The organism is Paenibacillus sp. TSM33, from assembly GCF_056099025.1.
Genome location: NZ_JBLZXB010000023.1, coordinates 173,014 through 230,684, shown reverse-complemented (window position 1 = coordinate 230,684; position 57,671 = coordinate 173,014). Strand labels below are relative to the sequence as shown.

General features: G+C 46.1%; 49 protein-coding genes and 1 pseudogene (1 of these 50 running past the window's edge). 29 read left to right on the top strand and 21 right to left on the bottom strand.

Annotation, left to right across the window (positions count from 1 at the left end):
* Window positions 1-44 precede the first annotated feature (44 nt).
* From ACN6NF_RS24335 to ACN6NF_RS24310, 6 genes and pseudogenes are all read left to right on the top strand, one after another.
* Window positions 45-1,349, top strand: a complete 1,305-nt coding sequence (locus ACN6NF_RS24335) for an ABC transporter substrate-binding protein (protein ID WP_474320058.1) — start codon at window positions 45-47, stop codon at window positions 1,347-1,349.
* 326 nt (window positions 1,350-1,675) lie between these two features.
* Window positions 1,676-2,704, top strand: a complete 1,029-nt coding sequence (locus ACN6NF_RS24330) for an NADH:flavin oxidoreductase/NADH oxidase (protein WP_474320056.1) — start codon at window positions 1,676-1,678, stop codon at window positions 2,702-2,704.
* A 180-nt stretch (window positions 2,705-2,884) separates the two neighbouring features.
* Window positions 2,885-3,315 (top strand): annotated as a pseudogene (locus ACN6NF_RS24325) (ATP-binding cassette domain-containing protein); the annotation flags it as partial.
* Complete coding sequence (locus ACN6NF_RS24320) at window positions 3,301-3,552, top strand: AAA family ATPase (protein ID WP_474320300.1); 252 nt, start codon at window positions 3,301-3,303, stop codon at window positions 3,550-3,552. The pseudogene ACN6NF_RS24325 and the gene ACN6NF_RS24320, both read left to right, overlap by 15 nt.
* Window positions 3,553-3,810: 258 nt before the next feature.
* Window positions 3,811-4,521 carry an ABC transporter permease gene (locus ACN6NF_RS24315; RefSeq protein WP_330720711.1) on the top strand — a complete coding sequence of 237 codons (711 nt, stop codon included), beginning with the start codon at window positions 3,811-3,813 and terminating at the stop codon, window positions 4,519-4,521.
* A 30-nt stretch (window positions 4,522-4,551) separates the two neighbouring features.
* On the top strand, window positions 4,552-5,286 hold the full coding sequence (locus tag ACN6NF_RS24310; protein ID WP_330720712.1) for an ABC transporter permease: 735 nt from the start codon (window positions 4,552-4,554) through the stop codon (window positions 5,284-5,286).
* 204 nt (window positions 5,287-5,490) lie between these two features.
* Here ACN6NF_RS24310 and ACN6NF_RS24305 read toward each other — a convergent pair whose 3' ends face one another.
* The 3 genes from ACN6NF_RS24305 to ACN6NF_RS24295 all read right to left on the bottom strand — a co-directional run bounded on the left by ACN6NF_RS24305 (window position 5,491) and on the right by ACN6NF_RS24295 (window position 13,862).
* Window positions 5,491-9,081 (bottom strand): family 14 glycosylhydrolase, encoded by a 3,591-nt coding sequence (locus ACN6NF_RS24305; RefSeq protein WP_474320054.1) that lies wholly within the window; start codon window positions 9,079-9,081, stop codon window positions 5,491-5,493.
* Window positions 9,082-9,361: 280 nt separating this feature from the next.
* The gene (locus ACN6NF_RS24300) at window positions 9,362-11,620 is read right to left on the bottom strand and encodes an alpha-glucuronidase family glycosyl hydrolase (RefSeq protein ID WP_474320053.1); all 2,259 of its coding nucleotides are present in this window, start codon (window positions 11,618-11,620) and stop codon (window positions 9,362-9,364) included.
* Window positions 11,621-11,663: 43 nt separating this feature from the next.
* Window positions 11,664-13,862 carry a glycoside hydrolase family 52 protein gene (locus tag ACN6NF_RS24295; RefSeq protein ID WP_474320052.1) on the bottom strand — a complete coding sequence of 733 codons (2,199 nt, stop codon included), beginning with the start codon at window positions 13,860-13,862 and terminating at the stop codon, window positions 11,664-11,666.
* Window positions 13,863-14,028: 166 nt separating this feature from the next.
* On the opposite strand from ACN6NF_RS24295, the gene ACN6NF_RS24290 reads away from it, so the two are divergent.
* From ACN6NF_RS24290 to ACN6NF_RS24275, 4 genes are all read left to right on the top strand, one after another.
* A complete protein-coding gene (locus ACN6NF_RS24290) occupies window positions 14,029-14,973 on the top strand; it encodes a helix-turn-helix domain-containing protein (RefSeq protein WP_474320051.1) in 945 nt (314 codons plus the stop codon).
* Between the two features lie 59 nt (window positions 14,974-15,032).
* Complete coding sequence (locus tag ACN6NF_RS24285; RefSeq protein ID WP_474320049.1) at window positions 15,033-15,740, top strand: SDR family oxidoreductase; 708 nt, start codon at window positions 15,033-15,035, stop codon at window positions 15,738-15,740.
* A gap of 921 nt (window positions 15,741-16,661) precedes the next feature.
* On the top strand, window positions 16,662-17,525 hold the full coding sequence (locus ACN6NF_RS24280) for a hypothetical protein (RefSeq protein WP_474320048.1): 864 nt from the start codon (window positions 16,662-16,664) through the stop codon (window positions 17,523-17,525).
* Window positions 17,526-17,633: 108 nt separating this feature from the next.
* A complete protein-coding gene (locus tag ACN6NF_RS24275) occupies window positions 17,634-18,137 on the top strand; it encodes a hypothetical protein (RefSeq protein ID WP_474320047.1) in 504 nt (167 codons plus the stop codon).
* A gap of 315 nt (window positions 18,138-18,452) precedes the next feature.
* Here the strand turns inward: ACN6NF_RS24275 and ACN6NF_RS24270 are convergent, their stop codons facing one another.
* The 4 genes from ACN6NF_RS24270 to ACN6NF_RS24255 form a co-directional block, all read right to left on the bottom strand.
* Window positions 18,453-19,355, bottom strand: coding sequence for a helix-turn-helix domain-containing protein (locus ACN6NF_RS24270; protein ID WP_474320046.1), 903 nt, complete (start codon window positions 19,353-19,355; stop codon window positions 18,453-18,455).
* 359 nt (window positions 19,356-19,714) lie between these two features.
* Window positions 19,715-20,062 carry a KGG domain-containing protein gene (locus tag ACN6NF_RS24265; RefSeq protein WP_474320045.1) on the bottom strand — a complete coding sequence of 116 codons (348 nt, stop codon included), beginning with the start codon at window positions 20,060-20,062 and terminating at the stop codon, window positions 19,715-19,717.
* A gap of 135 nt (window positions 20,063-20,197) precedes the next feature.
* Entirely contained in the window at window positions 20,198-20,959 is a 762-nt protein-coding gene (locus tag ACN6NF_RS24260; protein WP_474320044.1) for an ABC transporter permease, read from the bottom strand.
* Window positions 20,956-21,696, bottom strand: a complete 741-nt coding sequence (locus ACN6NF_RS24255) for an ATP-binding cassette domain-containing protein (RefSeq protein ID WP_474320042.1) — start codon at window positions 21,694-21,696, stop codon at window positions 20,956-20,958. Before ACN6NF_RS24255 ends, ACN6NF_RS24260 begins: the two co-directional genes overlap by 4 nt.
* Before the next feature lie 252 nt (window positions 21,697-21,948).
* Here ACN6NF_RS24255 and ACN6NF_RS24250 point away from each other — a divergent pair, with 252 nt between their 5' ends.
* From ACN6NF_RS24250 to ACN6NF_RS24235, 4 genes are all read left to right on the top strand, one after another.
* On the top strand, window positions 21,949-22,551 hold the full coding sequence (locus ACN6NF_RS24250) for a TetR/AcrR family transcriptional regulator (RefSeq protein WP_474320040.1): 603 nt from the start codon (window positions 21,949-21,951) through the stop codon (window positions 22,549-22,551).
* Window positions 22,552-22,651: 100 nt separating this feature from the next.
* Window positions 22,652-23,290, top strand: coding sequence for an SDR family oxidoreductase (locus tag ACN6NF_RS24245; protein WP_474320038.1), 639 nt, complete (start codon window positions 22,652-22,654; stop codon window positions 23,288-23,290).
* Window positions 23,291-23,515: 225 nt separating this feature from the next.
* On the top strand, window positions 23,516-24,226 hold the full coding sequence (locus ACN6NF_RS24240; protein ID WP_474320037.1) for an MBL fold metallo-hydrolase: 711 nt from the start codon (window positions 23,516-23,518) through the stop codon (window positions 24,224-24,226).
* A gap of 271 nt (window positions 24,227-24,497) precedes the next feature.
* Window positions 24,498-26,171, top strand: a complete 1,674-nt coding sequence (locus ACN6NF_RS24235; RefSeq protein WP_474320298.1) for a glycosyltransferase 87 family protein — start codon at window positions 24,498-24,500, stop codon at window positions 26,169-26,171.
* A gap of 85 nt (window positions 26,172-26,256) precedes the next feature.
* On the opposite strand, the gene ACN6NF_RS24230 is transcribed toward ACN6NF_RS24235, so the two are convergent.
* The 5 genes from ACN6NF_RS24230 to ACN6NF_RS24210 all read right to left on the bottom strand — a co-directional run bounded on the left by ACN6NF_RS24230 (window position 26,257) and on the right by ACN6NF_RS24210 (window position 30,277).
* Entirely contained in the window at window positions 26,257-26,484 is a 228-nt protein-coding gene (locus ACN6NF_RS24230; RefSeq protein WP_474320036.1) for a hypothetical protein, read from the bottom strand.
* A 391-nt stretch (window positions 26,485-26,875) separates the two neighbouring features.
* Window positions 26,876-27,580, bottom strand: coding sequence for a Crp/Fnr family transcriptional regulator (locus ACN6NF_RS24225; protein ID WP_474320296.1), 705 nt, complete (start codon window positions 27,578-27,580; stop codon window positions 26,876-26,878).
* A gap of 61 nt (window positions 27,581-27,641) precedes the next feature.
* On the bottom strand, window positions 27,642-27,812 hold the full coding sequence (gene rd / locus ACN6NF_RS24220) for a rubredoxin (protein WP_149034708.1): 171 nt from the start codon (window positions 27,810-27,812) through the stop codon (window positions 27,642-27,644).
* Between the two features lie 2 nt (window positions 27,813-27,814).
* Window positions 27,815-29,008, bottom strand: coding sequence for an NAD(P)/FAD-dependent oxidoreductase (locus ACN6NF_RS24215; RefSeq protein WP_474320035.1), 1,194 nt, complete (start codon window positions 29,006-29,008; stop codon window positions 27,815-27,817).
* Between the two features lie 33 nt (window positions 29,009-29,041).
* Entirely contained in the window at window positions 29,042-30,277 is a 1,236-nt protein-coding gene (locus tag ACN6NF_RS24210) for an FprA family A-type flavoprotein (RefSeq protein ID WP_474320034.1), read from the bottom strand.
* 215 nt (window positions 30,278-30,492) lie between these two features.
* Between ACN6NF_RS24210 and ACN6NF_RS24205 the strand changes: the two genes are divergently transcribed.
* The gene (locus ACN6NF_RS24205) at window positions 30,493-30,834 is read left to right on the top strand and encodes a cupin domain-containing protein (RefSeq protein ID WP_031462453.1); all 342 of its coding nucleotides are present in this window, start codon (window positions 30,493-30,495) and stop codon (window positions 30,832-30,834) included.
* Window positions 30,835-30,922: 88 nt separating this feature from the next.
* Here the strand turns inward: ACN6NF_RS24205 and ACN6NF_RS24200 are convergent, their stop codons facing one another.
* Window positions 30,923-31,132, bottom strand: a complete 210-nt coding sequence (locus ACN6NF_RS24200; RefSeq protein WP_474320032.1) for a hypothetical protein — start codon at window positions 31,130-31,132, stop codon at window positions 30,923-30,925.
* Window positions 31,133-31,224: 92 nt separating this feature from the next.
* Between ACN6NF_RS24200 and ACN6NF_RS24195 the strand changes: the two genes are divergently transcribed.
* The 6 genes from ACN6NF_RS24195 to ACN6NF_RS24170 all read left to right on the top strand — a co-directional run bounded on the left by ACN6NF_RS24195 (window position 31,225) and on the right by ACN6NF_RS24170 (window position 41,036).
* Entirely contained in the window at window positions 31,225-32,856 is a 1,632-nt protein-coding gene (locus ACN6NF_RS24195) for a response regulator transcription factor (protein WP_474320030.1), read from the top strand.
* Window positions 32,853-34,619, top strand: a complete 1,767-nt coding sequence (locus tag ACN6NF_RS24190; RefSeq protein WP_474320027.1) for a sensor histidine kinase — start codon at window positions 32,853-32,855, stop codon at window positions 34,617-34,619. The genes ACN6NF_RS24195 and ACN6NF_RS24190 overlap by 4 nt, the downstream gene beginning before the upstream one ends.
* A 124-nt stretch (window positions 34,620-34,743) precedes the next feature.
* Window positions 34,744-36,411, top strand: a complete 1,668-nt coding sequence (locus ACN6NF_RS24185; RefSeq protein WP_474320026.1) for an ABC transporter substrate-binding protein — start codon at window positions 34,744-34,746, stop codon at window positions 36,409-36,411.
* Window positions 36,412-36,425: 14 nt separating this feature from the next.
* Complete coding sequence (locus ACN6NF_RS24180; RefSeq protein ID WP_474320025.1) at window positions 36,426-37,406, top strand: ABC transporter permease; 981 nt, start codon at window positions 36,426-36,428, stop codon at window positions 37,404-37,406.
* A 479-nt stretch (window positions 37,407-37,885) separates the two neighbouring features.
* Window positions 37,886-38,809, top strand: coding sequence for a carbohydrate ABC transporter permease (locus ACN6NF_RS24175; protein ID WP_474320024.1), 924 nt, complete (start codon window positions 37,886-37,888; stop codon window positions 38,807-38,809).
* Window positions 38,810-38,912: 103 nt separating this feature from the next.
* Entirely contained in the window at window positions 38,913-41,036 is a 2,124-nt protein-coding gene (locus ACN6NF_RS24170; RefSeq protein ID WP_474320023.1) for an endo-1,4-beta-xylanase, read from the top strand.
* Between the two features lie 127 nt (window positions 41,037-41,163).
* On the opposite strand, the gene hxlB is transcribed toward ACN6NF_RS24170, so the two are convergent.
* On the bottom strand, window positions 41,164-41,721 hold the full coding sequence (gene hxlB, locus ACN6NF_RS24165; RefSeq protein ID WP_474320021.1) for a 6-phospho-3-hexuloisomerase: 558 nt from the start codon (window positions 41,719-41,721) through the stop codon (window positions 41,164-41,166).
* 4 nt (window positions 41,722-41,725) lie between these two features.
* The gene (hxlA, locus tag ACN6NF_RS24160) at window positions 41,726-42,361 is read right to left on the bottom strand and encodes a 3-hexulose-6-phosphate synthase (protein ID WP_013312540.1); all 636 of its coding nucleotides are present in this window, start codon (window positions 42,359-42,361) and stop codon (window positions 41,726-41,728) included.
* Window positions 42,362-42,803: 442 nt separating this feature from the next.
* Here hxlA and ACN6NF_RS24155 point away from each other — a divergent pair, with 442 nt between their 5' ends.
* Window positions 42,804-43,679 carry a DNA-binding protein gene (locus ACN6NF_RS24155; protein WP_474320019.1) on the top strand — a complete coding sequence of 292 codons (876 nt, stop codon included), beginning with the start codon at window positions 42,804-42,806 and terminating at the stop codon, window positions 43,677-43,679.
* Between the two features lie 124 nt (window positions 43,680-43,803).
* Here the strand turns inward: ACN6NF_RS24155 and ACN6NF_RS24150 are convergent, their stop codons facing one another.
* Both ACN6NF_RS24150 and pepT read right to left on the bottom strand, forming a co-directional pair.
* Window positions 43,804-44,640, bottom strand: a complete 837-nt coding sequence (locus ACN6NF_RS24150) for a methyl-accepting chemotaxis protein (RefSeq protein ID WP_474320018.1) — start codon at window positions 44,638-44,640, stop codon at window positions 43,804-43,806.
* 198 nt (window positions 44,641-44,838) lie between these two features.
* Window positions 44,839-46,074, bottom strand: coding sequence for a peptidase T (gene pepT / locus ACN6NF_RS24145; protein ID WP_474320016.1), 1,236 nt, complete (start codon window positions 46,072-46,074; stop codon window positions 44,839-44,841).
* A 265-nt stretch (window positions 46,075-46,339) separates the two neighbouring features.
* Here pepT and ACN6NF_RS24140 point away from each other — a divergent pair, with 265 nt between their 5' ends.
* The 3 genes from ACN6NF_RS24140 (at window position 46,340) to gpmA (ending at window position 48,428) form a co-directional block, all read left to right on the top strand.
* Window positions 46,340-46,627, top strand: a complete 288-nt coding sequence (locus tag ACN6NF_RS24140; protein WP_019688939.1) for a hypothetical protein — start codon at window positions 46,340-46,342, stop codon at window positions 46,625-46,627.
* Window positions 46,628-46,776: 149 nt separating this feature from the next.
* Window positions 46,777-47,517 (top strand): Bax inhibitor-1/YccA family protein, encoded by a 741-nt coding sequence (locus ACN6NF_RS24135; RefSeq protein WP_474320015.1) that lies wholly within the window; start codon window positions 46,777-46,779, stop codon window positions 47,515-47,517.
* A 161-nt stretch (window positions 47,518-47,678) separates the two neighbouring features.
* Window positions 47,679-48,428 (top strand): 2,3-diphosphoglycerate-dependent phosphoglycerate mutase, encoded by a 750-nt coding sequence (gpmA, locus tag ACN6NF_RS24130; protein WP_474320014.1) that lies wholly within the window; start codon window positions 47,679-47,681, stop codon window positions 48,426-48,428.
* Window positions 48,429-48,491: 63 nt separating this feature from the next.
* Here gpmA and ACN6NF_RS24125 read toward each other — a convergent pair whose 3' ends face one another.
* Window positions 48,492-49,985 (bottom strand): alpha-amylase, encoded by a 1,494-nt coding sequence (locus ACN6NF_RS24125; RefSeq protein ID WP_474320012.1) that lies wholly within the window; start codon window positions 49,983-49,985, stop codon window positions 48,492-48,494.
* Window positions 49,986-50,246: 261 nt separating this feature from the next.
* Here ACN6NF_RS24125 and ACN6NF_RS24120 point away from each other — a divergent pair, with 261 nt between their 5' ends.
* Entirely contained in the window at window positions 50,247-51,080 is an 834-nt protein-coding gene (locus ACN6NF_RS24120; protein WP_474320010.1) for an HNH endonuclease, read from the top strand.
* Window positions 51,081-51,110: 30 nt separating this feature from the next.
* Here ACN6NF_RS24120 and ACN6NF_RS24115 read toward each other — a convergent pair whose 3' ends face one another.
* Entirely contained in the window at window positions 51,111-51,506 is a 396-nt protein-coding gene (locus ACN6NF_RS24115) for a rhodanese-like domain-containing protein (RefSeq protein ID WP_017426145.1), read from the bottom strand.
* Window positions 51,507-52,006: 500 nt separating this feature from the next.
* Here ACN6NF_RS24115 and ACN6NF_RS24110 point away from each other — a divergent pair, with 500 nt between their 5' ends.
* The gene (locus tag ACN6NF_RS24110; protein WP_474320009.1) at window positions 52,007-52,438 is read left to right on the top strand and encodes a DUF1641 domain-containing protein; all 432 of its coding nucleotides are present in this window, start codon (window positions 52,007-52,009) and stop codon (window positions 52,436-52,438) included.
* Window positions 52,439-52,465: 27 nt separating this feature from the next.
* Window positions 52,466-53,647 carry an NAD(P)/FAD-dependent oxidoreductase gene (locus ACN6NF_RS24105; protein ID WP_474320007.1) on the top strand — a complete coding sequence of 394 codons (1,182 nt, stop codon included), beginning with the start codon at window positions 52,466-52,468 and terminating at the stop codon, window positions 53,645-53,647.
* A 96-nt stretch (window positions 53,648-53,743) separates the two neighbouring features.
* On the opposite strand, the gene ACN6NF_RS24100 is transcribed toward ACN6NF_RS24105, so the two are convergent.
* On the bottom strand, window positions 53,744-56,290 hold the full coding sequence (locus ACN6NF_RS24100; protein WP_474320006.1) for a LamG-like jellyroll fold domain-containing protein: 2,547 nt from the start codon (window positions 56,288-56,290) through the stop codon (window positions 53,744-53,746).
* Between the two features lie 243 nt (window positions 56,291-56,533).
* Between ACN6NF_RS24100 and ACN6NF_RS24095 the strand changes: the two genes are divergently transcribed.
* Complete coding sequence (locus ACN6NF_RS24095) at window positions 56,534-57,331, top strand: copper amine oxidase N-terminal domain-containing protein (protein ID WP_474320004.1); 798 nt, start codon at window positions 56,534-56,536, stop codon at window positions 57,329-57,331.
* A gap of 81 nt (window positions 57,332-57,412) precedes the next feature.
* Here the strand turns inward: ACN6NF_RS24095 and ACN6NF_RS24090 are convergent, their stop codons facing one another.
* Window positions 57,413-57,671, bottom strand: the 3' end of a protein-coding gene (locus tag ACN6NF_RS24090) for a stalk domain-containing protein (RefSeq protein ID WP_474320003.1). The gene runs 785 nt beyond the window's last position; the window shows 259 of its 1,044 coding nt (coding positions 786-1,044); its start codon lies off the right edge, out of view — the gene reads right to left on this strand; it ends in the stop codon at window positions 57,413-57,415.

Here is a 57,671-nt window from a genome sequence, read left to right as displayed (position 1 = left end):
AATGAGCGCATGAACGTTGATCACAAACAGATGGGGGAGTATCCATGTTAAAGAAGATGATGGCGTTATCCGGCAGTTTGCTTTTGACGGTCGGTTTGTTGAGCGGATGTGGAAGTAGTGGTGGCACAGATGCGGCTAAAGAAAGCACTGGCGGCAAAGATAATTTGAAAACGGTTACAATAAACATGTTTACAGCTTCACCGGAGTATACCGATGCTTTTAACGCGTACATCGAGGAGTATAAAAAGGTCAAGCCTAATGTAAAGATCAATCTGGAGATCATGCAGGCAGACTACAACACCATTCTCAAGTCAAAAATAGCTTCAGGCAGTACACCGGATGTGTTCCAGACCACGGCCGGGGGCGACATCGACACCTATGCTGATTATAGCGCTGATCTAACTAATGAACCGCTGGCAGCAGCCATGACGGATGCCGTCCGGGCCAATATGAGCTCCAGTGACGGCAAAGTGCTGGGATTACCGGTCAAGGGGAACCTGTTTGCTTTGATTTACAACAAAGATTTGCTTACCAAGGCTGGAATAACCTCTCCGCCGAAGACGATTGCCGAGATGCAGGATGCCGTTACCAAGCTAGAGGCGAAGGGCATTACTCCATTTGCTAATGCATATAAAGAGTGGTGGGTATGGAAGCATATCTTCCAACACTATGTAGATGCTGCTGCGCAGGATGCCGGGGTAGAGCCAAAGCAGCTTGTTGATGATTTTATTGCAGGTAAAGTAAAAATCAAGGACTATCCAGTGCTGTACAACAACTTCTTTAGCTTCATTGATCTGACGGTGAAACATGGCACAGATAAGCCGCTGGAACGGGACAGCAATGCGGGAGTAAGTGATTTTGCATCTGGAAAAGCTGCATTTATGACGGGTAAAGGTGCGTGGGACGAGGAAGCGATCAAGAAAATTAACCCTGATCTCAAGATTGGCATCATGGGCTATCCGGTGAGTGATAAGGCGGATCAATCCGTCATCATTACCGGTGCGGATCAGGCGCTGCGGATCAATAAGGATTCCGAAGTATCCAAGGAAACGATTGAATTCTTCAACTGGCTGTACACTTCGGAATACGGTAAGAACTGGTTCTCCCAGGTAGCGAAGGTGATTCCTCCAATTAAGGATGCACCGCTTCCTGATCTGGAAATGCCTAAGGAAATGGATAGCATTTTGAAAACATCCAAGTCTGGTGATCTGTCTGTCAACTACTCGCTGGATACATTCCACCAAAAATTTGGTGAGCTGATGCAGGCTTATATCAGTGGTAACATGAACAAGGATCAGGCGGTTGCAGAGATTGAGAAGGCATGGGTCCAATTAGGCTCAGCGCAATAAAGTTGGTTTCGCAGAGGCGCCCGTAAGGGCGCCTTTTTGTTTTGTGTTCTGGATAAGAGCTGGGAAAAATGCAGACAAAAAAATATTTAATAATATTTAAATATTTACTTGCAAAAAGTTATTAAGTTGTGGATAATAGATTGTGTGCAATATATCTACAACCTTACGATATACATAATGACTGCACGGTGCAAATACGAAGGGATATCCCGGTTGGGGGAATCTCTTTGTTTCGTTTGGACTGTGCCGATTATGCTTATAATAGACCGTGTAATTTGGAACGCATTTTTAATTATGTGGTATGGATGAAAAAGGAGATGAGCGTTTTGAAGACCTCGTTGTTTACACCGTATACAATCAAAGATTTGGAGTTAAAAAATCGTGTGGTCATGGCCCCAATGTGCCAATATTCGGTGACGGCCAAGGACGGAATCCCGAATGATTGGCATCATGTTCACTATCTGAGCAGAGCTATCGGAGGCACAGGTCTGATTATTATAGAAATGACGGACGTGGAACCGGATGGACGGATTACGGATTACGATCTGGGTCTTTGGTCAGATGAACATATTCCGGCGTATAAAAAGCTGGTCGACGGTATTCATGCGCACGGGGCCAAGGTTGGCATACAGATTGCTCATGCAGGCCGTAAAGCTGAGGATGCAGCTGAGCCAGTTGCTCCTTCGGCGATTGCATACCCGGAGGCGAACTATAAACAGCCGCGCGCACTGACCACAGAGGAAGTCCGTGGTATGGTACAAAAATTCGGAGACGCTGCCCGGCGGGCGGTTCAAGCGGGCGTGGATACAATCGAGCTTCACGGGGCACACGGTTACCTGATTCACCAATTCCATTCGCCAGTTACGAACAAGCGGGATGACGAGTATGGTAAGGATTTATCCCGTTTTGGCGTAGAGGTCATTCAGGCTGTGCGCAAGGAAATGCCTGCGGGTATGCCGTTAATCTTCCGCATTAGCGCGGTGGAATATGTAGATGGTGGATACGATGTGGATCATGCCATTGAGCTGAGCCGCGCATATCAGGCTGCGGGCGTGGACGTGATCCATGTCAGCTCGGGCGGAGAAGGCCCGGCTGGAGCCAGAAAGCCAGGCAACTATCCGGGCTATCAAGTGCCGTTTGCTCGCCAAATCCGCGAGGCGCTGAACATCCCGGTAATCGCCGTCGGCATACTGGATGACCCTGCCTTGGCGCAGTCTGTAATCGGCAATGAGGATGCCGATCTGGTCGCTGTAGGACGCGGATTGCTACGCGATCCTTATTGGGCGATTCATTCAGCGGTGGCGCTGCACGGCGAGAAGCCTTCCGTACCTGAACAATATCAACGTGGCTACTGAGGCCTAAGTAATCCCACGTTGTTTATATATAAACAGGCACCTGCAACGAAGTGTACGCTTCGTCGGGTGCCTGCTTTGTTTTTATAGGGATAATGATTGGCAAATGAATAATTGTGATGGTTTTTACATTTTGTGGATGATTCAATCTGTATAATAATTATATTTGGTGTCTATAGGAGGATGAAAGAAATGCAGTATGTTATTGAAACGAAAGACCTCCGCAAACAGTTCGGGATGTCGGTAGCTGTAGACGACATATCCTTACATGTAGAACACGGCAGTATCTACGGTTTTCTAGGTGAAAATGGGGCTGGCAAAACAACGACCATCCGCATGCTGATGAGGCTAATTGAGCCTACAAGTGGGGAGGCTTTTTTATTTGGCAAGCGGTTGGAGAAAAACTATCCGTCTATCTTTTCTAAGATTGGCACGATCATCGAAACTCCTGGTTTATATGAAAACTTGAGTGCACGCGATAATCTGAGAATCTGCTGTACGTACATGGGGGTGAAGGACGATGGAAGGATAGAACGAACCTTAACCACGGTGGGATTAGAGCATACGGGGAAAAAAAGTTTAAGGATTTTTCCCTAGGGATGAAGCAACGATTAGGAATTGCAAGAACGCTTGTTCACGATCCTGAGTTGCTCATATTGGATGAGCCGACGAACGGACTAGACCCATCTGGAATTAAGGAAATTCGTCAGCTATTGAAGCGATTGTGCGAGGAAGAAGGGAAAACCATTCTTATTTCCAGCCACATCTTGAGCGAAATTCAGCAGTTAGCTACACACATCGGGATTATACATAATGGAAAACTGTTAGCGGAAGATCATTTGAGTCGTTAGAAGAAAATTTTGAGCAATATACAGATGTAAAGGTAGACGATGCAGAAGCAGTACAAGCATTTCTGCAAGAGCACATGAAGCAGCTTCAATCTAATGTGATATCCCCACAACAACTAAGAATTCATAGTTCGATCGAAAATACAGCTGTGTTAAATAAACAGTTAATAGATCATCAGTTTTCAGTCTATGAAATACACACCACAAAGCAGACGCTAGAGGAGTACTTTTTGGCTCTCATTTCAGGAGAGGATGGGCGGCATGATTAGAGCAGAACTCATTAAGCTTAAAGGCTCTAAAGCCTTCTTGTTAAGTTTTATAATATTGTTGGCTGTTGTGCTGTTAGAATTCGCTTTAAGCGCTATTTTTTATAGATATTCAATTGATAGGCTGGGTTGGATATACTATTTTACAAATATTGTTTTCTTAGTCAATATTGCAGCCGGATTTATTAGCTACTACATATTAACCGGTCATATTTTTGCAAGAGAGTACCAGGAAAACACACATCTATTTATGTTTACTACGCCTGTTACTAGAGTTAAATTCTATTTCAGTAAATTGACCGTTGTTTATGCATTTATTATTATATCCTTGTTTTTCGTTCTGTTTTTATCTGCTTTATTAGGTATGCTCATTACAGATCGATCTTTAACGATGACTATCTGGGTATACCAGATCCAAGTATTTTCCAAAATGTGTGTGATGCATGCAATGTTAATCCCGATCGCTTCTTTTTTTGCTATACGTTGGAAGAGCATCATGGTAGTTGTGCTCTTAGTTTGTACTGCTATATTTTTGAGTTTTTTGTGCAAAAGTGAATGGTACCCATGGATTGGGCCCTATCTCTTATCTCCCAATGAAGGAAGTGCGATCAGACACGTCAATACTCTTGTAGCGTGGTTGAGTTTATCCATAACCTTTCTTCTTGGATTGTTTCTGTCTATATGGACATATCAAAGAAAAGACTAATGGAGAATTTAAATTGAAAGGAGGGATACTATGCTTGCCCTGTTCAAAGCAGAATGCTTGAAGCTAAAAGGAACCAAAATTCTTTTTCTAAGTGTGTTTATTTTAATTGTAACCGTATTTTTAACTTTTAGTACTTTCGCTGTAAGTCCCAAGTTTTCCTTGGAGCGTAATGGATGGAATGATTACTTTATGGATTTGGTGTTTTCCATAAATTTTATAACGGGGTATATGAGCTACTACATTTTGACCTGCTATATCTATGCGAGAGAATACCAAGAGAAGACCCATATTGCTCTGTTTTCAAATCCTGTTCGACGGAGTCGCCTCTACTTCAGCAAGCTGCTTGTTATTTATATGTACATCGCTGTTAGTCTGTTGTTGACATTTGCGCTATCTGCCATATTGGGTATGTTTATTACGACCAGGCCATTAACCTTTGAAATCGTTATGTGTCAGCTTGGGATCTTCATCAAAATGGTTCTTATGCACGCTATGCTCATCCCGATGATCACATTTTTCGCCGTTCACTGGAAAAAATTTGTGCCCGCTATTATGGGAATGTGTACGGTCATGTGTTTAAACTTTGTTTTGGTTAATGCACCGGGGAATACTTTTTACCCATGGGCAGTACCGTTTTTATTTTCTCCGCATGGCACATTTGGTAGAACATTTACATATGTTCCTGGAGGAATCATCAGTATTTGCTTCATTTTTGTGCTAGGGCTTTTCTTGGCGTTGCGAAGTTATGTTCGTATAGAAAAATAAGTAGGGTATAGCAAAAAGAAATAGACCGCCCTGCTCAAGGGGAAAACGGTCTATTTCTTTAGATCGCCTTTGAACAGCCGACCGCTCTTCAAAGCGGCTGTTGCCAAGAGTAGGGATGTTACCAGCATCCTTGCTCTTTTTTAGCATATCCTTCTATAACTTATTTTAGCACATCTGAATAATCAATGTAACTGAATGTGACTGTTACTTGGTGAAAACTTTAACTTCCTTTGGAGCGAGAGTTACGGTGATCGAGCCGTTGTTAATCTGAACAGAGTCGTTGCTCAGTTGGTTTGTCAGGCGGGTTCCGTTGGACAGATTATCGAAGTTGCCAATCGTGCGGGTTTGACTATTCCAGGAGTTGTTGATAAATACAATGGCCTCGTCGCCATTTTTAGAGCGCTGGAAACTGTAAAAGGAGTCGTCCACCCATTTTTCCCTTTGGCTACCGTTTTGCAGAGCAGGGTGGTTGTTGCGCACATTGTTTAGCTTAGCGATGTACTGATACAGGTCATGGTTGGCGTTGAAAACCATATTCTCCCGATTGGCGGGATCATCTCCGCCACTATAGCCTTGCTCAGTGCCTTGGTAGATAATTGGAATCCCGCGAGATGTCAGAGTAAAGCCCAAAGCGGCTTTGAGCTGTGGCCATTTGTCATAGTTAGCACCCGGCTTGCCGGAGGCGTCATTCAGGAAACGTTTTACATCATGATTATCGATAAATACACCGTTGGTTTGGGCATCGCGGTAGTAACGATCATCGGAGTAGCGATCCTTGATTTTTCTCATGGATTGATCGTGTCCGAACACGTCCTTGATTGTATAATACATCGGAAAATCTAGTGCAGCATCAAGATACCGGGTGTAATCGCCCACATAAGCAGGGTCGCCATGGAAAATTTCACCCATGGTGAAGGTATTAGCGGCTTGGTCAAAATCCTTTAGAAAACCCTTGGGTACATGCTTGGCGGTATCCAACCGCAGTCCGTCGATGCCTGTCTCATTAAGCAGCCATTTGATCCAGTTTTTAAGCTCGTTTGCGGTAGCAGGGTTTTCATGATTTAGGTCATCCAGTCCAGCTACATCACCATTTTCGATTTTCCATTGATTGTTGGAGTTGTAGTCTCCGCCTGTAATGTCACCATTGTGATGATACCAGTCTGCTTTGTCAAAAGGAGCCTTGGCGAACCCGTTCCCGGGTTGGAAATCACCTGTGTGATTCACAACTACGTCCAGCATCACAGCAATATTTTTGTCATGTGCCTTGCGAACCAGCTCTTGGAGCTTGTCCATTGTTCCGAGATGCCCATCTACCGCATAAAAATCATACGTATGATAGCCGTGGTAAGCGTATTCACTCTTTTGCATCGTTACTGGGGTAATCCAGATCGCGGTAAACCCCATATTTTTAATGTAGTCGAGTTTGTTAATAATACCTTGAAAATCGCCACCATGCCACTTGCGCTGATCACTGTTGTTGGAATTGAAGCCACCGTAGTTATCATTGGATGGATCACCGTTGCTGAAACGATCTGTCATGATAAAATAAATGCTCTGTTTGCTCCAGTCTGTGTTGAGAGAAGTAGGATTGGAAAGGGTGCCCAGATCCATAGGGGTGAAGACGCCCGAAGGCGCCTCCGTTTGAGCCGTTACTTCAACTCCGTTAGAGTTGGGTGCGTAGGTAGAAGTGCTTACGTTTAAGGATACACCTGAAATTTTTTCGGTTTGGATAGGTCCTGTAACTTCGTTGAGGTCGGTTGCGTAGGTGGAAGTCACTACGCTGAGGACACTCCCTGAGGGTGCCCCTGTTCGGATAGTTCCTGCGGCTCCGTTAGAGCCGGGTGTGTAGGTAGAAGTTCCAGTGCTGAAAAGGTAGTTTTTAGTGTTGTTGCTGTCCCAGTTGTTATTGCCGTCATTAAAAGCAGCTTCCAATTGGGAGGCAGAACCGATATCGACGGTAATTTTAGCATAGCCGCTAATCTCGGCGTCCTGCATTTTCACGCCAGGCACAGCAGTCCAATTACCGCCAGTCGGACGGTAGTGAATGTAAGGTGAGTTGAAGCCTTTTTTGTAGTATACCGTTACTTTGTTAGCTGTACCGCCGCCATCCCCGGGATTTGTACCCGCTGGAGCGCCTGATGTAATCGTTCCTGCATTGCCGCTATTACCGGGCGTGTACGTAGAAGTGCCTGTACTGAACAAGTAGTTTTTGGTGTTGTTGCTGTCCCAGTTGTTATTGCCGTCGTTAAAGGCGGCTTCCAATTGGGAGGCAGAACCGATATCGACGGTAATTTTAGCATAGCCGTTAATTTCGGCAGCCTGCATTTTCACACCAGGCGCAGCCGTCCAGCTTCCGCCAGCCGGGCGGTAGTGAATGTAAGGCGAGTTGAAGCCTTTTTTGTAGTATATCGTTACTTTGTTGCCTATACCGCCATTATTGTCAGGTTTGGCTTTGCTGATGATATATTGTTTGAATCCACTCAACTCACCGGTTGGTGAGCCGTCATTGTTGACGAGATTGTTGATGCGCAATAACGTAAACCCGTGATAACCGAACTTCGTGATTTTCTCCTCGATTTTTTGGAAGCCGCTGCCGCCTGTCGGGAGTGCATTTTCACCATTCAGGCGAACACCCTTGGCATTCGCGATGGAGGAGACGGTATCAACCAGGGTGGACGGCAACGAATAATTCGGTGCTGTGCCACTGTCACTCATCTCCAGACAAGTAAATGTCAAGTCTAGATCGGCATCCTTGAATTTCTGAATGAGACGGTTGTAATCATAATATCCACCCGCTTGTTCAGTGCTGTGCGGCATGGCAGGATTGTTCATCTGCCAGTGCAGACCGGAAACTTTGGCCCCGATCCGGACACCGAACACAGAATCGAAGTTCTTGTGGGCAGCTGCTCCGATGACACCTAGATGCTTCTCAAGCACACTTTGGTACCACGACAGAAAATCCTTTCCATACGCGGAATTATACCCGCCATTCGTGTAAAACCCGTCCCCATCGGTCGGTGGATTGATTTGGCTAAGGCTGGTAAGTTTGGTGCCCCAAGCAGCATTAATCTTGTCCAATGATCCGTACTTGTCATTCATAGCTGTGCGGAATGCATTTTTGGCTGTTTCAGTATAAGCTTGGAACTTGCCTCGTCCCGGGTAGCTCCACCCTGCTGCTGGATAGTAGGACGGATAGCGCAATTCCCCTGAAGGACCGCCGCTCAAATAAATTTTGGGAATGACACTTTTATACCCGGCAAAGTTTTGAGCGAATGAGGCATACAGCTCGTCATATTGTTTACCGGTTCCGCTCCACAATGGGGAGAGGGCTTCGTTATTGGTATAGCCGCTTTCGTCCTTGAACTGCATTTCATCCGCACTACCCTTGCTCGACAGCCAGCTTGGCAGTGGGATGTTGCAATCATCTCCCACATTTCCTCCACACTTATGCGTAGAGATAATAGGAACCCACTTCAGTCCCGCTTCTTTCACGGCATCTGCATAGGTTTTGTAATAACTCCAATCGAACTGGTTATCTCCTGCACTTTCTACATAGCCCCACCAGACGTCGGTAGTGATGGCATACACGCCATTGTTTTTCAACGTTTGCAGTTGCTTTTTGAAGGAACCCCAGTCGTTGATTTTCGCCAGTGGTCCCATAACGGAAGCCTGAAAATCATCTGCAACCGCGGCGCTCGCCGTATTAGAGGGTGAGCCAATGAAGGCGGTCAGAGACAGCACAAGGCTTAGTAGAAGCATACACCCTTTTTTCCATAGACTTCGATACAAGGTCAAACCGATCATCCTCCCCAAAGCTAGTCTAATTCGACAACATTTTGTAAACGTCTACAAAAATAGTATAGAGCAAGCGGTTGCATAAAAAGAAGAATTTATTGCACACTCAAGGTGGACAAATATGACATTTTACGTTAGCAACCGTGTGCTTAAATTAGACCAGGCAAAAAAGACACAGGTCTGAGTAAGACGTGTGTCTTATATAGATAGTAAATTCCCGTAATAAAATAAGGGGAAGAAAATCTCAGTGCGTATGCAACTATTGCATGAGACAACCTTCTTAATAGATAGGACGATTTTTTTCGTCGGGTATACCACTTTTGCGATAAAAATACGTATTGATTCGATCCCGCCATTCCTTGGCGTGCTCAGCCTGATGCTCTAGCCGCGCCAGCACCTGTTCATACACCCTTTCATTTAGTTGTTCATGTAGACTAACCCATGTGTCTCGGAGATGGGCCGCACGTTCTGCACCTTCAAAATGAGTATCATAAATATGCTGTATGACCGTTTGGCCAGAGTGGAGCATGTGCGTATAAGGGACGTGATGAAAGAATAAGAGCAGTTCATCCGGACAGGTGTCTGTAGATTCGTAGATCTCGGCAACAGGAGGAAAATATTGTCCTGCATAGCCCGTTCCGGTTGCAATGGTCCGATCTACCCCGATCCCCCAGCAATCGGCAAAATGGTAGGTGCCCCACATCGAATATTCATATCCATCTACATCCGGCCCATAGTGGTGATTGGGGCTGACCATCCAGCCGACCCCGAGAGGAGCAGTGTAGGACTCGTAGATATTCCATGAATCGAGCAGCATCTGCTTAATGGTAGGAATCAAATCTGTATCGTCGTCATCTTTACCTTGACCGCTAAATGTCAGCCGGACCCATTCATCTGCGATTTCATTTGCGGATAGATTCGGGTCCCATGCCAACCGGCCATAGCCGTAAAGATTGGACTGGGCGAGCAAATGACCGGTCCAATTGATGTCTGCACCAATATTAGAAACAGCGGCTATTCCAAAGTTGGTGTGCTTGGGAACATAATTCGTTGGCTGCTCCTGGAAACTGCCGCGGCTTGCATGGACCATAGTCTCCCTGCGAGGAGAATCTGAATCGCTGTTGCTATGCAAAACGCCACTCACGATACGCTTGATGGTGGAGCCTTTTCCCTGTGCGTAGGTATCAAAATCGAGCACTTCCTTCCATTGCGGAACCAGATAACATAGATGCTTTTGTTGTCCGGTATACTCCTGCGCAATTTGAAATTCCATCAGTACCTGAGTGGCTTCCAGCGCGCCGAACAGGGGGGATACAGGCTCCCGCACTTGGAAATCCATCGGGCCATTTTTGATCTGTAAAATGACATTTTCCCGAAACAACCCATCCAGCGGTTTAAAATGGTCAAAGGCCGCGCGAGCCCGATCCGTCTTGCGGTCACGCCAGTCCTGTTTGCAGTCGTAGACAAAGCAGCGCCAAATCACACGCCCGCCATAGGGCCGTAGCGCATCCGCCAGCATGTTGGCTCCATCGGCGTGATGGCGCCCATAGCTGAAGGGCCCGGGCCGATTTTCAGAATCGGCCTTGACCACAAAACCACCCAGATCGGGAACGGCTGCGTAAACCTCCTGTGCTTTGGTCTGCCACCATTCAGCTACGCCGGGGTCCAGAGGATCGGCTGTGGTTAATCGGCCGAGCTGAATAGGGCTGGCATAGTTAATGCTCAAGTAGATTTGGATACCATAGGCGCGAAAGATGGCAGCTACCTTGGCTACATCAGGTAAAAACCGATCTGTGATCAGCTCAGTTTCTACCTGATGTACATTCACATTGTTAATGGATAACGCCTGAATGCCTATAGAAGCGAGTAGACGGGCATAGTCCCGAAGGCGCTCCATATTTGTAGTAAAGGTATTATGGTTGTAGAAAATAGATGCCCCGGCATATCCACGTTCAATACTACCATCCATGTTATCCCAGTGGTTGATCATGCGTATGGGATTAGCTGGATTGGATAATAGGTCTAGAGTGGGAGTGTGCAATGATTCCCCGGCAGTGGGCTTCAGCTTGCCGTCTAGTCCTCCTTGCAGGTAGCGCAGCAAATGAAAGACTCCATACAATACCCCTTTGGAGGTCTGACCCGCGACTGTAAAGCAAGGTCCTTTGATATCATCGTGATCTTGCCCAGTTGAATCTGCCAGTTCTGGCACCTCTACTCCGCGAATTCGATAGCCTTCTGCGCTCACTTCTGCCTGTTCCTCTGCACTAAACCGTTGTGCGATATATGGATGGTCTTGGAACGTACCCAGCGCAACGAATGGTTCATGGACAGGAACGGTACTCATCTTCGGCTGCTGTCCGAACAGGGAAGCCAATCCTTGCTGAAGCTCACTCGCAGCCGTCTGAAGCACTTCATCATCTGTTTCATGAACCACGATGACTCTGCACCAAGCCGGCATCTGTTTTACATGACGATTTCGGCGGTAGTGCAGCCAAGCGTCATAGCCGCTCTCTTTTGGCATATCCATCCACTTGCTCATATTTGATTTGGACCTCCTTTGCACAAGTGAGGGTTCGTTCATTTCAGGCATGTTGTTTCTCATTTTGACTCATATGCTGAGGGAGAGTCAGCCGATTTCCTTTGCCTTCATACAGCCACAAAATAGCGGTAACTCCGCGTGGGTAATATTTGCTGCCGTGGGCAATACCGGAGAGCATTTGGTCGCTCCAGCACCAATAGGATTCTTCAGGATGGAGGAGCCATGAGAAATGGGCAGCGTCAGCCGCCTGCCCCGTTTCCTGCCAAGGCAGCTCCAGCAGCTCACGAGCAATAAACTGTGACAGATAGATTTTGCTCAACCAGGAGTTGTTACTTGTCGAGGATAGCTTCCAGCCTCCGTCTTCAAATAGACAAACTCCCGGTACGAGTACGGTTTGCAAATGGCGTCGAAGTGCCTGGATATATCCGCCGAACCGTCCATCCGGTTCAAGCGCATCCTCACATCCTGTAAAATAGGGGAAGATCAGCCCTTCAATGGCAGGAATAATTTGCGAGTCGTTGCCTTCCTTAATGACTGCAGGAATATAGCCCTTGTCTGTCATGTGAGCGGTGATCGACGCTGCGCATTTGTCTGCCTGTGAGCTGGCTTCCTGTGAAAGGGAGCTAAGCCCCTTTGAGGCAAATATCTTTTCCAGCGCAACATATACCGCCCAGCATTTGCTTCCTAAATAAATGTTATTGCGGGATTGACCCAAGGATACATCCAGACTATCGTAAGTCGTAATTTCTGCCCCTCCCCGGGTTCTTGAGCTGTCCAGGCCCATTAAGCCGTTTCGTTGTGCCGGATCTGGATGATCCCGCCGTAGCATGCTTTCAAAGCAGTCGCACAAGACAGGCAGCATACGTGTCGTAAATGACTGATCCTGTGTCTGCTCGATATATACCGTGGCGCAGCAAAGCCAGTTCACCAGTTCTTCGTGGCTCATGTAAGAGAAGCAGTCGTCAATCCCTGCCAGCTCATAACAGGAGTACCCCTGCCGGGAGAACACATTGGCCACGCCCATATCATGTGTAAACGTCATCCCCCCCGGATAGATCTGTTCCTCTCCCGGGAAGCGTACTTCATCCCGATAGCTGTACCTTTGGACAAACCACTCCAGCTCGTTGCGCACCGTCCATGGATTCAAAATCAATTCATAATAAAGCTGGTCTGCCGTCAGATCGAGTGTATTCATCATGCGGTACTCGCCTTCGTTCACAATCCAGATCGGTTCGCCATCCTCTTGCTGACTGAGCAATTGGGTGCTGCCGTAATAGCTGTGAATGGCCTGAGCGAGCATAAATTCCTGATCCAGACTCAAGCTCGCCGATTCGATCCAGTCGTTCGCCTGAACACAGGCTGCGGTTAGGTCTATAAAATGCTTCAACGCATAGCTTCCCACGTCCTCAATATCCTTGAACAGCCGGGTATAGTAATATGATGCTTCAATACCTGTTGTCACAATGCCGCCGCGATAAAAACATATAGCGAAGGCATACGTGCGCTTCTCTCCTGCGGGAACGTCCATCAAAAGCGCACCCGTTGTGCCCAGGCCAAAGGATAAGTTATCGGCCATGGTCTCCCCAAGCAGCTTCTCCATTGCAAATCCGCTGGCAGGTACCGCTTCGGTGCTGTTGGTCACAATAGCAGTGCTTCGTCCTTGGCCGATGCCTGTGAGTCTTTCCTTCAATCGGGTAGAATCCATAGCGTCCCTGCGCGGATCTTCTCCTATAATGCGTATGCCGCTATACGGATCACTGCCCTGGTAGCCGAAAAAGGCTCTCCGTGTAGCAGCACCCTGTGTATTATCGATCGTTAGCTCAGCAAATACTGCCGGAACCAACGCTGCCCGCAGCTCATCTATGCCCGCAATTCCCGGCTCGGGCACCGGGCGAACGGGAGAGTACAGCCGAAATGTCAAATCGCCTGCCTGCCATGTATCGGTTCCTGCTTTTAGCTCACGGGTGATGTCCTGATCGGCAAAGGCAACGAGCAGAGGCTCCGTTTTTTTATCCTTTTTCTCCACATCATAGCGGGTACTTTCATCCTGTATGGATGCGAAAAAAGGAAGCGCCTCATACGATCCGCCATCCCTGGATTGTAGTCCGATGTATACATTTTCATCAGCAGGCTTGCCCAGTTCCAGGCCGAGTCCGCCGCGACTACCCTTAAACCCAAGTGTAAAGCTGGAGAATGAACCGATAGGCGCATGCTGCGTGTTATAAAATATATTTTTTGACATATATTGAAACCCCTTTCATGATAAAATGTAACATTGACTAACTTCAATTAGAGCCTAGCATGACATGTGCCGAGGAACCATTGTCAAATCGCTCAACTATTTATCCAAATCGCGCTGGAAACGATATACTGGAGTATATCGATATATGTAAGCCAGGAGGGAGAACATGTCGTCACCACGTTTATCGAAGTGTCCCCATGATTCAGACCTTACGGTCGCCGGAGAGGAATTCTTTTTTCCTGATGTGCGGACTACGGTCAATCTGTTTGCCATTCATACGCGAAGTGTCGGCAGAGACTGGAGTTATCCGCCACATGAACATCCGCAATATGAAATTAACATCGTGCTTGCGGGAGAGCAGATTATGGTTGTGGATGGTCGCAGCTATATTCAGCGCCAGGGGGATTTGATGCTCTTGCGCCCGGGAGTTATCCACTCCAGCCGTAGCAACGGAGAGGGGTTTACGTATTTTTGCATGCATTTTGACATTGATGATAAATTGTTTCTTTCGCTACTGAGCCGTCTGGAGCAAGTGCTTTTTTCAGCGGATGGTGCGGTGGCAAAGCAGATGGGACCAGCGCTAGGCAAGCTGCTGGATCTTTCTGCGCTTGAGGACATGGGTATAAGTGGTGATTCAGTGGCAAAGCGTATGCGGATTCAATCTGCTGTGTTCGAACTGTTCGCAACGTTGTGGGAGGCTGTATCCAGTGAAGCCGCTCATTTGCCAGGGCGTGGATATGTGCAAGCAGAGCTTGCTCATCAGATTGCCAGTCGTCTTCAGGGCAGGGTCAATCAGCCTTATAGACAGGCAGACTCGGTGGAAAAACAGGATGGGATCGAGGGTATTTCATCCGAACTGGGCATTAGCGTATCTCATTGTAATCGTGTATTCCGTAGCGTTTTTGGCGTATCTCCGCGGGTGTATCTATCCGAGCTTGTCTTGCATGAGGCCAAGCTGCTGCTGGCTGATCCGCAATGGTCAGTGCAGCAAATTGCTGATCTGCTCGGCTATGGGGATATTGCGCATTTTAGCAGACAATTCAAACGCTGGTCTGGTCAGTCACCGACATCCTACCGCAAGAATATAGCCCTTGAAAGTTCACCCGAATAAAAATATATATGCTTATAAAATAGTTATGATAAAATCCTTATAAAGGAGATGATAATAGTATGAATTTACATAATCAACGTGTTGTCGTGATTGGCGGCAGTGCAGGGATAGGGCTGGCAACAGCCATAGAAGCAGCAAAGCAAGGAGCGAGTATCGTAATCGCTGGCCGTTCTGCAGAAAAGCTGGAGCAGGCGAAGAAGGTCATTCCTACAGAAGCGGTGGAGACCTTTCAATTGAACAATCAAAAGGAAGAGGAAGTACAGGCGTTTTTTGAAAAGGTCGGCGCATTCGATCATTTGTTTACTCCGGGTGCGAGCTATACACGTGGTCCGATCACCATAGATACGGAAAAGGCGAAGACTCCATTCGAGGGAAAATTCTGGCCGCAGTATTTTGCTGCCAAGCATGCGGTACCGCATATCTCCAAGGATGGCTCAATCGTTCTCATGTCTGGAGCCTTCAGTCAACGGCCGATGGGATTTGGTGCTACATATGGAGCGGCTAACGGCGCGATTGAAAGTTTGGGCAAGGCGTTGGCGGTGGAGTTGGCTCCAGTACGGGTCAATGTGGTGTCTCCCGGCACGATCTGGCGGGACGGCCCCGAGGGAGAGCAGCGGCCGCAGGCTTTTGAAGAATATAAGGAAGTAACCTTGCTACGGCGAGTGGGGTATAATGAGGAAGTCGCACATACGGTGTTGTACCTGATGACTAACAAGTTCACCACCGGAAGCGTGCTATTCCCGGATGGCGGTTATACGCTGATCTAATTTGTCTGGAAGCCAACGTGTACACGTCCACCAGTCCAATACACGCTTACAATGTGTTGGACTGGTTTTCTTTTTACAGGAGATGTAGCGGGATGGATCAGGTGGATTAAACTCTACAGATACTTCAAAAGCAGGCGCGCACGTCCTAGACTGGGCTTGGCAAGGAGGCTGGAATTTTCAGTCGGCTGTAATAGAACGAGCGTGGCGTATGGAGGATAAAGGCAAGATTACAGGATACCGGGCTATAGTTTTACCTGAGTAAGTGGGAAAGTCTATCATGGCTCATGTGTCATGCAGGAGAATCACAGCGGTCTTTTGTTCATTAAATATATTTCAAATTAATTGCTGAGATCATCTAAAGTAGATAATTTGCAAACTTCATATGCCATTCTCAATCTACCGTATACTTGAAAAAATATTTGCAGAGCATTTAATAGATTTGGGAGTCTCTATAGACTCTCCAAATTCTACTTTGTTTAAGATTATATACCGAATTTTATAAAAAATTTATATTTTTCCTTTAGGGTGCAAATTTAATGAATAATAGTTTAAAAAGGATAGGTGTGTTGGCAGTATACAATCAATCAATAAATGGAATTAAACTTACAAACTTTACTATAATATTGAAAAGTGATACATTTATTGTATCTTCTAGGATAATACATTATCAGTATTAGAATATATTATAGAGGAGTGATTAGGGAGGGAGAATGGAATCTGTTGTTCTTAATAAAGAAAGCATTTTATGAAAGGAGAAGTAGAGGAGCGAAAACAGTATAGAGTATCGCTACGTTATGTACTGAATTATTTTTTGAAAAAATTCAACCTATTTTATAAGGTGTATTTTTGTATTTTTAGGTGAACTAGAAATGTAACAGTTTTGATTATTTAGTAAATAATACTATTTTGGAGGAATTAATTATGAAGAAAAAAATTGCTATTGTAACTATGTCTTTAGCCTTTTGCTTTGGGAGCGCGGTTTCCGCTTCTCCAACGATAGAAAATAACATATCTGCTGATAATCATTTATCAGTTAGTGAAAGCAATAATGTACAGGCTGGTTCTAAAATCGAAGCGAAACAAGATAGCTTTGACAAGGATTCACTGAATCAAGAAGCATTAAAGGCTGTAAATGAATATTTTAACGATTTCAAAAAACCACAGGTTAACAGTATGGGTGTAAATGAGTCTCTTGTTGATTACAAAATTATATCCGCTGACAATGCCGACCCAGACAATATTAATGTTTCCATTAAGTTAACTTATGGAGATATAGGTGAATTACCAGCAGCTCCTTATAACATTGTAAAGGAGGCAGGTAATTATATCGTCAAGCAACCTAAAGGCTTGGTATATGACATTGCACCTACTAGTCCAACATATGGAAAAGTAGAAACGGGAGTATTTGTGGAGCCTTCGAAGGCTTCACAAGGTAATGTTCAACTAGCTGTGAGAAATTTAACTTATTATTCGGAAAACCATGGAATGAATTTAAGTCAAATTGGGAACTTTTTTGGAAACTACAAAAGTCAAGTTACGTTCAATGGGAGTCAGTCAATTGTAGACTCGGATGTACAAGCCATAAGAGTCATTTATGGCGTAGGAACATATAAAGATGGTGCACTTGTTAAATTGGGAGTCAGCTCATCTGTTAATGGTGAGGGGTCATACAATAAGTATGTTCAAGTACCGTCAGGCAGTGGTAGATTAGCATTTGCTGACACTCGTGAGAGTAGTGGAAATGGTCTTATTCATTTGGAAGGAAATGTGTTGGAAAACGAATAAGACCATTCTGGAATAATGAATAAGGTAGAGTTCAAGAAATTTGAACTCTACCTTATTCATTTATTGGATAATATATGGTAAAATTTACAGCAAAGGAGGTTTTATTAATTGAAGATTGCACTACGTAAGAAGTTGGCTTGTTTGATTGTTCTTGGAGGGGTTTTGACTGTAATTGCTACTGGTTTTGGAGGGGGTAAGGAACCTTTTAAACTTCCCGATAAGCCCAAAGAGGCTGCTGTCTCTACCTTTTCAGAATATATGGACGCTTCTATGAATCGCGACTACGATAAGATGCTTTCACTGTCTGATGATTACCGCTTTAAAACAGAGCGGGCACGGCTTAATTTTTTAAAAGCCCAAGGGGCACCGATTGATTATCGTATCATGTCCGTGGATGATTCTGATCCTTCTAGAATTGTTGTTTCTTCGATCACGAAGTATGAAGATATGGAGTTACCTCCTATCAAGTATATTCTTGCTTTTGAAGAAGGAGATTACAAGCTACAAATGAGGAATGTTGTGGTCAATATGATCCCTTCTTCACCTGACTATAAAACAGTCGAGTACGAGCCTGAGAAGGTAGATGATGATTTAGAAAATAATTTCAATTGATTTCAATTTTCTAATCAAACGATCGATAACATATCCTATGAGATACCAGAAACCTATTGTAGTGAAGTAAACAACGGCTATGGGGATATGCGCTTTTCGCACAAATCGAAAAGATTCATACACCCAAACCAACGGGCTAATCATAGCCAATAGTATATTATAGTCGTCGTACCCCGTAAGATTTACAGCAATAACTATACAAGAGACTAGGGCCAGCCAAAAGCGAAAGGACTTCATTGCCTATACCTCCATTCCTTTAAAAAGAAGCCGCGAGACGATCAGCCTGAGATCGTGGCGGCTTCTAGGGATTTTTTACTACACTTCTTTTACAGGACGTAACACCGCGTAGCCGTATCCCTCAGGGAAATGCCGTTGATAATCCTGCTTCGTTTCCTCATCCCATGCATACCCCATACTGTGTGGGTCAAAGTTCCAAGCTTTTTCCTCCACCATTCTCATAACATCTCCATTGTTTTTTAAATAATTGAAGGGTGGGTGGAAAAAAACCAGATAATCTGATTCGGGGATGTTTCGGCACTCCATACCTGCTGGGATCTCTCTGGTGTAGTCAGCAGCAACCGGTATTCCATACAGATAGCCCTTCTGACCATGCTGATAGAACCAGCCCGCGGTTTGACCTAATTGTCCGGGAAGCTTAAGGTGAGACATGCTTTCCAGGGTCCCACAAATTTCATCACAGTTATGACCGTTTCTCCAGAAATCACCGTAGCTTCGAGAAGAGATATCCCAGATCCCAATAAATTTGTGTGCTGGTATATGCTCGATTTTGACTTCAGCTTCTTGTAAATGCTCCTTAACCATCTTATCCCGCTCCTTCAAATGGTAATGGTAAGGAGAGAACACCTCAGCGCGAATGGCTAATGGAATAGGCCGAGGGTTCTTCCGGTATACAGCCGGAGATACCTCGAACGCTTTTACAAATGCTCGTGTAAAGGCTTCCTGTGAAGAAAACCCATACTTTACGGCAACATCGAGGATGCGGACATTGCTGTCCCGGAGTTCAAGGGCTGCCCGGCTAATCCTGCGCATCCATACATAATCCCTTAACGTCATTCCCGTCAGAGAATGGAATTGCTTTGTACAGTAGTAAGGGGAATAGCCTAACTGGTCGGACATTCTCAACAACGATGGTGCTGAGGTAAGATTATTATCAATCCAATCAATCATAAGCTGGACCATTTCGTTCCATTCGTACACGGGCGGTTCCCTCCTTTCGACTCCATCTTAGCAGCCAGGATGCACGAATATTTGACCTGAGTTGCATGCACACTTTTATAACAATAAGTAAGGCGACATGAGAAAAGAATCTGACTATTCCATTCTTTCATTTGTAATAAAATATGTATAAATGGTTATTTAGCCTTTATATGTATATTGTATGACGTATGTTCGGATGATGAAAGTAGCCTTTTGATGAAAGTAACTTTCACAACAAAAAGCCTACCTACCGGGACACCGGCAGATAGGCTTTTATAACATAAACATTCACATACTTCGTATTCTATGCAGTCTGTGCCTTTGTGTTGCAACTGCACCGACAACGTATCCTAATCAACTTAGTTATTTTTGCGTTGACGGGCGCGAGCTTCGCCGCCTTTACGGCCTGCTTCTTCCCTGCTCATTTTCCCGTCGCTATCACTTTGGTCTGAATTGCCACGGGCTTCACCGCCCTTGCGACCGATTTCCTGATAGAACTCCTTGCCATGGTTTTTGGAAGTGGCTTCGCCGCCTTTTTCACCAATCTCCTGATAGAAGTCCTTGCCATGACTTCTGGATGTGGCCTCGCCACCCTTTTCGCCGATCTCCTGGTAAAATTCTTTGTCGTGATTTTTAGCAGTAGCTTCTCCACCTAAACGTCCTGCCTCTTCGCGACTCATTTTGCCATTTTGGTTGTTGTTAGCCATGTTCAATCACTCCTCATCGAATTTTAGTAAAGCGTCTACGTGTATCTATTAACCTTCGTGTCAGGAATTAAACATGTCTATTTTATTTTGATATATGGAAAATGGTTGGTAAATAACTAGGTACATCCGTCTCTATCAGACCTCCCAGGACTCTGTGCGCAGTTGTTGCTCGCGGGTAAATAATGTCGGATAAATGAACAGGCTAAGCAGCACGCTGGTCAAAATGGCAGAGGTCATGGTAGTGAATACGATGAGCAATTGCAAACGCACGGCGACAATCGGATTGGCACCTGCAATGATTTGTCCGGTCATCATGCCGGGAAGCTGAACAAGCCCGAGTGTTTTCTGCCCCTCAATGGTTGGAATCATACTGGAACGTATGCAATTTTTCAGTATAGGGAAGATGGCTTGTCTCGGGGTTCCCCCCAGTGCGAGAATGAGCATGATTTCAGGCTTGCGCAGCAGGACTTCCGACTTGAGCCGTGATACCAGCAGGCTGGACAAAATCATGGAGCTGCCAATGATCATGCCGCTAATCGGTATCATGTACCGGGCTGTCGCCGGAATGATATGCAGGCCAATCAGGAATGCCTGTGTAACAATTTCCACACACAGCAACGTCAGGAATGACTTCCACATGAGACGAGGGATAAAACGTCCTTTGCGTGCAATATTTTGAGAAGCTACAGTGATCATGAGCAGAATGAATAATACGATAAATCCGTAGCTTTGCATCCCGAAAATCAAATGCAATACATATCCAATCGCCAGTAGCTGAACGGATGCTCTGATCGTGGCAATAATAATGTCTCGGTCCAAACCGAGTTTGAATGACTTGGACATGACGATGGCGATAAATACAAAACCGAGAGAGAGAATCAAGGCAACAATCGTCATACCCATTCTCCTGCTACAAACCTGCGGGTTTCACTATGCTGTGGAGCATTAAAAAATGTCTCTGTATCTGCTTGCTCTACCAGTCTTCCGTTGATCATCAGCCATGTTTCGTGGCCTACTCGGCGGGCTTGTTCCATATGATGTGTAATCCAGATCATTGTTGTTCCCTCTTCTTTGTTCATTTGAAGCAACAGTTCCTCAACCTCTTTGACTGAGGCGGGGTCCAGTGCAGAAGTAATCTCATCCAGTAGTAAAATATCCGGGCGGTTCGCGAGCGTCCGTGCCAGGGCCAAGCGCTGTCTTTGTCCACCTGACAGCTCCTGCGCCTTCTGTTCCAGCAGGTCACGGGTGAGTCCTACGCGCTCTAACAGGCCAACCGGATCTTCCAGTACCGTACCATGCAGCCGCTCTACCGTCTGGAGATTGTAGAGGACCGTCCCCTGAAGCATGGGGGCATCTTGAAAAACCAATGCTACCTTCCGTCTCAAATCAGGGATTTCCCACTCGGTTATAGGCTTGCCGAGGACGCTGATTTCTCCTTCATCCGAAGTTAGCAAAAGATTGCACAATGAAAGCAGTGTGCTTTTACCAGACCCTGACGGACCGACCAGTGTCGTGATTTTCCCGCGAGGGACCTTTGCTGTAATCTCGTTCAGGACAGCGCGTTGCTGTCCCGATCCGGTGAAATATTTGGTGACGTGATTGAATTCAATAGCTGATAGAGGCTGGGGTTTCATAGATATAGCTAGCTCTCCTTTACAGGGAATCGGAAAAGATATCAGATCCGCTCTATAATCTCTTTGTATTATATCAGTAATATCCTACTGGCTCTTACTCTTCTTCTAAAAAAGAGCCGGGGGAGGGAGCTGTTGCAAACGGGACCCTCTTTGTATAAACTAATAGGATTAGTTAAGACAAAATAAGAACTTAATCTGTATATCTATATGAAAATCACCTTACATAGGAATTCAACGAAAGGGGACAGGATGATGTCACCTAGAAATGGAGTAAAGCTACAAGATATCCTGAAGGCTGCTGAGGATATTGCCAATGAACGTGGGATGGGAGATGTCACGCTCACTACGCTGGCGCAAAAGCTGCATATTCGTCCTCCATCTTTGTACAACCATGTGGACGGGTTGAACGGATTGCGTCATGTGCTGGCATTACACAGCCTCGAAAAGTTAGAGGAGGCATTGATGAGCGCAGCCGTAGGCAGAGCAGGCGAAGATGCGCTGACTGCTATGGGGAGAGCGTATATGCAGTATGCGCGCGAGCGACCTGGTTTGTATGAAGCGATGTTGTATGCAACCGACCGAAATGATACCGAGCTGAGACATGCAGCGGATCGCGTAGCGGAACTTGTCATTACCGTGCTATCCAGCGGCTACGGTTTCAACGAAGTAGATTGCATTCATGCAGCGAGGGGATTCCGTAGTCTTCTTCATGGTTTTGCCTCGCTTGAACAAAAGGGTGGTTTTGGTTTACCTGTGGATGTGGATCGGAGTATCGAAGTGATGATGGACACCTTTTGGGCAGGTCTTCGCGTGTTACAGCAAAAGCGAGATGTGGAGCATTCAGAAAAAAACTGAGTTCAATCTGATATAGCCCATATGATTGCGTCCTGGACTCAAAGGGTAAAATATATCAGTATAAAGTAGATGAGAGACCGTGAATACAGGAGGGATAAGAGTGAACGTATTGGTGATTGGTGCCAATGGAAAAGTAGGCAGACATCTCGTTCGTCTACTGGGGCAACATGAAGTGCATCACGTAAAGGCGTTGATTCGCAAACCGGATCAGGCCGAAGCACTTGAACGTTTGGGAGCAGAAACGGTAGTAGCTGACCTTGAAGGGACGGTTGATGAAATTGCTGCAGCTATAAAAGGCAGCGATGCTGTCGTGTTCACGGCAGGCTCCGGTGGCAAAACAGGAGCGGATAAAACGCTGCTCATCGACCTTGATGGAGCAGTCAAGGCGATGGAGGCCGCTGAGCAAGCCGGTATCAGGCGCTTTATTATGGTCAGCGCTCTACATGCGGAGAACCGGAAGCAGTGGCCCGAATCGATTAAGCCGTATTATGTGGCAAAGCATTATGCAGATCGCTTGCTGGAAGCGAGCAATCTGGATTACACGATTCTTCGTCCCGGCGGGCTAACAGATGATGAGGGTACTGGCAAGGTTGCTACTGGTGAAGATCTTACCAGCCATACCATCTCACGTGAAGATGTAGCGGCAACGGTGGTAGCAGCACTGGAGGAAAAACAGACGTATCATCGTGCGATTGATTTGGTGTCCGGCAGTACGCCTATTGCTGAGGCCATCCGGTAGAGCTAATGAATTGAAAGACATGTGCATAATATGAATAAAGGCAGACCCAGAGGTAGGATTCCGGGTCTGCTTTTTGCTTTGTATAATCCTTTCCTTTAACGCTACGTATGACCAAAAAACCAACGTTCCGATGGGCATATTACGAAAAAATTTGCCTAAAACTAATTACGTTAATTATAATACTAATATAATTAGTTTACGATCAAAAAAAGGAGATGAGATAAAATGCGTATCGTTCAGGTGCAGCATGTGTATCAATTGACGTTTATGCCCCGGCTGTTCCCGGTGAACTGTTATTTGGTGGAGGAGAAAGAGGGGCTTACCCTGATCGATGCCGGATTGCCATATAGTGCTCAGGGTATTGAACAAGCTGCGGCGCGCATTGGGCAGACGATTGTACGAATTGTACTTACCCATGCGCATGGGGATCATGTAGGTGCGTTGGATAAGCTGAAGGAAAAGTATCCTGAGGCACAAGTATTCATTTCAAGGCGGGATGCTCGGCTGCTGAAGGGTGATGTATCGTTGGAGACAGGCGAACCGAACACTCCTATTCGGGGCAGCGTGCCAAAGAATATCCTTACCCAGCCTGACGTTTTACTGGAGGATGGGGATAACGTGGGCTCGCTGCTGGCGATCAGCGCACCGGGACATACGCCGGGCTCGATGGGATTTTTGGATACCCGTACACGTGCGTTGATTGCAGGTGATGCCTTTCAGACTCGGGGTGGTGTTGCGGTGGCGGGAAGGCTCAAGCCGCTGTTTCCTTTTCCGGCACTAGCTACCTGGAACAAGGAAATTTCGCTGGCAAGCGCCAAAAAACTGGCGTCTTGCAATCCGTCTCTATTAGCAGCCGGTCATGGCAACATGCTGAAGCATCCACAATCTCAGCTGGAAAAAGCGATTATGGAGATGGAACAGCAATGTTCAGTGTGATGATTACGTATTCAGCCAACATTCAGCCAGAACTCACAAAGTCCTAAGCTAAGGCAGATACAATATGAGGAAAATAGAAACAGAGAGAGGTGCATCGGATTTGAACGTTTGGAAGACGAACGGTCTGAAATATATACTTCTATTTAGTCTCATATTGTGTGCTGCCGTTAGTATCGTTTCGTTATGGAGTTATTCAGGTAGTTCCGCGTCTCAGTCTGCGGCTGTAAGGCAGGGGCCATCCGGCGGGTTCGGAGGGGGACCAGGCGGAGGCATGGGAGGACCGGGGCAACGTCCCTCTGACGGTCAGACCACGGGGAACCGTGGAACAGGAAATGTAGGACAAGACCAGCAGAATTCGCCTCCAGCATCTACAGATGCGGTGGACAGCTCTGACAGCAAGAATCAGGGAACGACAGGTCAGGCGACCAATTCTTCCACTGAGAATCCATCGATTTCAGGTGACAACGGTACAACGGCTGGGAGTGATCCGTCTGCATCGGGCGGCAGTAGTGTTGCTAGGGACGGACAGCACAGAGGTCCCGGTGGCATGTCTGGTAACGGATCTGGAATGGGCATGGGCGGTCCTGGCAGTGGTATGAGTGGTGGAAGGAATGGAAATTCTTCGTCTGCTTATGCTACTCCGATGGCGATTTTCGCCACTTTGTTCTTCGGTGCGTTCGTGTTTATTGCGTATCGTTTTCGGGCTCAAGAATGGAAGCTCGGGGAACGTAACCGGGGACTGATGCTGTGGACTGTACTGGGTACGGGGTTCTTTTTAAGAATGGCGATCGCCCCATGGATCTCGGGTCACATGGACTTAATGCTATTCCGAAACTGGGCTACGACAGCAGCGGACAGCTTGTCAGGCTTTTACACGAATGGTTCCAGTGATTATCCACCATTCTATATTTATATTTTATATGTGATCGGTAAAATCGGCTCTACGGATGCTTTCAGTCCTTATATGTCTGTATTGCTGCGGCTTCCGAATATATTAGCCGATATCGTGACAGCGTACATGCTGTACCGGTTGGCAAGCAAACGGGTCGGCTATGGAGTGAGCCTAGGACTGGCTATATTCTATGTGTTTAACCCAGCTGTATTTATCAATTCGACCTTCTGGGGGCAGGTAGATCCATTTTTTACCATGCTGATTGTGGGAATGATTATACTGCTGGTGGAAAACCGGATCGGCTGGTCCGCTGTACTGTTTACGATAGCGGTATTGATGAAGCCACAGGGGATTATTTATGGGCCGGTTCTGTTCTTCGAGCTGCTGAGACAGCGCAAAATACAGCCTTGGCTGTTGTCCATTGGTGGGGCCGTTGTGACAACCATTCTGGTCATATTGCCCTTTTCATGGGGGCAAGAGCCATTATGGCTGCTTGATTTATACAAGGGGACAGTTGGCGAATATCCATATGCTTCGGTGAATGCGTATAACTTCTTCGCACTCATTGGTGGCAATTATACGCAGGATACTACAACGCTGTTCGTGTTCAGTTACCATACATGGGGTATGATCTGCATTGTGCTGGTGACTCTGTTTACATGGTGGATGTATATCCGCAGTCGGAAACCACAATTCGCAGCAGTAGCTGCATTGGTACTCATTGCAGGTGTATTTACCTTCGCTTCCAGCATGCATGAACGGTACCTATTCCCTGCGGCGGCGTTAGCTGTACTGGCGTACCTGTATTTGCGGGACCGCAGATTTTTGTGGCTTGCGGGTGGATTCAGTCTTACGGTTTTCCTGAACACCTTTGATATTTTCTATAGCTCCAATTCTCGGAATCATTACGGTATTATTTTGTGTGTGACATCATTGCTAAACGTGTTGTTGTTTGTGTATTTGGTCAAGGTAGTGTGGGATTGCTCCAGACCGGCTACAAATCAGGCTGCGCTTCCCAAGGCCACCAATATAGCTTCTTTATCCGCAGAATGAGAGATGGGCGGTCACCACACAGGTGATCGCCCATCTTCAACAATGAAGGCACAGTCTCAATACGGCGCGCCAATATCCTTTCATTTCACTGCGGCAAGGAAATGTTTCTCTCCACCATGAGAGGGATCAATTTGCGGAATGCTATCGTGCTTACAGCCTGTTCATCCCTTTGATAGGCTTCATATTCTTTCCTGAAGGTGTTCTGCATTTCCTCCGATAAATGGCGGATGTATTGGTGCGCACATGCAGTTACCTGTGCTGGCGAGCCGAAATCAACCAACAGATCCAGAATGTCCAGCACATAGAATTCCATGGGGTTCGACTGTGGCAAAAACCATCCGGTCAAGATGACTTGTTCAAGTACCTCGTCGAGATTAGCACCATACTTCTCCTGGATTTATAGTATTTGAATCCGTAAGGCTGACAGACCGCGGCAATCCTAGAGCAACATTCTCGAAAAATATCCTTGCCGGTTTGGTGATCCGCCATATCTATTCCTCTCCATTTTGCTTATTTTATAAAGAGCGTGAAGAACCGAAACCTTTGGCTTAATTTCAGGCTCATAAACTTTGTATTATTACGCAAAAACAGGTCTACGGTTTCCATTGTTATTTTTATGGAAGCCAACCAAAGGACATTTGCTCCTACGCATTCATCAAGCAAACTATTCTCGGGCTCAAAAATCAACCTGATATCTATGTGTCTCAATCCATATATTCGTTCAGTTTTTGTACATCGCAGATGGTAATCTCACGTGTACCTTTGATATGAATAATCCCCAGCTGTTCAAACTTCCCAAATTTTCGGCTGATCGTTTCACGTGTGACACCCACATAATTAGCCATCTCTTCGCGTGAAAGGGGGAGATTTATTTTAATAAAGGAGCCGTCCGGCTTGCCGTATTTGTGTCCGAGTTCGAGAATCATGTAGGCGATACGGATTTCTGGGTCTTTGGTAGCCAGGCTTTGAGCCAGGTTTTCAGTATGTGCCAAGCGTTTGGTAATGGTTTTGAGCAGCCTCAAAGAGATATCGGGATTGTTGCGGATCAACTCCTCCATATCATCCTTGGTGAGCATACAAATATCAGTATCTTTTAAGGCGTACGCACTAAAATTACTCAGCTCATCGTTATTAAATATGTTCAACTCACCAAAAAAATCGCCAGTGGTCAGAATGTGCAGAATTTGTTCTTTGCCCTGAGGTGTCATCTTCAGCAGCTTAACATGCCCGCTTTTAATAATGTACAGCGTATCGGATGCCTGTTCCTCGACAATCAAGGCCTCGCCTTTCTGATATCTTCGGTGCCGAATCATAGAGCTAACCTTGCACAAATCTTCGCAGGACAAAGAGGAAAAGATAGGCACTTTGCGGGCACAGGGCTCCTGTTCGCACTGGCAGGGGCAGGACATCTCATTCACATTCATTCACTCCATTCATCAACCGGAAACTAAAAAGTATAGCGTGTTCGTGTTATTCTGTATCATCTATAGGGGCAAAATGGCTTTGATCCTCACCGCAGACTGGACAAACCCAGTCTTCCGGAAGATCTTCGAACGCTGTACCTGGCATCACGTCTTCATCAGGGTCACCTATAGCAGGATCATAAACGTATCCACAGGGCTGACATACATATTTTTTCATTATTAATTCTCCTTGTCATCTAAAATTTTTGTAAGCTCTGGTGCGTCCGGACTGAGTCCTTGGATAATGGCCGCTTTATATGGAAGTGAAGCAAGAGCATCTCCGAAGCTAATCACGCCACAGATAGAGCCATTTTGTATGAATATACGTGTATAAGAAACTTGATTTTCACGGGCCAGGCTGTTGTCGCAGGCCTGTTCATCTACTAGACCGATGGAAAACAAGGGGCATTCATAGCTGTTGGACAGGGTGACAGGGATGGGACGCTGATAATCGGCGAAAGCCCCCGCCATATTCGCACCTGCTATTTTTCCTTGCTCCATAGCACTTTCCCATAATCCATCTACTTTATTATGGAACTCGGCTACATCACCTGCCGCATATATATTGGGGAAGCTGGTCTCCATCTGCGCATTCACCTGAATGCCTTGTCTGATATCAAGACCGATTTGGCGAGCAAGCTCCGTATTAGGTACAATGCCGATAGAATACACGACATGTTCGCAGGGAATAACAGTGCCGTCCTGCAGTTCTACACCCTCTACATGATCTGTGCCTGTAATACGCTTTACGCCTTGGCCAAGGCATACCTGGGTACCTTGTTCGATAACTCGGCGGGTCAGAATAGCGGATGCCTTTTCATCTAGCTGGCGGGGCATCAGCCGTTGCGAAGCTTCCAGAATGGTGACGGCATATCCGGCTTGCCGGAAGGACCAGGCCGTTTCTACACCCTGAATACCACCGCCGATGATACATATCCGGTCTCCCTCTCGCAATTCCGCTTTAAGTCTGTCTGCATCTTGTCGAAACCGAATGTTGTGAACGTTCCTTAGTGAAGCTCCATCCAGCACAAGCTTACGGTTGTGGGCTCCTGTACACAGCAACAGCTTGTCATAAGCAACGGTTTGTCCATTTATTGTTTCGATGGTGCGCTCCTCTGCGTGTATCGCGGTGATCTTTATGCCGGAATAAACGTTAATCCGTTGATTGGCAAACCATTTTTCTTTTTTGATCAGGATTTTGTCGCTGTGCAAGTCAGTAAATAGCGCCTTGGAAAGCTTGACTCTGTTATACGGAAGGGAGGATTCTTCCCCGTAAATCGAAATTTCGGCTAGCTCATCATGATCTCTGATCGCTTTTGCCGCGTTGATAGCGGCCACGCCGCCTCCGATTATAACGTAATGTTGGTTATCCATTCGGCATCTCTCCTATTCCTCTAGCTTTCTGTGCTAAATAACACTAAGCAGCAGATCTGAGACAAATTCAGCAGCATTTTTTATTTTTTTCACTTTTTCATCTTCTAGAGGAGAGAAGCGAATGCGTACCGGAAATTCCACATGCGTCATACCCGTTGACTTGATTACATCTGAAGTACTTTGGACTTTCATATTAGTACCGTTCAAGTAATCCTGTACGACCTCAATGGCTTCACCGCTCCAGCCATAGGAGCCAAAGGCGGCAGCAAGCTTGCCTTCCAAATTCATCTTTTGCATTTGTTGCAGCAGGTCTTCCAATTTGCCTGTCATGTCGGCATATTTGGTAGAGCTACCGACGAAAACAGCATCCGCTGAGGCAATACTATTTAATATCTCGGTTTCATCCGCCTTATCTACATCCCATAGCTCCACCTTGATTTGGTTCTCCAAAAAGCAATCTCTCAGGATGTTTGCCATTTTTTTGGTATTATTTTTTAAGGTGGCATAAACAATCGCTACTTTTTTATCATCCTTGGTTTCGGTGCTCATGGATGCGTACAAATCAATAAATTTGGCAATATCATGTCGAATCGCGAAGCCGTGGGAAGGGGCAATCATTTCAATATCCAAGTCAGACACAGCTTCGATTAATGTACGTACATATCTGCGGTGTGGATGAATAATAGCCTGATAATATCCGATAAAGTCTTCAGTAATATCAAAACCTGCCTCATCGGCAAATAGATGCTCTACAGCCACGTGTGTACTGAAAATATCGCAAGGGAACAAGATTTTATCTTCCACGCAATACGTAATCATGGTTTCCTCCGTGTGGAGGTAAGGCGTTTCCTTGAACAGCAGTGTCTTGCCTCCAATATCCAGTTGATCCCCGTCCTTGATGACGAGGAAGTTCCGGTGCTGAAGCTTGTACATTTGTTGAATTTCCGGTACGGCAATCTCAGTGCAGACAATGGTGGCGTTTGCTGCCTTGGAAGCAAGGGCCGCCAGCCCGCCTGAGTGATCCGGTTCCGTATGATTGACGATTATATATTGAATATCCAACGGGTCGATCAATTCCGCTACAGCTTCGGCAAATTCTCTACCGAACGCCATATCTACGGTATCTACAATGGTTGGTTTTCCAGTTTTCAGTAAGTATGCATTATAGGTTGTACCCTTAGATAAGGTAAGCCGATGAAAGGGTACCTCACGATTATCGATTTTTCCTACCCAATAAATATCCTTTGTCAGCTTAAATCCTGGTTTCATAGGAATAACCTCCTGTTGTTTTGATTTGTCTAACACAATTTGATTCTAGCTAGATGTGATGATGAAAAAGATGATTGAAATCAAATTTTTGAATATTTCAAAGTATTTATGACTTAAATTTATATTTGTGATCGCAATCACAAGAAGAACGTAATAATCAAATACAATAAGACTATATAAGCCCAATCCAATTACAAACAGGAGAGTGAATCTACATGAAAAAATCAAACCTTATTCAATTTCAAGAATATAAAGAAGCTGCATTTACAAAACGAATTGTTCATAAGGAAGCCGACAATGTCATTTTTATTCTCAACTTCACCCCTAATGCTGAGTTGCCAACACATAACCATCCAGGAGCGAATGTATATTTGCTCGTTCTTGAAGGGAGCGGTACTGTAACTGTAAATGGTGAAGAAACGGAAGTTGTCCAAGGGGATATGATCCATATTACCGGAGATGAGCACTTTTCCTATCGTGGTGGTGCGGGAGCGAACTCCAGCCTGCATGTGGTGTTGACCAAAACGCCAAGTGAAAGCTATGCACAAAATGTATAAAGTATAGAAATTACAAGAAGAGGAACCGCAATCCAAACATATAAAAGCCGCTTGGTTTAAATGACCAAGCGGCTTTTATATTGGAGGGTCACACCTCAGAATACGCTATAAACCCGCTGTCTATCGGGATGACTGTATCTGTGACAACGCTGGATGTCTGTTCATCAACAAGCACTGTAGGCCACGGTTTTGTTCGGCGAGGAAGCAGCTGGGGGCAATAGTTTTCACGCTTTGGAGCGACCTTATGATGAAATCCCGTCTGTACAAACGGCTCTCGAAGTGCCACAATACGTTGCAAAGGCCATATTTCTCCAGCTGGGATATCGTGCAAGGCCCGCGAAGTAGTCAACCCCAATAAAATAACGTTTCATCGAAAGGAGGAGGCAGGTTATGAAGCTGCATCGAGCCATTGTGGTGGATGATGAAATATTCACCCGCAAAGGGCTAATTCAACTTGTGGATTGGGAAACCTGTGGCTTTGAAATCGTGGGGGAAGCTGATAATGGTGAGGATGCGCTGGAGCTAATCAGTCGTCTTCACCCGGATCTGGTCATTACCGATATTCGTATGCCTGTGTTGGATGGATTAGAGCTAATTCGATCCGTACTCGAACGGAGTACCCAACATCCTGCTTTTATTATTATGAGTGGTTACAGTGATTTTACTTATGCGCAGCAGGCACTCCGCTATGGAGTTCATGATTTTATACTCAAGCCGGTTGATGATGAGGGCTTTTCGGCTACACTGCGCAAGCTGAGTGAAAGATTGCACCGTGAACAACAGAACGCGCAGCGATATCAAAACTACCTTACAGGCGGGCTGTTAGAGACGGTGATGATGAATCCAGTGGATGATGCAGTGGTGACACATTGGGAGCAACAGTTGCGGCTTGGAGAAGCCACGTATATGTACTATGTACTCGTCGAGCTGAATGATCAGCATCCTTGGCGTTCCGGTGACGATGGTGTCATGCTATCGCTTTTCCAGTTCAGGGAGCTTATAGAGCAAGCGCTTCATCGTTTAATGGACGGCAAGTACCCTCTCTATGTCCATGAGCATCGTAACCGGGTTGGTCTTATCGTACCGGACTTCTTTTTAGAGGGTTTTGGAGCCAAAGTAGAATTGTTTATGAAAGCGCTACAACAGGAGATAGAGGGGATGAATTCACTAAGAGAGCGGTCGGGAAGTCGGGTGTTCGTGTATGCGGGAAGTGCTGTGGAGCAGTTGCGGGATATCCAGCAATCCTATGCCAGTGCAAAGGAAGCAGTGCTCCATAAATACATTCATGACCATAGCGGTATTGTCGTCAATCTGCCGGAGAAAATGCCTCCCCTCCACTATAGGACCATTCGTCAGGACGTACTGGATAGCTTGACAGAGCAGGTCGAGGAGCTCCAATTGGAAGAGCTACGTGCGACCGTAGGTTATTTATTTAGCAGCTTTCGGGAAGAGTATTATGCTCCTGAGGCTATGAAAATGAGTCTGCATCAATGCGTTCTTAGTATCGTGCGGGTCATTCAAAATATGCAGGGAAATGAGCGCTCACTTCAGTCACTGGAACCGATGATAAACTGGCAGGATATGAATCTGTCATTGGGTGAACTCCAGCGATTGTTTACAGCCTTTGCCGAAGAAAGTGGAAAATATATTGGGACGCTGCGCAAGGAATGTCAGCAGGGAGGAATCCAGCACATCCGTGCTTATATTGAGCAGCATGCTGCCGAGAATATAAGCCTGAAAAGTATTGCGGCTCACTTTTACATGAATCCGGTATACCTCGGTCAATTGTTCAGAAAAACATACGGGGTCTACTTTAACGAATTCCTGCTGAAGTTGCGCGTTCAGGAGGCGAAACGCCTGCTGCGGCAGACGGATCTGCGTATTTATGAAATTGCGGAGCGCGTGGGCTTCGGCAGTTCAGACTATTTTGTGACTCAGTTTGAAAAGCTGGTGCACGTCACGCCAAGTGAATACCGCAATAGCCTGAGTGTTGGGCACGAGCCAGAGAGGTCCGGCGAATGAAGAGGCTGAGAACTATCCTGGATCATATACGGTTGCGGGATAAAATGCTGCTGCTTTATTTCCTCTGTGTTTTTACACCTATAGTGCTGACTAATCTGATCTTTTACCATGTTACCTCGCAAAATGTGAAGGAACAGCGTATTCAGGATATTACGCGCGCACTGGAACAAATAAAAATCGAATTTTACCGGGAATTTGAAGATGCGATGGAGATTTCGTCTATCTTTTATACCGATTATCGACTCAATGAGGTGTTGGAAGAAACTTATCCCCACCCTGCTGACTATATTGCTGTCTATGACTCTTATTTACGTCGTATCTTAAACAATACTTACAGTCCTGTGTACCAATCCGTAGGTGGAATTACGATCTATACAGATAATCCAACGCTAATGGATTCCGGGGGAATCAGCTTTATAGATGAGAGGGTCAAAAGCTTCCCCTGGTATACCCAAATCCCGCCTGGACGCCAGTCCAAGCCTATATTTGTCCGTACTGACGACAGTACCGCTGAGCAGCTACACCCCTTCAGCCTGATTCGACGGATGAACTATTTTTATTCCCAAAATGGTCGTGAAAAAATACTGAAAATAGAGCTGCGAATGTCATCCATTCGGGAGATTTTCAATAACTTGAACTTGCAAGGGAGTCTCTTTCTGCTTAACGAACGGGGAGAAGTCGAATATACAAATGACCCCAAGGTTGATATAAATCATAAGAGCGTGGCCTATAGCACCCTCAAGCTACCCAATGACACCATGGAATTCAAGACTCATTATGTGCTTACGAATAATCTGAACGGCTGGAGCATTGTGGCTGCGGTATCCAGAGATGAAGTGTTGTATGAAATGCAGGAACCTCGCAATTTTGCGCTCTTGTTAACCTGTGTAAATATGCTGCTGCCCACCTTGATCATTATCTGGATTACACGTTCGCTGAACGTGCGGCTTCATCGCATTCTGAAACATGTGAAAAAGGTGAAAAATCAGCATTTTGAACTCATTCCAGGTATGGAGTCGAGTGATGAAATCGGACAGCTAACGGGTGAATTTAATCGGATGACGCTGAGAATAAAACGCCTGATTAACGATGTTTATATGGCCGATATTCAGCGAAAAAATCTGGAGATTCAGCGTAGGCACGCTCAGCTGAATGCACTTCACAGCCAGATCAACCCACATTTTCTGTTCAATACGCTGGAGACGATCCGTATGCGAAGCCTGATGAAGCATGAAGATGAGACAGCCCGCATCATTCATAACATGGCACGGATTTTCCGCAATTCGCTGGTGTGGAACAAGGATCGGGTTACTTTGCGGGACGAGCTGGAGTTGATCCGTTGTTTTCTGGAAATCCAACAATATCGCTTTGGTGAGCGAATACAGTACGAGGTACAGGCACGCTCTGAAGACTTGGACAATCTGATTCCCAAAATGGTCGTACTGACGCTGGTTGAAAATGCAAGTATCCACGGCATTGAGCCGCTAAAGCATGGGGGACGCATTGAGATTCTTTTTGAGCATGAGGAAGAACGACTGATGCTAACGGTTCGGGATGATGGGGTGGGCATGTCTGCGGAACAGGTGCAGCGCTTATATGGCTACATGCAAAGGCAGGAAGAAATGGGTGAGCGTATAGGTCTGCAAAATGTCATCTATCGTCTAAAACTTTACTACGGAAACCGCTTTGAGCTGGTCATTCGCAGCGCACCCGGCGAGGGTACAGAGATTCGTATAATGATTCCTGCGGATCGGGACCTATAGTTTCCTAAGTAACAGCTATAGATTGACAGGTGAACAAAATGAACGGCATTTTATAAAATGAAAGTGCTTACAATTTGGTATTCACACACCATCGACAAAAGAGGCCGAAAGGGGAAGGTCTGGCATGACAAGCAAAAGGTTCGGAATCATCAGTCTGGTAATGGTTATGATGGCATCTATGATCGCTGCTTGCTCAGGGAGCTCGGGTAAGGAGCCTGCGTCGGGAGATAGCAAGGAGAAGGTCACATTCACGTATTTTAATGCCACGGCGGGAAGAGACATTAATACCAATGAAACGCGGATCGGAAAAATACTGGAAGATCAGACCGGCGTGAACTGGAAGCTGGAGCATTTGGTAGGGGATTCGAATACGAAGATCGGCACGTTTATTGCTAGTAATGACTATCCAGACGTGATTGTACCAGATGGCACGATTGATAAACTGCTGGATGCCGGGGCTTTTATTCCCCTGAATGATTTGATCGATAAATATGGGCCCAATATCAAGCGTGTATATGGACCGTACTACAATCTGATGAAAGCGGAGGATGGGAATATCTATTTCCTGCCATTCAGTGCGGTGGTCGGTGATTATTTGTCTGCTCCTAATATAGAGCAGGGAGCTTTTTGGATACAGCGTAGAGTGTTGAAGGAGGCGGGATACCCAAAAATAAAAACTTTAGATGAGTACTTGGCTCTGATTCGGAACTATGCGAAAAAGCATGCAGACGAGGGATTAACCGGGTACTTGGCGTTAACCACGCAGGATAGGTTTTATGCGCTTACGAATGCGCCGATGCATCTGGCAGGCTATCCCAATGATGGCGGCACGATTATTGATATGAAAACACACCAGGCGACGGATTATGGAGATGAGGAAATCACAAAGCGGTATCTCCAGGAACTGAATCAGCTTAACGCAGAGGGTCTATTCGATAAATCCTCCTTTGTAGACAATTACGATCAATATTTGGCGAAGCTAACCTCGGGTAAGGTGCTGGGCTTTTTCGATTATCGCTGGCAGGCAGGGCAGTCTCTAAATAACCTGCAGGAGGCTTCCAAGCGTTCGGGTAATGATGATCTGGAATATGTAGGGCTGCCTGTTGTATACGACCGGAATATAAAGGATCAGTATCTTGATCCGTCGTCATTTGTTAATAACCGAGGCATTGGAATTACGGTCAGTGCCAAGGACCCGGTACGTATCATCAAATTTTTCAACAATCTGCTGACCGATGAGAATCAAGTGTTATCCAACTGGGGGATCAAAGGTGAAACCTATGATGTAGATAAAAATGGGCGCTTTTATCGGACCAAGGAGCAAATTAAGAAGACGGGTGAGGATGCGTTCCGTGACTCATTTGGGTTCAAATATTTTGAATACAGCTGGCCGCGATACGGTAACGGTTCTTCCTTGCCCGACGGCAACTCGGCTAGCCCCGGACGGCAGCCTGAGGTTGCGCGTATGTCGTATACCGAAGGTGATAAAAAGCTGCTTAAAGCGAACGGTGTAGAGTCTTTCTCGCAGATGTTTTCCGCACCTGACGAACGTCCATGGTTCCCGGCCTGGAGCATTCAGGTTGCCCAAGGCTCACCTGCGCAGATCTTCCAGCAAAAGAAAGGAGACCTGCAGCGCAAATATTTCCCGCGCTTGGTACTGTCTGCACCGGAACAATTTGATGCCATTTGGAACGAATACACCACCGAGTTTAACAAGCTGGATGTGAAGGCCTTTGAGGAGCTGATCACGAAGGAGGTTGCCAAAAAAATCAAGATGGTCGGGAAAAAATAAAGGAGGAAGCAGCTATGAGCTACACGTCACCGCAACCTGTTACGACCTCCCCGGGCCATGTGTCGCCCTCACGGCGAACCGGCTTTAGGGGATTTATACACAAGCTGAACCAGCAGCGTGCACTCGTATGGATGTCCGTCCCTTTTTTAATCTGGCTGTTTATATTTAAATATTTACCTCTTTGGGGCTGGACGATTGCTTTCCAGGATTTTAAGCCTGCCCGCAAGTTGCTTGATCAGCATTGGGTTGGATTGAAGCATTTCCGTTTTCTATTTCAGGATGAACACTTTCTGCGGGTGATGCGCAATACGCTGGCGATGAGCTTTATTAACCTGGTGCTGGGCTTTGTCACCGCTATAGCATTGGCGATTTTGCTGAATGAGCTTCGTCAGATTGTGTTCAAGCGAGTGGTGCAGACGATCAGCTATTTGCCGCACTTTATTTCATGGGTGGTCGCAGCCAGCATTATCAGTACAGCGCTATCAGCGGACGGCGGCATTGTCAATGAGGTGCTGATGTGGCTTGGGCTGATTAAGGAACCTATTCTGTGGTTAGGTGAGGGAAGCTACTTTTGGGGTATTCTCGGTGCGTCAGAGGTATGGAAAAATGTCGGCTGGAATACCATCATTTATTTGGCTGCGATGACCATGATTGATCCTTCGCAGTATGAAGCGGCCGAGATGGATGGAGCAGGGCGGTTTCAGCGAATTTGGCATGTGACATTGCCGGGATTAAAGCCTGTATTTATTATCCTGCTGATTATGAACATTGGCAACTTGCTGGAATCAGGCTTTGAACCGCAATATTTACTGGGTAACGGCATGAACGTAGATTACTCGGAAAATCTGGATATTTTCGTACTGAAATATGGTATCCAGATGGGCAACTTTTCGCTTTCCATTGCTGCTGGAATGTTCAAAACGGTGGTTAGCTTCATTCTGTTGTTTAGCGCCAATCATATTGCGAAGCGGTTAGGGGAGGAGCGGTTGTTCTGAAAAAGAGTGAGTTATGGGGGGGATAAGGTCGCTTCGCGTGCGGATTGTTCTTCCGATCGCTGTTATCCCCGGATTTTCTTATAGGAATAAGAAGAATAGGTTAAAATCCGGGGATAAAGGCGAGCGCTCCGCTTCTTCAGAACAATTCCGCCCGCCCCGCTGCCATCCCCCGTAAAGTCACTTTTTTAAGAACTGAAGGTAGTGGCAGGGAAGAACTTAAGGAAGGCGCGTGCCCATGCATTCTACGGGGAAGGTCAGTGGATTTTTAACAGGCCGCTTCGCGGACCTCATCAAGATATTACCAACTAACTACAACACGACTTCTTATAGCCCCATAATAATCCACATAATTCACTCCAATTGCCACTAATATACACACTCAAAATGACTGTTCCAAGTAACAGCACCAACAAACTCTACGAATAATCAATCGGATTTAAGTACAGGGCTAGGCGATGTTTTAGAAAGGAGAGGAAGTCATGGGCAAAGGGAAGGCCGGACACGGGCGATTTCGGGCACCCTCGGATCGGGTTTTTGATGCGTGCAATGTTGTGTTTATGCTGTGCCTAATGGTGTTCACGCTGTATCCATTTTTAAATACGTTGGCGGTTTCATTAAATGAAGCGAATGATTCCATTCGGGGCGGGATTTATTTGTGGCCGCGTGAATTCACGTGGAGCAATTATGAATTTGTATTCAAGGAAGCGACGATTTTCCATGCTACGCTGATTTCTGTATTACGTACGGTCGCGGGTACAGTGACCTCAGTGTTTTGCTGCGCGATGGTGGCGTATACGATCAGCCGACCGGAATATGTGCTGCGCAAACTTGTTTCGATTGCTTTTATTTTGACGATGTATTTTAGCGGTGGATTGATCCCCAATTTTCTCTTGATTCGTGAGCTTGGGATGCTGGGAACCTTTTGGGTGTATATCGTGCCGGGGTTGATCGGGGTGTTTAATGTCATAGTCATCCGCTCCTTTATTGAGGGATTGCCAGAGGGGATTTTGGAGTCGGCGCGTATTGACGGGGCTGGGGAGTTTGCTACTTTTATGCGCATTGTTTTGCCGCTGTGTGTGCCAGTGCTGGCAACGGTATCCCTGTTCACGGCGGTCTCGCAATGGAATTCCTGGTTCGATGTATTTTTGTACAACTCGTCGTATGAGCAATGGAGCACTCTCCAATATGAGCTAATGAAAATTCTGCAAAATTCCAATACATCCGTGAACGCTCAGGACTATGCCAGCCAATTTGCAGGGTCGGAAAATCTGGCGAAGGTGGTTACGCCTACCTCTATTCGCGCCACGATGACGATTGTCGCCTCAGTGCCTATTATTTTAGTCTATCCGTTTTTACAAAAATACTTTGTGAAGGGTATGACCTTGGGAGGTGTCAAAGGATAGTAAATATTTCACTTTCATTCTAACAGCCGTTTCCAATCCGCAGATAACTATAATCCAAGGGTGCCAAGTATGAATTCAAAATTTGAGTGTAGGAGAGATTGCTGTGCGGTCATGTTGGTATACGCCTTTTTGTCTGATGCTGGCTGGAGCGCTGTTGTTATCACCTATCGGATGTTGGGGAACGTCTGTAGCGAAGGCAGCTCCGTCTATGGAACATTCTCCGTCGGTATCGGACATGGTACTATCTGCGGGGAAGACCATTAAAACGTATGGATTTGAGCAAGGAAACAGTGACGGCTGGAAGCCACGGGGAGCTTATACCCAAATTACATCTGTCACGGAAGCGGCCTATGGTGGCACGCACAGTCTGAAGGCAACTGCTCGTACGGCGGCTTGGAATGGAGCAGAGTTAGATGTGAAGCCACTGTTGCTGCCGGATGTGGAGTACGAAATTAGCGGGTATGTGAAACTGGACGGCAATGCGGCAATTCCAAGCGTGGTTAAGCTTACGATGGAGCAGCAGCCGATAGGCGGGACTACAGCATGGAAGACTGTAGCACAGACGGAAAAGGCAGATACTTCGTGGATTAAACTTCAGGGGAGATATACGTTTACCGGGGAGATGAATGCATTGAAGCTGTATGTGGAGAACTCGAATCCCGCTCAGGCCTACTATGTGGATGAGGTGGAAATTAGGCAGGTATCAGCAACACCGACGAATCCTACAAGTGGGATTGTATCTGGGTTCGAAGATGGCACAGCCCAAGGTTGGGTATCCCGCTTGGGAGCCGAGACCGTGCAGGTCTCGAATGCCGATGCACGGACCGGCTCATACAGTCTGCTGACAACGGGCAGACAAAAGGCATATGCCGGCCCCAAGCTGGACGTGACTACCACGATGCAAAAGGACAACCGATATACGGTCAGCGCCTGGGTGAAGCTGGCGCCAGGTGAGCAGCCTGCCAAGGTGAGGATCAGCGTACAGCGTGATTACCAAGGTCAAAGTGCATATGAAACGGTTGCAGGCGATACAGCTATCACGACAGGGGGATGGATGCATTTGTCGGGTACGTATACGCTCGCACATGATGCAGATACCGTTTCTATGTACCTGGAATCGTCAGAAGGGACGTCTTCCTTTTATATGGATGATTTCGAATTGTCCCTGGTGCCGCCGCTGGCAATTGAGAAGGACATACCTTCTTTGCATGGATTGTATCAGGGACAGTTCAGCATCGGCACAGCGATTGAGGCTTTCCAGACCGAAGGGGCTTACGGAGAACTGGTACAGAAGCATTTTAACAGCATTGTTGCAGGGAATGCGATGAAGCCGGTCTCCTTGCAACCATCCGAGGGGCAGTTCCATTGGGAGGAAGCAGACCAAATTGTGCAATTTGCCAGAGAGCACGGATTGGAAATTCGTTTCCATACCTTAGTGTGGCATAACCAGACCGGGGATTGGATGTTTAAGGACAAAAATGGACAGCCGATGACACCAACTGCTGAGAATAAAAAGCTTTTGCTGGACCGTCTGGAGACGCATATTCGTACTGTTGCCGCCCGGTATAAAAATGTCATTACCGATTGGGATGTGGTGAATGAAGTCATTGATCCTGATCAGCCCGACGGCATGCGCCGCAGCAAGTGGTATCAGATTACAGGAACTGATTATATTGAAAAAGCGTTCCGTGTCACGAGGGAAGTGGCGGGTCCGAACGCGCGGTTGTTCATTAACGATTACAATACCCATGAACCGAAGAAACGGGATTTTCTGTACAATCTGGTGCGTGATTTGCTTGCCAAAGGTGTACCGATTGACGGCGTGGGTCACCAATCGCATATCCGCCTGGAGTTCCCTACTATTGCCGAAATCGAGCAATCCATCGAGAAGTTTGCTTCACTCGGACTGGATAATCAGATCACGGAGCTGGATATGGGACTTTATCCCAATGATACGGATCGCTACGAAACGATTCCTGAAGCCCTGCTGATCCGGCAGGCTTACCGTTATCAGGCGTTGTTCGATATGTTTACAAGACAGCAGGATCATATCAGCAATGTGACCATTTGGGGTACAGATGATGGTAATACGTGGCTTAGTACGTTCCCGATTGCCCGGCTGGATAAGCCGCTGCTGTTCGATGAACGGTTAAAGGCCAAATATGCGTATTGGGCGCTGGTTGATCCATCCAAAGTGCCGCCGCTGCCAGCAGGGGGTAACGAATAAATGAGTTGAGACGGAGAAGTAGAAGACTAAGATTTTACTTCATTTAAACACAAACAAAGCAGGCTGCCCTTACATGCTCGGACATGTAGGGACAGCCTGCTTTGTTATCGTAAAGGAAAAAGCAGTTTTATTCTAAATTGGCGTGTTGACCATACATGGATTCGGAGGTCAGCTTGCGCAGCTTCATCGTTCTGAGCACCAACGCATCGCCATACAGCAGCAGGGTTTGTTCAAACAGTGAGCCCATGGGCTGAATGGTTTGGTAATTCTTGTTGGATGGGTCCTTGGGTGCGCCGGGCAGCCTGACGATGATATCGGCCAGTTTGCCGATGGTGGACTCGGGGGAAGTGGTAAGAAGCGCCAGTGAGGCCCCGAGTTTTTTCGCTTTGTCTGCCATGGACGCTAGGCTTTTGGTTTCACCAGAGCCTGAACCGATAATCAGTAGATCGCCCTCGCCCAAACCAGGGGTTACGGTTTCCCCAACGACGTAAGCTTGAATTCCCATATGCATCAGCCGCATGGCCAGCGAGCGAATCATGAACCCTGAGCGCCCCGCTCCTGCTACGAATACCTTATTCGCAGCAGTGATGGAATGGATCAGCTGTTCCGATTCGGTATCGCTGATTAGCTGTGGCACGAATTGCAGTTCCTTGATGACCTCAGATAAATATTGAGAGGTTTCCATTGGATTAACCTTGTTTAATAAGCTGCTGCATTTGCGAAGCTACAGCCTTTTTGTCGTCTTCGCCAGTGATACCGCCGCCTACGATAACCAGATCCGGTTGGGCTTTTACCACTTCAGCCAATGTACTCAGCTTGATGCCGCCAGCTACGGCTGTTTTGGAGTTTTTTACGACTTTTTTGACGGTTTGCAGTGCCTCGAACGGACTTTGTCCTTCCGCTTGTAGATCGTAGCCAGTATGCACACAGATATAGTCAACGCCTAAAGCGTCGATTTCTTTCGCACGTTGCTCCAGGTTTTTGACACCGATCATGTCCACTAGGATTTTCTTACCGCCTTGTTTCTTAGCTTCTTCTACAGCACCTTTGATCGTTGCATCTTCAGCTACAGCCAAAATCGTCACGATGTCTGCACCAGCCTCGGAAGCTTTCAGCACTTCATAGCCCCCTGCGTCCATAACTTTCAGGTCAGCCAGCACTTTTAGGTTGGGAAATGCTTCTTTCATTGCTTTTACAGCATGAAGTCCTTCATTGATGACAATCGGCGTACCAATTTCTACGATATCAATATACGATTCTACTTCTTTTACCAATGCGATACCTTGCGGGATATCTACCAAGTCTAAAGCCAATTGAAGTTCCATGTTATTAACTTCACTCCTTAAGTGAATTTGTATTTGGATGAACAGGTACATGTTTTGTTGAGTCGTACTTATACTTTGTTCTCATGCACAGGTTTGATTGTAAGGCCCCGGTATTCGGTTGAACAGTACGCACTAATTCGTAACGTAGTTACCCTGACGATACTATAGATCATAAAAACCACCCATAAGAGAGCCAATCTTTTGTCTTCTTTAGCATTATTTCAATAATGAAAACCCTCTATTTGTGACCCGTAAATATACATATCTATGTCAGATTGCAAAAATATGAATGTACCGAGGATTGAATTGACTTCAAGTTAGGTTTTGACTATATTTGTAATATACTGGTATGTAAAAAAGGAAGCTAACAGCATAACTACCCTGAAGAATAGCCGCTAGGCTAGGGGGGAACGTAATTTTCAGGATAGGGAGGCGGGGTTTAGTGGAAGAGGTCCTGAATCAAAGAGGAGCTATTTATTTGTTGTCGGACAGCCACGCGCTTGATAAAGCTTGCGAGTTGTTTAGAATCAGCTACACACATAATGATTGGGATGAAGCGAACAAGGTTGCGGATTATCTGCATTCGTTGGCTGAAAGCCTGTATCACACCCAACTGAGAAATGCTGCGGACAGCAAGTATGAGACATTGGACACCAAACACCCGCTGGTGTTTTATTATGCTTACAGTTATCTAGCGAAATCGATTTATTATCAGAATATGGGCCAGTATGAGAAAGCCAGAGATTATATTATGAAGTATAGCGAAATGGGCTGGTTTATGGGGCTGGATCAAAGCGGTCACGAAGAAGTAGAGAGATTCCGTTTTCTCGCCAAGGCCAATTTATATATGATTGATTTACTTTCGGGGAAGAAGGAGCTTTTACCGGAATATGTTCAGTTTCTTCACAACAATGACGAGGAGCTACTACCAGGATTGGTTGGTATTACTGAAGCAGCTAACTTGAACAATTGGGATATTGACGACCTGCTGAACGAGTTTGCCGATGATATTGAGATATTTGAAGGTTATGAAGATAGAGCCAACCGCGTATATTATTTAAAACTGGTCAACCAATTAGCTATTTACTATTTGAAAAAGAAGCAGTATATCGTTGCCTTGAATTATATCCTTGTTTCTCTGCAATTCTCTATTGGTGTAGAAGCCGATGCCGATTTTAGAACACTGGTTGCACTATTCGAGACTTACCGAGATTGGGCAACACCGTCCCAGCAAGAGCAATACCAAACCATTTTATTAAGGGGCCTTCATAATGAAAAAGGCATTAAGCTCGATAACTATGGTCTTAGCGTTTCTTAGTGTTGCTTGAGTTTCAGACTTCGATCGTCAGACCCAGTAGGAATTTTGTAAATAAGGGGAGCGCACTTTTTCGCCATCTGCGGATCAGTGTGCTCCCCTTTCTCATACCAATTAACGATGTTATTTATTTTACAATATAGGAAGTCAGGTTATCGGCCAGATGTTGCATCGTTTCGCTCGCCTTTTGCATACGTTCCATGACTTCGGTGAAAGAGCCTACCAGAGTCGCCTGCTCTTGAGAAGAAGAAACGATTTGCTCTATTTCCTGCTCCATTTGACGAATGGAGTTCTGCACATCCTTAAGGGCTCCCTCGATATCGACCGTCGCTTTTTTGGACTCTACGGACAGCTTGCGTACTTCTTGAGCAACGATACCGAAGCCTGCTCCTGCTTCTCCGACACGTGCGGCTTCGATCGCGGCATTCAATCCAAGCAGGTTAGTTTGATCGGAAATTTCCTTGATAAATACAGCAACCTGATTAATTTTCCCCGAGTTTTGTACGGCAATTTGGGTGTTCTTCAAAATGTGCTCACTGGTAGCCTGTAGCTCCTCCGAATGCGCTGTTACATGCTGCACCATCTCAATGAGCTGCTCGGTAATGGAGAGGTTTTCGGATACGATTTGATCTAGTTGATTTTTGTTGGTCAAATTATAGGAGGCGGCAAACGCTGCGATGACCTCCCCTTTATCGTCAAGTACAGGAATACTGACCATATCAAGAGGATATCCCAGGACTTCAGCTGGAATATGGGTCAAGCTGGTCTCACGTCCATTTTTAAGCATGGCAAAATTTTTGTAGTCCTCCAGCAGCTCCGAGCCTGTTTCAAAGCCGAGGTCCATCCCCTCCGATTGGGTGTAAGCCAGAACGTGAGTGCGGTCGAAGAGAGCAAGGGTTACTTTCTCACGCATCACCTGTTGTATGTAGGGAATAGCTACAATTAATGCATCTATTGTATTCAAATGGACTACCTACCTTTCTTTACTAAATATATTTTTTATAGTCTTATATAATTGTCGGTCTGAAGACGGATAAAAGTTATAAAGGTATTGAAATTTAAAGGGATATGAGAGCTTCAATAAAAAAAGGCCTATCGTTTCGTAATGGAAACGATAGGCCTTCGTCTTTCATCTAAACGTGTCAGTGTGTGTATACGTGATTCACTTGCCGCGTTGCTCAAACAATTGTGCAATTTCCACAATAACCTTGGTGGCAAGTACCATGTTGTCCACTGACACATACTCGTACTTACCGTGATAGTTCTCCCCACCTGTGAAAATATTCGGTGTAGGCAGACCCATGTAAGACAGCTGTGAACCGTCTGTGCCTCCACGAATCGGCTTGATAATGGGCTCAATATTCAGCTTTGTCATTGCTTCATGAGCGATATCGACGATATGTTTCACAGGCTCGATTTTCTCTTTCATGTTGTAATACTGGTCTCTCAGCTCCAGCGTGATACGGTTATCTCCATAGGCAGCCTGGAGCTCTTTTACGATATTTGCCAAATAAGCTTTTCGGTTTTCGAAGCTCTCGCGATCAAAATCACGGATAATATAGTATAGTTTGGCTTGTTCTGCTGTGCCTGTAGACTCCAGCAGGTGATAGAAGCCATCATACCCGTCTGTATATTCCGGGGCTTCATTCACAGGTAATCTACTGTGCAGCTCCATAGCGATTTTGGCAGCGTGGATCATTTTGTTTTTAGCCGTACCTGGATGTACATTCACACCATGAATGGTAATATGAGCAGCCGCGGCGTTGAAGCTCTCATACTCCAGCTCTCCGAGCGGTCCGCCGTCTACCGTATAAGCATATTCAGCACCAAAAGCGGCTACATCAAAGCGCTCAGGTCCTCTTCCAATCTCTTCGTCCGGTGTAAAAGCAACGCGAATTTTGCCATGTTGAATTTCGGGATGATCAATCAGATAGTGGATCGCTGTCATGATTTCTGCGATGCCAGCTTTGTTGTCTGCACCGAGCAGGGTGGTACCATCTGTTGTGATTAGGGTGTGGCCCTTATATTGAGTCAATTCGGGGAACTCGCGTGGAGAAAGTACTACACCCAGCGAGGCATTCAGCGTGATATCGCCTCCATCGTAATTCTCTGTCAACTGCGGCTTCACTCCTGCGCCAGTTAGCTCAGTAGCCGTATCGAGGTGGGCCAGAAAACCAATGACGGGCACTTCTTTATTCGTATTGGAGGGAAGGGTTGCCATTACATAACCATGGTCATCAATGGTTACGTCTGTCATACCGATGGCTTTCAGTTCGTCCACCAGGAGGTTGCCCAATGTGAGCTGCCCGGGTGTGGTGGGGCAAGTGTGGCTGCTTTCGTCAGATTGGGTATCTACCTGAACATAGGTAGTCAGGCGGTCAATCAGTTCCTGTTTCATGTGGTTATCCTCCTTGGGTCTTTTCCATTATGGTACGTATTTTATCATGATTAGGCTTATAGTATGAAAAAAATGGTTTAACCTTTCAACATGACAGGTTTTGTAGGAGTCTGCAAAGGATCTGAGAGGGCAACTCCTTTTAACATACATAGAGTACGTTAATCTATAAGTCTTTTAAATTGTGTCTTATTACTGAGTCACTTAACGTTACGTTCATAGATTGGAAGCATAGAATACATTATCAAACGCAAGGGAGGTGAAGACTATGGCGATTCTTTTACCTTCGCAATTCTACAATCTTGCTGCTGGTGTGGGTAAGTCCTTTTTTGAAAACCTGAGAGGCGGTAGTAATGCTACGATTACTGTGAATAATACAGGTGCCAATCCGGTTGATCTTGTGGTTACCCGCGTCAATGCTCCTGTGATCACTTATGTGATCCCGGCGGGCAACAGCCTTACGTTAGAAGTTGCTCTGCTGCTGGTAGCTGCTCTTCAGGCGACTCCAGTTGGAGCAGTAACAGGTACCATCCAAATTGCTACCGCTGATTTTTAATCTGTAACGACTTGACCCTCTAACTCTAGCTTTGCCGAAAGGCAAGGTTAGAGTTTTTTTATTGTTTGAAATTTTCTGAAACTTTTTTCAGGCTGTGCCGATATATACATATGACATCGTAAATAACACATCGAAAAGGAGTACCCTGTATGAGCTTTAGCAATCCGGTTTTACGTGATGACATCTTTTTGCGTGAAGATGAAAGAGAAGCTAGCGAACAACGTATGACCATCGGAGGAACGGTGAACAAAACGTTACTTCTGCTGGTCCTACTTATCGTTTCTAGCAGTATTACCTGGTATATGACCTACCAAGGAACCGTAGAGGTGCTATCGTTGCTGACGGCAGGCTTTATTGGGATGGCAGGCGTAGCACTTGCGATATCCTTTTTTCCCAAAACGGCTCCATTGCTTTCTCCTGTATATGCGATTCTGAGTGGTTTTGCTTTGGGTGGCGTTTCCGCTTTTATGGAGTATGAGTACCCTGGAATTGTAGTTAATGCCATTTTGCTGACTGTGGGTATCTTGTTCTTGATGCTCTTTATGTATACACAGCGAATCATTAAGGTGACGCGCGGCTTTATCTCATTTGTTGTCCTATGTACGATGGCGATTTTTCTGGTGACGTTGGTTGATTTTATTTTAAATTTTTTCGGTATGAATGTTCCGTACATCCATGAAACGGGCTGGGTGGGTATTGGCATTAGTTTATTTATCGTCATCATTGCCGCTTTGAATTTGCTCGTAGATTTTAATTTCATTGAGGAACAAGCTAATCAAGGTGCACCCAAATATATGGAATGGTATGGTGCTTTTGGATTGCTGGTAACGTTAGTGTGGCTATATGTACGAATATTGGATCTGTTAGCTAAGCTTAGCAATAGGGACTAAGGTCTGCGACTATTTCATATGGTTCAAGTAGGATGAGAAGAGAAGGACGGCTGAATGTCGTCCTTTTTTGTATGAAAGAGGCGGTTTAAAAAGTGCATTTTACGTTAAATACATAGAAGTTGGGTAAAACATAGAGGATAGATAGGTGAGGAGTGAGGTATATGTATCAAGTGGTGCTGGTGAGGCATGGAGAAAGCGTATATAACCGCCAAAACTTGTTCACAGGCTGGACGGATGTCGATCTAACTGAACAGGGAACTCATGAGGCTATCGAGGCAGGACGTATCCTCAAGGAGGCTGGGTATACGTTTGATCTGGCATTTGCTTCTGTGCTAAAACGTTCTATCCGCACGTTGTATCATATTTTGGATGAGCTGGATCATCTGTGGATACCTGTGCAGAAGTCATGGAAGCTGAATGAACGCCACTATGGTGCTCTTCAGGGGCTCAGCAAGCTGGATTCCGCCGTGCAATACGGCGAGGAACAGGTTCATATTTGGCGGCGTAGCTTGACGGTGCGGCCACCCATGTTGGATGAGCAGGATAAACGGAGTCCACATCGGGAAGAGCGTTATCGCCATATTAAACCGGAGGAGCTGCCGCTCGGGGAGAGCCTGGAGGACACTGTGCATCGGGTTGGTGAGTTTTGGAAACAACGGATCGTGCCATTGATTCTTAAAAAGGACCGGGTTATCATTTCCGCACATGGTAATACTTTGCGGGCCTTGATCAAGTACATGGAGAATCTCGACGAAACCGCATTGCTGGATTTGAACATTCCGACAGGTATCCCACTGGTGTATGAGCTGGATGAGCATATTGATCCTATCCGGCGTTTCTATCTTGGTGATCCGAGTCATGTAGAGGCCAAGAAACAGGCTGTGGCCAACCAAGGCAAGGTGACGGAGTGATTCTTTATATACAAAGAGGACAGGACGCTTCCTTGCATCCTGTCCTCTTAATGTTGATATACATCAAGCGTTCGCGGTATCCTCTGTTTCCAGGCTGTCTTCCTCAGTAGGAAGTGCCCATACCGATACACTGCCGGCACGAACGGGAAATATGCCGTAGCCATCCTGTTCGATCTTTACAGTATGATCGTGATGCCCGGTCAAATCGGTCCATTTTTCTCCTGCACGTTGTTTACCTACGAACATGCGTTTTTCCCCGTTATTTGCGTTGGTGATCACCACAGCACATCCAGAGCCGTGCAGCTCAGGAATGCCCTGACGAACCCATCCAATCGTATGGGGATCATCAAAATAATCTTTTTGCTCACCATAAGCTTTGTGATACCGGGCATATAGGAGCGGATCTAGCTCAGCCTGCTTGCCTTTCACAGGCGTTTGTCCCTGGATACCGTAGTAATCACCGTAGAATACGCAGGGATAACCATCTTTGCGCAGTAGGATGAGTGCATAGGCACTGGGCTTGAACCAGTCCTCCACCCAGGATTCGAGCGCTTCGTGCGGCTGGGAATCATGATTATCGACAAAAGTAACCGAGTTCAGGGGATGGGTATGAACCAGCGTATCCTCGAAAATGGTGCTTAAATCGAAATCCTTACCCCCCAAGGAAGCGCTATGTAGTTTGTAGTGGAGGGATACGTCAAACAGGTCGATTTTATAATCGATGGTATCCAGAAACTTTTGACACGATTCCAGATCCGGTTTCCAAAATTCGCCTACCATATAAAAATCCTGCCCACGCTTTTTAATCATTTCTGTAGCAAACTCTCGTACAAATTCATGATTAATATGCTTGATCGCATCCAGACGGAATCCGTTGCATTGTAGAGTATCCACGAGCCATTTGCCCCAGCGGATCATTTCCTTGCGCACATCCTGATGATTATAGTCAATATTGGCGAACATTAAATAATCATAATTGCCGAATTCATCATCTACATTATCGCTCCAGTTTTTATTTTTACCTAAAATACGATAGATTCCTGTCCGGTCCTGACTTGCATCGTAATCCGTTCCGTTAAAATGTTCGAAGTTCCATTGAAATGTGGAATACTTCCCTTGTCGGCCGGGGAATGTAAATTTAGTCCAGCCTTCGATATCAAAGGGTTCGGAAATGACCTCATTACGGTTATCCGGATTAACCTCGACGACCTTGAATACTTCGGTTTCATCCGCACCAGCCTTATGGTTCATGACCAGATCGACATAGACGGCTACGCCGTGGCGAACGCAGGATGCGACAGCTTCCAGCAGGTCTTCCCTGGTTCCGTATTTGGTGCGCACTGCACCTTTTTGGTCAAATTCGCCCAGATCGTAAAGGTCATAGACGCCGTAACCCGTATCCTCGGGCGATTGGCCTTTGGTGACAGGTGGAATCCATATCGCGTCAATTCCTTTGGCCTTCAGTTCCGGTGCCAGGCGGGCAAGCTTTTTCCAGTGAGAACCGTCAGCTTCGACATTCCACTCAAAAAATTGCATCATCGTATGGTTCCTTTTCATGTGCGTCCCTCCTTCATATATAACAAGTTACCCACCAAGTGAGGGGGGCTAAACGTCTGATGGCCAATATGATGTTGATGAAGAACATGGATCGCTGTATAACGTATGCTAAATCATTAAAATTTGTTATACCTTGAGTGATCACAACGACTCAATGGCTAGAAAAGGAAGCGTGAAAACGGTAAAATGAATCTAACTTAGCCATGGTTCGGATTTCGGGCAAATCATAAGCTCGAACAAGAAAGGGAAGGAGGGATGAACGTGACAGATTGGCAGCAGAATAAGGATGAAGCGAGAGAAACGCTGATGAAAAAATGTACGTATTGCCAGGAGATCAAACCATTAACGGACTTTCAGCGCAGAACCGGCCGCCGGGCGGGGCCTTTTTCCCGGCGTGGTCCTTGCCGTTCCTGTCGGGGGTTAGCACCGCAAGAACGGGCGGTTGCGTCCGCTCCTTCCCATGAGGAAACGAAGCCCTTGGCTGCTCCTGTGGAGCGGCATGGCTCCGAAGCAGATACGGCTGCATACGGTCTGGAAGCGTCCGCGCAGCCTTCTAGTGATTCTCAACGCCCCCGCAGAAAGCCCGTCACGGACAAAGCGCGTGAGCGCCATCGGCAACGGGTTCGCCATTTGCTTAGCAGGTTGAAGCCTGCAGATACCCGTGCGTTGCGACTTAATCGCAATGGCATGATTCGGCTAAGAGGCAAAACCGACCAAGGGAGACGCTGGCATCAGGAAATTGAGCTTGATTTGGCGATGACTCTGGTCAGAGAACGTATGGCGGTGATTGTAAATCCGTACACGGTCCGCAGACTTTATAGCAACAAGGAATTCCGCCAATACGTGCTTAAACGTGACCGCTATACGTGCTTTTTTTGCGGTGGCTATGGTGACACGATTGATCATTTACTCCCTCGGGCTAAAGGTGGACACACCACGCCAGTAAATTGTGTATGTGCCTGCAACGAGTGCAATCAAGTTAAAGCAGCCCGTGATGTAGAGGAATTCATCGAGTCTGGCGTGCCACTGCCGATTCCGGATGATTTTGAACCTCCCGGTGCTTCCGATGCTTCTGAGGACACCTTACGCACCTAGGACGATTGCTGGGGAATCGGCTACATTCCCTTAGTACAGTTCTACTTCAAAGCCGGATTCCTTCCAGGCTGTTGTTCCGCCTTCGATAAAGGCTACATTAGTAAAGCCCATCTGTTGGAGTATATAAGCTGCGAGTGCGGCTTGTCCGCCTGCCCCGCAGGTGGTGATAATTGGGCGGTTGCGGTCACGTAAGCGTTCATCGCGCAAATCTTGTGGAACGTCCAGGTCAGCGCGGATGGGCAGCATGCCTAGTGAAATATTGGCACTACCGCGAATTAGGCCGCAAGCACCTGCATCATGAGAGTCCTGTACGTCGATAACGAATGTATCTGGATTGGATTCAATTCGCTGACGTGCTTCCTGTGAAGTAATGCCCTGAACGTGCTGCCTCGCTTCTTGAACCATATCTGCAAATGTTTTAGCCATCGATTAAAACCTCCGTAGGAATATATTTTGTGTTGGTTTTCATATTAATGAACAGAAACTCACTCTCTCTATTACCCATCTCTAGTATAAAATGCTCCCTTTTTTAAGGTAAACTTAGACAAAAATCGTGCTTATTCTAATTTTTATCTAAAATAACAATAAAAAATTTGCAGAAATTTGTGCAAATTTAAAATTTCTTCGACGATTGGGTTGCGAAAGGTGTAATATAGAGGTATAGGGTTCCGTTTCGTCCTGTTGTAGTCACGAGGGAGCGCTTCGTGAGATATTCCGCAGCAGTAACAACAACAGAATAACGTCCAAGCAATATACAATTGGCATCTGCGATCATCAGTCTTGCCCTTTAGGGTATAGGCCGGTTTAAGCTGTGCTTCTTGCATGTTTAAGGGCGAATTCATTAACGTTTTATTGCTAGAGTTTATGATACAGGTTACGAGAAAGGAATGGACTTCTATTTTCACAGTAAAGGAGGACGTTCACGCATGTCTGAAAACCAACAAGAGGTGGCCGTAACACAAGAAGCTACCAAAGAGTCTCGGGATGTATTGGACCAATTGATGAAACCGGAGGTTCAGCAATCGCTGACCGTACTGGTAGAGAATCTGCCAAAGTTGACTGAAATGGTTACTTTGATGACCGACGCTTATGATGTAGCTCGCAGTCTGGCAACTGACCCTGTCTTTATCGGAGATATGAAAAACTCCATGGGAGAGTTTGTGAAGCCTGTTACAGATTCGGCTAAAGGATTGGCTTCTGCTGCAATTGAAGCAAATGACCGTGTACAAACTACGGAAGGTAGTGTAGGTCTGTTTGGCCTGCTCAAAATGCTTAAAGATCCTAATGTACAAAAAACGCTGCGTTTCAGCCAGGCTTTCCTGGATATTCTGAATGAGCGCCAACGCGAAAGCAAATAATTACCTGATCGAGAACGGAGGATGGACATGTCGAAGCAAATTTTGATCTTGGGCGGCGGATACGGCGGATTGCTGGCCGCTCTTACAGCACGCCAGCATATGGACGCTAGCCAAGCAACCATTACAGTGGTAAACCGCTTTGCGTCGCACCAAATTATTACGGAACTGCACCGTTTGGCGGCAGGTACGATTGCCGAAAAAGCTGTGGCGCTTCCTTTGGAAAAACTGCTGCGTAACAAGGATATTATCCTGAAAGTGGATACGGTTTCCGAAATCAAACCGGACGATAAGAAAGTAACCCTGGCCAGTGGTGCTACGTTGAGCTATGATGCTCTCGTTATTTCCTTGGGCAGTGAAACGGCATACTTCGGTATTCCAGGGCTGCAAGAACATAGCTTCACGCTGAAATCAGTAGCAGAAGCCAATCGCATCCGCGCACATGTGGAAGCTCGTCTGGATGCTTACAAGCAATCCGGTAACAAAGCGGACGCTACCATCGTTATCGGTGGTGGCGGTCTGACTGGTGTTGAGCTGGTGGGCGAATATGCTGACAAACTGCCTGCAGTTTGCCGTGAAAAAGGCATCAACTACGAAGATATTAACTTGTATTGCGTAGAAGCTGGACCATCTATTCTGGCAGGCTTCCCTCAACCACTGGTTGATCGTGCAGTAACAAGCCTTGAAAAACGTGGCGTTCAAATCGTAGCGGGTGTTCCGATTACAGAAATGAAAGCTGACGAAGTTCTCCTGAAAGACGGACGTTCGATCAAAACGAACACACTGATCTGGACAGGCGGCGTACAAGGTAATGCACTGGTTGGCGCATCCGGTATCGAAGTAAACCGTGGTCGCGCAACTGTGAATGGTGCGTTGCAATCGACTTCCCACGAAGACATTTTCCTCGCTGGCGACAGCGCAGTAGTGTTCCCGGGTGAAGGCGAGCGTCCATATCCTCCAACTGCACAGTTGGCTTGGCAAATGGGCGAAACCGTGGGTTACAACCTTTTTGCTTACTTTAACGGAGCGAAAATGGAACGCTTTACGCCAGTGTTCTCCGGTACACTGGGCAGCTTGGGAAGAACAGACGCGATCGGTACTGTAGGCGCGAATGGCACCCAACTGAAAGGCGCTGTAGCTACTTTGATGAAAGAAGGCAGTAACATCCGTTACCTGTCCCACATCAAAGGACTTTTTGCACTGGCCTATTAATATTTATATAGTTTATTAAAAGAGAGCGCTGTTCAGCGCTCTCTTTTTCATTCTTCGACACTAGCTATGCTTACGCATTTCACAAATAGTCTTAATTCACTTCATCTGGGCTAACTCTTCCACCTGTGCAGGAGGGAGCGCGCCTTCAAATATATTCAGCTCGTCTATAGATCCTTTGAACGTAGGGTCCCACCAATTGACCCCTAAGCTGAATGTTCCAGATTTAGAGGTAAAGATATCTGGGAACTCTGAGCCGGTAAATTGAATTTTGCCATTCACATACACCTCTAACACCCCACGATCTACAGTGAAGGCGAGATGTGTCCATTCATTGGCTTTGATCCTCAGGCCCGTACTGCCAGTATACCAAGTTGAGCTGCCAGACCAGACCATAGTGTTATCCTTCTCGGGTCCTCTGGGTAGAAGGCTAACCCAGTGGTTGCTATCCCTAGCTCCAAAAAAAGTTGGTGTATGCACAGTCAATTCGCTAGGCTTCACCCACAGTGACACAGAATAGGCTGAGCTGGATATGAGTCCTTCAGGTAGAGCAATACCTGACTTTCCATTCAGAACTACAGCTTGGCCCTTTACGCCTTCAGCGTAGGATACACTTCCACCCTGCTGATCGATCCGGTCACCGATAACCTTACCATTGGCAAAAGCATTATTCTGATCCTTTAGATTATTTTCAAATGGGTATGAAGCAGTCAATGTTGCCTTTTCATAAGGAGCTACTGTAATGTTAAAAGCTTTGTCCCGACTGCTGCCTCCTTTGGTGATGGTAGCCGTCAAAGTAGCGGATACAGCCTTTTCACCGATCCCGGGGTGCTTGATTTCACCTATATCGGAAATGACGGCTGGGTCTGAAGTTTTCCAGGTAATCGCGGATTGGCGACTGCCTTCCTTCGGAAGCGTCAGATTAGCCGTCACCCGGCTCGTATCGCCAAGATCTAATTCGCGATACACACTGTCAACGACTGTCGTATCCGTCATATCAGGGAACTTGCTGCCCCAGGCCATTTCGCCTTTATTCGATAGAACTGTAAACGCCAAAATATATTGATTCGTTACCTGGTCCCATTGTCTCAAGAATACTCCATCAAACACAGTGCCATCCAGTGTTAGCTGGATATTCGCATCTCCTGACTTGCGCCATGTTCCTTGCACATCGCCCTTAATCGTATGATCTGCTTTCAGCTGAATGAACTGCGTATTTTTGATCGTCGCCGAAGAATCACTGTCATGGTTAATATATTGATAATCACCAATGAATTGTTTCTCATCCAGCTTTGTAAGCGTCTCGCCGCCGTAACGGTAAGGAGCTACCACAGGCCAATCATCCTGATTCATAAACATTTGGTGTACTCGCAGCTCATGAGTCTCCCCTTGCTGAGGAAATCGGGTATGGAAGACAACAAACATTTGTCCGGTAGCAGGATCAGTGTATACCGAGTTATGCCCAGGAGATACATAGCCGTAGCCCACACCTGTACCTGGATCGCCAATTTTGCTATCGAACAAGAAGTTACCCATTAATTTGTTTCCATAAGATACATTTTTGGTGTTTGCTGGCAGAACAGCATTCTGTCCTTTGGCATCCTTATAAGGTCCTGTTGGACTCTTGGAACGGAATAACCTCATGTTATATCCACCGTCAGCTGCAAGTCCGCCATAGGTTACATACAGATAGTAGTAACCTGTTTTTGAGTTGTATTCAATATACGGACCTTCCCCGGACTCCCCGTATCCACCTGCGATCTTGGTGCCAAAATAACGATCAATCAGCCGGCCATCCTCCGTAGTTCCATCTTGGCCTGGATAGATTGGTTTGCCAGTTGCTTTATCCAGCTCCAGCAAAAAAATACCCCCGGACCATGACCCATACGTCATCCATAAGCGCCCGTCTGTATCATAAAAGACTGCTGCATCGATTGCATTCGGGAACACCCGATTCGCATAAGAACCATCGGCGTTAAACCATCCTGCTCTGGGGCCCTTCAGCTTGCCTTCATTAATGAGTTGTGGAATCGGTGTATTTGTCCACTTTTTATCCACTTTGCTATCTTTATCGAATGCAGTCTCCTTTGTAAAACCAGTGTTCACAATGGTATCCACATATTGATAAGGCCCTTCAATGTTGGGGGCAACGGCAATGCCGATTGCGGAACGTATATAGGTGGAGGAGGCACTATAATAAGTCATGTAGGCCCCTTTTGTGCCATCCTTATTGACATAATACTCATTCCAAAATACATCGGGTGCCCATACCGAGAATCCTCCTTTGCTATCCGCATCATTCTCGCCCGCCCAAGCGAAAGATCCGGCCAGATTCTTCGATAAATCCCCGTAAAGGGCATTCCCAGGCGTAGTGTAACCGTTTGCAAAAGAAGTCCAGTTTGTGAGATCTTTTGACTTCGCTGCGGCGATATGCGACCCAAACACATAATAAGTGTCACCGTCTTTGACAATCGAAGGATCGTGAACCGATACATCAGAGAAGGTTGGCACATCCTGCTTCTTGTTCTGGTTCGTCTCCGCTGCTGCGGCGTCCAGTGTACCTAATGGTACAGCTGCAATTGCCAATAATAAAGTCATTGTTAATGCAATGCTCGACCTGGCTCTACGTTTAAGCAATCTTCCCATCGTATACATTTACCCCTTTCTAAAGTGGAATACGGTGATATATTCTACTTTCATCGCTAAAATTCCTTTATATTTATAAATATAATTAATGTATTTATGAATTACATAGCTGCGAAGAAGGTGATTAATCTATAATTAGGTAGAGATTATAAATTATGGTTGACGATATGCATTAGCGGAGGTACGTTATATATGAATAAAACAGTTATGTTTGTGAGCTGTTTATGAACAAAGGAGGATATTATGAAAATCAGGTTGTTCGTATGCCTTGTGATCTTATTTAGTATTGCTACTGTACACTCGAATTCGACATTCGCTCAAGCTCAGACCCCCATACACCTGAAGGTCAATGATCATTACGTTTTATACACCTACCCTGCATCACCCTTTGTGGATAAGAAAGGTAGATTGCTTATACCGCTTCAAGCAGCTGAGGATATATTGGGTGGTAAAGTAACTTACAATGCAGCGAGTAAAACCGCTTCTGTTGATATTTTGGGGCGTAATGTAACGGCTACGATCGGATCACCGGAAATATTGGTTAATGGTGAGCCGATGACAATGGACACAATCCCCATCATGAAAAGTAATGCGATGTTTTTGCCAGTATCCATTCTGCTGAAAGATACAGATGCGAAGATGGAGTGGGATTCCAAGCGTGGCTTATTGAAGCTAAGGCATGACAGCTTTACAGAAAGTTCAGTTCTTATGAGGTTCAAGGGACAAGACTTGGCCCAAGTCATTGATGCAAATGCATTTGATCTTACTTCCTTTGACTGGGATCAAAAGCAGGGCGTATTGAATATTCATGCTACGTATAAGAGCGACTTATCGCCCGTTTTCAAGAAAATTGACTTCAATCCTATGATTGTGTATAGCAAAGGGACCTATAGTGTAGATCCTTATTCTAAACCCGGTTCATTTCACAAAGTCAAAATAACCAGCGCAGGTCATTTGGTTTATACAAAAAATATAGGTACAGCTAATGCGGATAGTGATTATATAAAATACATTACTTCTGTAGGCAGGCTGATTCAATAATTGAATTCATGATGGTTGTGCATCATCAAAAAAGCGACAAAGGCAATATAGCCTTTGTCGCTTTTTTGAAAGATTAATTTTTTAGAAAGTAGTGATTTGGCTGCTGTTGCCTTTATTACGTACATATCCAACGACTTTGGATACAGACTGTCTATCTTTAAGATAATCAGTAACGCCATCTGTCAGGTTATTTTTTTGATTGTTCGAAAGTTTATTCCAGTCATCCGAATTTACATAAACCTCGACGATAGCTTCACTGCTGTCGCCTCGTACGGTGAAATCAAAGCCGACTCCATTATATGTGCCATATCTATCGGACAAGTTACGTTGAATCGTACTT

Excerpts from the sequence above, each read along its gene's own strand:
- ACN6NF_RS24335 (WP_474320058.1), top strand. The coding sequence starts at position 45 with ATGTTAAAGAAGATGATGGCGTTATCCGGCAGTTTGCTTTTGACGGTC.
- ACN6NF_RS24320 (WP_474320300.1), top strand. The coding sequence starts at position 3,301 with ATGAAGCAACGATTAGGAATTGCAAGAACGCTTGTTCACGATCCTGAG.
- ACN6NF_RS24315 (WP_330720711.1), top strand. The coding sequence starts at position 3,811 with ATGATTAGAGCAGAACTCATTAAGCTTAAAGGCTCTAAAGCCTTCTTG.
- ACN6NF_RS24310 (WP_330720712.1), top strand. The coding sequence starts at position 4,552 with ATGCTTGCCCTGTTCAAAGCAGAATGCTTGAAGCTAAAAGGAACCAAA.
- ACN6NF_RS24300 (WP_474320053.1), bottom strand. The coding sequence starts at position 11,620 with ATGAGCAAGTGGATGGATATGCCAAAAGAGAGCGGCTATGACGCTTGG.
- ACN6NF_RS24295 (WP_474320052.1), bottom strand. The coding sequence starts at position 13,862 with ATGTCAAAAAATATATTTTATAACACGCAGCATGCGCCTATCGGTTCA.
- ACN6NF_RS24290 (WP_474320051.1), top strand. The coding sequence starts at position 14,029 with ATGTCGTCACCACGTTTATCGAAGTGTCCCCATGATTCAGACCTTACG.
- ACN6NF_RS24285 (WP_474320049.1), top strand. The coding sequence starts at position 15,033 with ATGAATTTACATAATCAACGTGTTGTCGTGATTGGCGGCAGTGCAGGG.
- ACN6NF_RS24280 (WP_474320048.1), top strand. The coding sequence starts at position 16,662 with ATGAAGAAAAAAATTGCTATTGTAACTATGTCTTTAGCCTTTTGCTTT.
- ACN6NF_RS24265 (WP_474320045.1), bottom strand. The coding sequence starts at position 20,062 with ATGGCTAACAACAACCAAAATGGCAAAATGAGTCGCGAAGAGGCAGGA.
- ACN6NF_RS24260 (WP_474320044.1), bottom strand. The coding sequence starts at position 20,959 with ATGACGATTGTTGCCTTGATTCTCTCTCTCGGTTTTGTATTTATCGCC.
- ACN6NF_RS24255 (WP_474320042.1), bottom strand. The coding sequence starts at position 21,696 with ATGAAACCCCAGCCTCTATCAGCTATTGAATTCAATCACGTCACCAAA.
- ACN6NF_RS24250 (WP_474320040.1), top strand. The coding sequence starts at position 21,949 with ATGTCACCTAGAAATGGAGTAAAGCTACAAGATATCCTGAAGGCTGCT.
- ACN6NF_RS24240 (WP_474320037.1), top strand. The coding sequence starts at position 23,516 with ATGCGTATCGTTCAGGTGCAGCATGTGTATCAATTGACGTTTATGCCC.
- ACN6NF_RS24235 (WP_474320298.1), top strand. The coding sequence starts at position 24,498 with ATGGGAGGACCGGGGCAACGTCCCTCTGACGGTCAGACCACGGGGAAC.
- ACN6NF_RS24230 (WP_474320036.1), bottom strand. The coding sequence starts at position 26,484 with ATGGAATTCTATGTGCTGGACATTCTGGATCTGTTGGTTGATTTCGGC.
- ACN6NF_RS24225 (WP_474320296.1), bottom strand. The coding sequence starts at position 27,580 with ATGTCCTGCCCCTGCCAGTGCGAACAGGAGCCCTGTGCCCGCAAAGTG.
- rd (WP_149034708.1), bottom strand. The coding sequence starts at position 27,812 with ATGAAAAAATATGTATGTCAGCCCTGTGGATACGTTTATGATCCTGCT.
- ACN6NF_RS24215 (WP_474320035.1), bottom strand. The coding sequence starts at position 29,008 with ATGGATAACCAACATTACGTTATAATCGGAGGCGGCGTGGCCGCTATC.
- ACN6NF_RS24210 (WP_474320034.1), bottom strand. The coding sequence starts at position 30,277 with ATGAAACCAGGATTTAAGCTGACAAAGGATATTTATTGGGTAGGAAAA.
- ACN6NF_RS24205 (WP_031462453.1), top strand. The coding sequence starts at position 30,493 with ATGAAAAAATCAAACCTTATTCAATTTCAAGAATATAAAGAAGCTGCA.
- ACN6NF_RS24195 (WP_474320030.1), top strand. The coding sequence starts at position 31,225 with ATGAAGCTGCATCGAGCCATTGTGGTGGATGATGAAATATTCACCCGC.
- ACN6NF_RS24190 (WP_474320027.1), top strand. The coding sequence starts at position 32,853 with ATGAAGAGGCTGAGAACTATCCTGGATCATATACGGTTGCGGGATAAA.
- ACN6NF_RS24185 (WP_474320026.1), top strand. The coding sequence starts at position 34,744 with ATGACAAGCAAAAGGTTCGGAATCATCAGTCTGGTAATGGTTATGATG.
- ACN6NF_RS24180 (WP_474320025.1), top strand. The coding sequence starts at position 36,426 with ATGAGCTACACGTCACCGCAACCTGTTACGACCTCCCCGGGCCATGTG.
- ACN6NF_RS24175 (WP_474320024.1), top strand. The coding sequence starts at position 37,886 with ATGGGCAAAGGGAAGGCCGGACACGGGCGATTTCGGGCACCCTCGGAT.
- hxlB (WP_474320021.1), bottom strand. The coding sequence starts at position 41,721 with ATGGAAACCTCTCAATATTTATCTGAGGTCATCAAGGAACTGCAATTC.
- hxlA (WP_013312540.1), bottom strand. The coding sequence starts at position 42,361 with ATGGAACTTCAATTGGCTTTAGACTTGGTAGATATCCCGCAAGGTATC.
- pepT (WP_474320016.1), bottom strand. The coding sequence starts at position 46,074 with ATGAAACAGGAACTGATTGACCGCCTGACTACCTATGTTCAGGTAGAT.
- ACN6NF_RS24140 (WP_019688939.1), top strand. The coding sequence starts at position 46,340 with ATGGCGATTCTTTTACCTTCGCAATTCTACAATCTTGCTGCTGGTGTG.
- ACN6NF_RS24135 (WP_474320015.1), top strand. The coding sequence starts at position 46,777 with ATGAGCTTTAGCAATCCGGTTTTACGTGATGACATCTTTTTGCGTGAA.
- gpmA (WP_474320014.1), top strand. The coding sequence starts at position 47,679 with ATGTATCAAGTGGTGCTGGTGAGGCATGGAGAAAGCGTATATAACCGC.
- ACN6NF_RS24125 (WP_474320012.1), bottom strand. The coding sequence starts at position 49,985 with ATGAAAAGGAACCATACGATGATGCAATTTTTTGAGTGGAATGTCGAA.
- ACN6NF_RS24115 (WP_017426145.1), bottom strand. The coding sequence starts at position 51,506 with ATGGCTAAAACATTTGCAGATATGGTTCAAGAAGCGAGGCAGCACGTT.
- ACN6NF_RS24110 (WP_474320009.1), top strand. The coding sequence starts at position 52,007 with ATGTCTGAAAACCAACAAGAGGTGGCCGTAACACAAGAAGCTACCAAA.
- ACN6NF_RS24105 (WP_474320007.1), top strand. The coding sequence starts at position 52,466 with ATGTCGAAGCAAATTTTGATCTTGGGCGGCGGATACGGCGGATTGCTG.
- ACN6NF_RS24100 (WP_474320006.1), bottom strand. The coding sequence starts at position 56,290 with ATGGGAAGATTGCTTAAACGTAGAGCCAGGTCGAGCATTGCATTAACA.
- ACN6NF_RS24095 (WP_474320004.1), top strand. The coding sequence starts at position 56,534 with ATGAAAATCAGGTTGTTCGTATGCCTTGTGATCTTATTTAGTATTGCT.